56 protein-coding genes and 6 pseudogenes (1 of these 62 running past the window's edge) are annotated in these 53,672 nt (G+C 66.1%); 19 read left to right on the forward strand and 43 right to left on the reverse strand.

Features of this window, described 5'->3' with window-relative positions:
- The first annotated feature begins 275 nt into the window (after positions 1-275).
- The 8 genes from CVS48_RS00545 (at position 276) to CVS48_RS00580 (ending at position 5,295) form a co-directional block, all read left to right on the forward strand.
- A complete protein-coding gene (locus tag CVS48_RS00545; protein WP_003116799.1) occupies positions 276-605 on the forward strand; it encodes an ArsR/SmtB family transcription factor in 330 nt (109 codons plus the stop codon).
- Between the two features lie 13 nt (positions 606-618).
- Entirely contained in the window at positions 619-1,089 is a 471-nt protein-coding gene (locus CVS48_RS00550; protein WP_003107243.1) for an ArsI/CadI family heavy metal resistance metalloenzyme, read from the forward strand.
- A 12-nt stretch (positions 1,090-1,101) separates the two neighbouring features.
- Positions 1,102-1,599, forward strand: coding sequence for an arsenate reductase ArsC (locus CVS48_RS00555; RefSeq protein ID WP_003107241.1), 498 nt, complete (start codon positions 1,102-1,104; stop codon positions 1,597-1,599).
- 10 nt (positions 1,600-1,609) lie between these two features.
- Positions 1,610-2,695 carry an ACR3 family arsenite efflux transporter gene (gene arsB, locus CVS48_RS00560; RefSeq protein ID WP_003109696.1) on the forward strand — a complete coding sequence of 362 codons (1,086 nt, stop codon included), beginning with the start codon at positions 1,610-1,612 and terminating at the stop codon, positions 2,693-2,695.
- Between the two features lie 14 nt (positions 2,696-2,709).
- On the forward strand, positions 2,710-3,132 hold the full coding sequence (arsC, locus tag CVS48_RS00565) for an arsenate reductase (glutaredoxin) (RefSeq protein WP_003107236.1): 423 nt from the start codon (positions 2,710-2,712) through the stop codon (positions 3,130-3,132).
- A gap of 71 nt (positions 3,133-3,203) precedes the next feature.
- Positions 3,204-3,533 (forward strand): PadR family transcriptional regulator, encoded by a 330-nt coding sequence (locus tag CVS48_RS00570; RefSeq protein ID WP_015014846.1) that lies wholly within the window; start codon positions 3,204-3,206, stop codon positions 3,531-3,533.
- Positions 3,530-4,759, forward strand: a complete 1,230-nt coding sequence (gene chrA / locus CVS48_RS00575) for a chromate efflux transporter (protein WP_003107233.1) — start codon at positions 3,530-3,532, stop codon at positions 4,757-4,759. The genes CVS48_RS00570 and chrA overlap by 4 nt, the downstream gene beginning before the upstream one ends.
- Positions 4,760-4,776: 17 nt before the next feature.
- Positions 4,777-5,295, forward strand: a complete 519-nt coding sequence (locus CVS48_RS00580; RefSeq protein WP_023980163.1) for a GNAT family N-acetyltransferase — start codon at positions 4,777-4,779, stop codon at positions 5,293-5,295.
- 207 nt (positions 5,296-5,502) lie between these two features.
- On the opposite strand, the pseudogene CVS48_RS00585 reads toward CVS48_RS00580, so the two are convergent.
- From CVS48_RS00585 to mobH, 4 genes and pseudogenes are all read right to left on the reverse strand, one after another.
- Positions 5,503-6,969, reverse strand: a pseudogene (locus CVS48_RS00585) (chromosome partitioning protein ParB); the annotation flags it as partial.
- 243 nt (positions 6,970-7,212) lie between these two features.
- A pseudogene (locus CVS48_RS00590) lies at positions 7,213-7,694 on the reverse strand (efflux RND transporter permease subunit); the annotation flags it as partial.
- Positions 7,695-7,786: 92 nt separating this feature from the next.
- Positions 7,787-8,953: pseudogene (locus CVS48_RS00595) on the reverse strand (efflux RND transporter periplasmic adaptor subunit).
- Positions 8,954-9,246: 293 nt separating this feature from the next.
- Entirely contained in the window at positions 9,247-11,094 is a 1,848-nt protein-coding gene (mobH, locus tag CVS48_RS00600) for a MobH family relaxase (RefSeq protein ID WP_003109768.1), read from the reverse strand.
- A 315-nt stretch (positions 11,095-11,409) separates the two neighbouring features.
- On the opposite strand from mobH, the gene CVS48_RS00610 reads away from it, so the two are divergent.
- The 3 genes from CVS48_RS00610 (at position 11,410) to CVS48_RS00620 (ending at position 13,131) form a co-directional block, all read left to right on the forward strand.
- Positions 11,410-12,036 carry a hypothetical protein gene (locus tag CVS48_RS00610; RefSeq protein WP_003109769.1) on the forward strand — a complete coding sequence of 209 codons (627 nt, stop codon included), beginning with the start codon at positions 11,410-11,412 and terminating at the stop codon, positions 12,034-12,036.
- A 12-nt stretch (positions 12,037-12,048) separates the two neighbouring features.
- Positions 12,049-12,681, forward strand: a complete 633-nt coding sequence (locus CVS48_RS00615) for an RES family NAD+ phosphorylase (RefSeq protein WP_003090219.1) — start codon at positions 12,049-12,051, stop codon at positions 12,679-12,681.
- Positions 12,682-12,765: 84 nt separating this feature from the next.
- The gene (locus tag CVS48_RS00620) at positions 12,766-13,131 is read left to right on the forward strand and encodes a DUF3742 family protein (RefSeq protein ID WP_003090216.1); all 366 of its coding nucleotides are present in this window, start codon (positions 12,766-12,768) and stop codon (positions 13,129-13,131) included.
- 11 nt (positions 13,132-13,142) lie between these two features.
- Here the strand turns inward: CVS48_RS00620 and CVS48_RS00625 are convergent, their stop codons facing one another.
- The 16 genes from CVS48_RS00625 to CVS48_RS00700 form a co-directional block, all read right to left on the reverse strand.
- Positions 13,143-14,663 carry a conjugal transfer protein TraG N-terminal domain-containing protein gene (locus tag CVS48_RS00625; RefSeq protein ID WP_003090214.1) on the reverse strand — a complete coding sequence of 507 codons (1,521 nt, stop codon included), beginning with the start codon at positions 14,661-14,663 and terminating at the stop codon, positions 13,143-13,145.
- A gap of 13 nt (positions 14,664-14,676) precedes the next feature.
- Positions 14,677-15,036, reverse strand: coding sequence for a hypothetical protein (locus CVS48_RS00630; protein ID WP_003090212.1), 360 nt, complete (start codon positions 15,034-15,036; stop codon positions 14,677-14,679).
- A complete protein-coding gene (locus CVS48_RS00635) occupies positions 15,033-16,427 on the reverse strand; it encodes an integrating conjugative element protein (RefSeq protein ID WP_003109770.1) in 1,395 nt (464 codons plus the stop codon). Before CVS48_RS00635 ends, CVS48_RS00630 begins: the two co-directional genes overlap by 4 nt.
- Before the next feature lie 9 nt (positions 16,428-16,436).
- Entirely contained in the window at positions 16,437-17,300 is an 864-nt protein-coding gene (locus CVS48_RS00640; protein WP_425265766.1) for a TIGR03756 family integrating conjugative element protein, read from the reverse strand.
- An 83-nt stretch (positions 17,301-17,383) separates the two neighbouring features.
- Positions 17,384-17,830: a TIGR03757 family integrating conjugative element protein gene (locus tag CVS48_RS00645; RefSeq protein WP_003109772.1), complete on the reverse strand. Its 447-nt coding sequence runs from the start codon at positions 17,828-17,830 to the stop codon at positions 17,384-17,386.
- Between the two features lie 164 nt (positions 17,831-17,994).
- Positions 17,995-18,489 (reverse strand): JAB domain-containing protein, encoded by a 495-nt coding sequence (locus CVS48_RS00650; protein WP_003090203.1) that lies wholly within the window; start codon positions 18,487-18,489, stop codon positions 17,995-17,997.
- 175 nt (positions 18,490-18,664) lie between these two features.
- Complete coding sequence (locus CVS48_RS00655; protein ID WP_003090202.1) at positions 18,665-19,432, reverse strand: DsbA family protein; 768 nt, start codon at positions 19,430-19,432, stop codon at positions 18,665-18,667.
- A 24-nt stretch (positions 19,433-19,456) separates the two neighbouring features.
- Positions 19,457-22,348, reverse strand: coding sequence for a conjugative transfer ATPase (locus tag CVS48_RS00660; protein ID WP_100852861.1), 2,892 nt, complete (start codon positions 22,346-22,348; stop codon positions 19,457-19,459).
- Positions 22,348-22,797 (reverse strand): TIGR03751 family conjugal transfer lipoprotein, encoded by a 450-nt coding sequence (locus CVS48_RS00665; RefSeq protein WP_003109775.1) that lies wholly within the window; start codon positions 22,795-22,797, stop codon positions 22,348-22,350. Before CVS48_RS00665 ends, CVS48_RS00660 begins: the two co-directional genes overlap by 1 nt.
- The gene (locus CVS48_RS00670) at positions 22,778-24,196 is read right to left on the reverse strand and encodes a TIGR03752 family integrating conjugative element protein (protein WP_020924934.1); all 1,419 of its coding nucleotides are present in this window, start codon (positions 24,194-24,196) and stop codon (positions 22,778-22,780) included. The genes CVS48_RS00665 and CVS48_RS00670 overlap by 20 nt, the downstream gene beginning before the upstream one ends.
- A complete protein-coding gene (locus tag CVS48_RS00675) occupies positions 24,186-25,097 on the reverse strand; it encodes a TIGR03749 family integrating conjugative element protein (protein WP_003105643.1) in 912 nt (303 codons plus the stop codon). Before CVS48_RS00675 ends, CVS48_RS00670 begins: the two co-directional genes overlap by 11 nt.
- Entirely contained in the window at positions 25,094-25,786 is a 693-nt protein-coding gene (locus CVS48_RS00680) for a PFL_4703 family integrating conjugative element protein (protein WP_003105641.1), read from the reverse strand. Before CVS48_RS00680 ends, CVS48_RS00675 begins: the two co-directional genes overlap by 4 nt.
- On the reverse strand, positions 25,783-26,181 hold the full coding sequence (locus tag CVS48_RS00685; protein WP_003105639.1) for a TIGR03750 family conjugal transfer protein: 399 nt from the start codon (positions 26,179-26,181) through the stop codon (positions 25,783-25,785). Before CVS48_RS00685 ends, CVS48_RS00680 begins: the two co-directional genes overlap by 4 nt.
- 11 nt (positions 26,182-26,192) lie before the next feature.
- Entirely contained in the window at positions 26,193-26,552 is a 360-nt protein-coding gene (locus tag CVS48_RS00690) for a TIGR03745 family integrating conjugative element membrane protein (RefSeq protein WP_003090173.1), read from the reverse strand.
- Positions 26,553-26,568: 16 nt separating this feature from the next.
- Positions 26,569-26,802: a TIGR03758 family integrating conjugative element protein gene (locus CVS48_RS00695; protein WP_003050225.1), complete on the reverse strand. Its 234-nt coding sequence runs from the start codon at positions 26,800-26,802 to the stop codon at positions 26,569-26,571.
- The gene (locus CVS48_RS00700; protein ID WP_003120001.1) at positions 26,799-27,182 is read right to left on the reverse strand and encodes an integrative conjugative element protein, RAQPRD family; all 384 of its coding nucleotides are present in this window, start codon (positions 27,180-27,182) and stop codon (positions 26,799-26,801) included. Before CVS48_RS00700 ends, CVS48_RS00695 begins: the two co-directional genes overlap by 4 nt.
- A 203-nt stretch (positions 27,183-27,385) precedes the next feature.
- On the opposite strand from CVS48_RS00700, the gene CVS48_RS00705 reads away from it, so the two are divergent.
- The 8 genes from CVS48_RS00705 to CVS48_RS00740 are packed head-to-tail and all read left to right on the forward strand — an operon-like array spanning position 27,386 to position 34,624.
- Positions 27,386-27,856, forward strand: coding sequence for a helix-turn-helix domain-containing protein (locus tag CVS48_RS00705; protein WP_003050245.1), 471 nt, complete (start codon positions 27,386-27,388; stop codon positions 27,854-27,856).
- The gene (locus CVS48_RS00710; RefSeq protein ID WP_003109777.1) at positions 27,853-28,428 is read left to right on the forward strand and encodes a PIN domain-containing protein; all 576 of its coding nucleotides are present in this window, start codon (positions 27,853-27,855) and stop codon (positions 28,426-28,428) included. Before CVS48_RS00705 ends, CVS48_RS00710 begins: the two co-directional genes overlap by 4 nt.
- A 17-nt stretch (positions 28,429-28,445) precedes the next feature.
- Entirely contained in the window at positions 28,446-29,360 is a 915-nt protein-coding gene (gene cap6 / locus CVS48_RS00715) for a CBASS system CD-NTase-associated protein Cap6 (RefSeq protein ID WP_003105629.1), read from the forward strand.
- The gene (gene cap8, locus CVS48_RS00720) at positions 29,357-29,827 is read left to right on the forward strand and encodes a type III CBASS phage resistance system CD-NTase-associated protein Cap8 (protein WP_003105626.1); all 471 of its coding nucleotides are present in this window, start codon (positions 29,357-29,359) and stop codon (positions 29,825-29,827) included. Before cap6 ends, cap8 begins: the two co-directional genes overlap by 4 nt.
- Entirely contained in the window at positions 29,824-30,324 is a 501-nt protein-coding gene (cap7, locus tag CVS48_RS00725) for a type III CBASS phage resistance system CD-NTase-associated protein Cap7 (RefSeq protein WP_003090159.1), read from the forward strand. The genes cap8 and cap7 overlap by 4 nt, the downstream gene beginning before the upstream one ends.
- The gene (locus CVS48_RS00730; RefSeq protein ID WP_003105624.1) at positions 30,324-31,226 is read left to right on the forward strand and encodes a CBASS oligonucleotide cyclase; all 903 of its coding nucleotides are present in this window, start codon (positions 30,324-30,326) and stop codon (positions 31,224-31,226) included. Before cap7 ends, CVS48_RS00730 begins: the two co-directional genes overlap by 1 nt.
- A gap of 38 nt (positions 31,227-31,264) precedes the next feature.
- Positions 31,265-31,990 carry a CBASS effector endonuclease NucC gene (gene nucC, locus CVS48_RS00735; RefSeq protein ID WP_003050273.1) on the forward strand — a complete coding sequence of 242 codons (726 nt, stop codon included), beginning with the start codon at positions 31,265-31,267 and terminating at the stop codon, positions 31,988-31,990.
- Between the two features lie 9 nt (positions 31,991-31,999).
- Positions 32,000-34,624: an AAA family ATPase gene (locus CVS48_RS00740; protein ID WP_003116812.1), complete on the forward strand. Its 2,625-nt coding sequence runs from the start codon at positions 32,000-32,002 to the stop codon at positions 34,622-34,624.
- Positions 34,625-34,664: 40 nt separating this feature from the next.
- Here the strand turns inward: CVS48_RS00740 and CVS48_RS00745 are convergent, their stop codons facing one another.
- The 23 genes and pseudogenes from CVS48_RS00745 to merA form a co-directional block, all read right to left on the reverse strand.
- Positions 34,665-35,414, reverse strand: a complete 750-nt coding sequence (locus CVS48_RS00745) for a TIGR03747 family integrating conjugative element membrane protein (protein WP_003109778.1) — start codon at positions 35,412-35,414, stop codon at positions 34,665-34,667.
- Entirely contained in the window at positions 35,411-37,603 is a 2,193-nt protein-coding gene (gene traD / locus CVS48_RS00750) for a type IV conjugative transfer system coupling protein TraD (RefSeq protein WP_003116813.1), read from the reverse strand. The genes CVS48_RS00745 and traD overlap by 4 nt, the downstream gene beginning before the upstream one ends.
- Positions 37,604-37,607: 4 nt before the next feature.
- The gene (locus CVS48_RS00755) at positions 37,608-38,156 is read right to left on the reverse strand and encodes an integrating conjugative element protein (RefSeq protein ID WP_003109779.1); all 549 of its coding nucleotides are present in this window, start codon (positions 38,154-38,156) and stop codon (positions 37,608-37,610) included.
- Positions 38,153-38,743, reverse strand: coding sequence for a transglycosylase SLT domain-containing protein (locus tag CVS48_RS00760; protein WP_003109780.1), 591 nt, complete (start codon positions 38,741-38,743; stop codon positions 38,153-38,155). The genes CVS48_RS00755 and CVS48_RS00760 overlap by 4 nt, the downstream gene beginning before the upstream one ends.
- Positions 38,725-39,462 carry a TIGR03759 family integrating conjugative element protein gene (locus CVS48_RS00765; protein WP_003098886.1) on the reverse strand — a complete coding sequence of 246 codons (738 nt, stop codon included), beginning with the start codon at positions 39,460-39,462 and terminating at the stop codon, positions 38,725-38,727. Before CVS48_RS00765 ends, CVS48_RS00760 begins: the two co-directional genes overlap by 19 nt.
- A gap of 12 nt (positions 39,463-39,474) precedes the next feature.
- The gene (locus tag CVS48_RS00770; protein ID WP_003098888.1) at positions 39,475-40,119 is read right to left on the reverse strand and encodes a hypothetical protein; all 645 of its coding nucleotides are present in this window, start codon (positions 40,117-40,119) and stop codon (positions 39,475-39,477) included.
- On the reverse strand, positions 40,116-40,715 hold the full coding sequence (pilL2, locus tag CVS48_RS00775; protein WP_003098890.1) for a PFGI-1 class ICE element type IV pilus protein PilL2: 600 nt from the start codon (positions 40,713-40,715) through the stop codon (positions 40,116-40,118). The genes CVS48_RS00770 and pilL2 overlap by 4 nt, the downstream gene beginning before the upstream one ends.
- Before the next feature lie 138 nt (positions 40,716-40,853).
- Entirely contained in the window at positions 40,854-43,133 is a 2,280-nt protein-coding gene (locus CVS48_RS00780) for a helicase-related protein (RefSeq protein WP_004350563.1), read from the reverse strand.
- Positions 43,134-43,269: 136 nt separating this feature from the next.
- Positions 43,270-43,575, reverse strand: a complete 306-nt coding sequence (locus CVS48_RS00785) for a hypothetical protein (RefSeq protein WP_003116817.1) — start codon at positions 43,573-43,575, stop codon at positions 43,270-43,272.
- A gap of 89 nt (positions 43,576-43,664) precedes the next feature.
- On the reverse strand, positions 43,665-43,985 hold the full coding sequence (locus CVS48_RS00790) for a hypothetical protein (protein ID WP_003116818.1): 321 nt from the start codon (positions 43,983-43,985) through the stop codon (positions 43,665-43,667).
- A gap of 50 nt (positions 43,986-44,035) precedes the next feature.
- The gene (locus CVS48_RS00795; RefSeq protein WP_223224654.1) at positions 44,036-45,169 is read right to left on the reverse strand and encodes a DUF6094 domain-containing protein; all 1,134 of its coding nucleotides are present in this window, start codon (positions 45,167-45,169) and stop codon (positions 44,036-44,038) included.
- Positions 45,170-45,209: 40 nt separating this feature from the next.
- On the reverse strand, positions 45,210-45,857 hold the full coding sequence (locus CVS48_RS00800; protein WP_003116820.1) for a hypothetical protein: 648 nt from the start codon (positions 45,855-45,857) through the stop codon (positions 45,210-45,212).
- 76 nt (positions 45,858-45,933) lie between these two features.
- On the reverse strand, positions 45,934-46,194 hold the full coding sequence (locus tag CVS48_RS00805) for a hypothetical protein (protein ID WP_003090124.1): 261 nt from the start codon (positions 46,192-46,194) through the stop codon (positions 45,934-45,936).
- A gap of 16 nt (positions 46,195-46,210) precedes the next feature.
- A complete protein-coding gene (locus tag CVS48_RS00810; protein WP_003116821.1) occupies positions 46,211-46,618 on the reverse strand; it encodes a hypothetical protein in 408 nt (135 codons plus the stop codon).
- A 104-nt stretch (positions 46,619-46,722) separates the two neighbouring features.
- Positions 46,723-47,064 (reverse strand): hypothetical protein, encoded by a 342-nt coding sequence (locus CVS48_RS00815; protein ID WP_003116822.1) that lies wholly within the window; start codon positions 47,062-47,064, stop codon positions 46,723-46,725.
- Positions 47,065-47,158: 94 nt separating this feature from the next.
- Positions 47,159-47,848 (reverse strand): DUF3275 family protein, encoded by a 690-nt coding sequence (locus tag CVS48_RS00820; RefSeq protein WP_003116823.1) that lies wholly within the window; start codon positions 47,846-47,848, stop codon positions 47,159-47,161.
- Positions 47,849-47,942: 94 nt separating this feature from the next.
- A complete protein-coding gene (locus tag CVS48_RS00825; RefSeq protein WP_003116824.1) occupies positions 47,943-48,770 on the reverse strand; it encodes a DUF932 domain-containing protein in 828 nt (275 codons plus the stop codon).
- A gap of 145 nt (positions 48,771-48,915) precedes the next feature.
- On the reverse strand, positions 48,916-49,821 hold the full coding sequence (locus CVS48_RS00830; RefSeq protein WP_003116825.1) for a DUF3577 domain-containing protein: 906 nt from the start codon (positions 49,819-49,821) through the stop codon (positions 48,916-48,918).
- 310 nt (positions 49,822-50,131) lie between these two features.
- Positions 50,132-50,582: pseudogene (locus CVS48_RS29540) on the reverse strand (XF1762 family protein).
- 141 nt (positions 50,583-50,723) lie between these two features.
- Positions 50,724-51,020: pseudogene (locus CVS48_RS00840) on the reverse strand (DUF3085 domain-containing protein); the annotation flags it as partial.
- Between the two features lie 33 nt (positions 51,021-51,053).
- Positions 51,054-51,572, reverse strand: a pseudogene (locus CVS48_RS29860) (Tn3 family transposase); the annotation flags it as partial.
- Positions 51,536-52,051, reverse strand: a complete 516-nt coding sequence (locus CVS48_RS29865; protein WP_003098931.1) for a Tn3 family transposase — start codon at positions 52,049-52,051, stop codon at positions 51,536-51,538. The gene CVS48_RS29865 and the pseudogene CVS48_RS29860, both read right to left, overlap by 37 nt.
- Positions 52,052-52,069: 18 nt before the next feature.
- Positions 52,070-53,672 carry the 3' portion of a mercury(II) reductase gene (gene merA / locus CVS48_RS00850; RefSeq protein ID WP_003098932.1) on the reverse strand. It continues 86 nt past the right edge of the window, so the window shows 1,603 of its 1,689 coding nt (coding positions 87-1,689); its start codon lies beyond the right edge, outside the window — the gene reads right to left on this strand; the stop codon is at positions 52,070-52,072.

Genomic DNA, 53,672 nt, shown 5'->3' on the forward strand with positions numbered 1-53,672 from the left:
CAGCAAGCGCCAGCGTGTTCGCCAGCGTCCCGTCCATCGCGGCGGGGCGCTGGCCGGGCCGATCCGGCGCAGCCGGTTCGGCGGCATCGAGGGGCGCCAAGCATCGCGCGGCGGGGATAGCCCGCAGGGCTTTCCCCTGGAGGCAAGCGAAGCGCGCAGCGCCGCAGGCGCGAAGGCGTGAGCAACTGTCTTGAAAGTCAAGCCTCGCAAGCGCGCAGGCTCCATTCAATTGAAGCGTTTTGCCAATGATTCAATAAATGTTGTATTATCGAATCATGAACGAGACCCAAGCCATTTCCGCCCTCGGCGCCCTGGCCCATACCCAGCGGCTGCGCGTGTTCCGCGCCCTGGTGGTCGCCGGCCCCGAAGGGCTGACACCCAGCGTCCTCGCCGACCAGCTCGACGTGGCCCGCAACTCCCTGTCCTTCCACCTGAAAGAACTGGCCCATGCCGGCCTGGTCACCATCGAGCAGCAGGGCCGCAACCTGATCTACCGCGCCGACTTCACCCAGATGAATGGGCTGCTCGGCTATCTGACCGAGCACTGCTGCCAGGGCGGCGCGTGCGAGGTCACCGAATCCTCCTCTGCCTGTACTTCCTGCTGAAAGGATCACCCCCATGAAGCGCTTTCACGTCCACCTGCACGTCGATGACCTGAACCGCAGCATCGGCTTCTATTCCCAACTGTTCGCCGCGCAGCCCGCGCGCGTCGAAGGCGACTACGCCAAATGGATGCTCGAAGACCCGCCGGTCAACTTCGCCATCTCCACACGTGGCAACAAGCCGGGCATCGACCACCTGGGTATCCAGACCGACGATGCCGAGGAATTGGCGGTGCTGAAGGCCCGCGCCGAGGCGGCCGACATGACGCTGCTGGACGAGGGCACCACGACCTGCTGCTACGCGCGCAGCGAGAAGCACTGGATCACCGATCCGCAGGGCGTGGCCTGGGAGCACTTCCACACGCTGGGCAACATTCCGGTCTTTAACGAAGCGGCGCCTGCAGCGACTTCCGCCGCAGCGTGCTGTACCCCGGTGCGCGGCAAGCCGGTGGGCGTTGCGGTGAAGCCGGCTTCCTCCTGCTGCTGATGTGAGATACCCATGACCACCGACAAGACCTACAACGCCCTGTTCATCTGCACGGGTAACTCGGCCCGCTCCATCCTGGCCGAAGGCATCCTCAATGAATTGGGCCAGGGGCGCTTTCGCGCCTACTCGGCGGGCAGCCACCCCAAGGGCGAAGTCCACCCACTGGCGCTCGCCACGCTGGAGCGGCTGCACATGCCGACCGCCGGCTACCGCAGCAAGAACTGGGACGAGTTCGCGGCGCCCGGTGCGCCGGAGCTGGATTTCATCTTCACGGTCTGCGACAACGCCGCCGGCGAGGTCTGCCCCGTGTGGCCGGGGCGCCCGATGTCGGCGCATTGGGGTGTGCCTGATCCTGCAGCCGTTGAAGGCACCGACGAGCAGAAGCGCAAGGCGTTCACGGATGCGGCGCTGACGCTGCGCCGACGCATCGAATTGTTCCTGTCGCTGCCGATTCAGCGCCTGGATGCCATGTCGCTGCAGCACGAGCTGCGCAGCATTGGTACGAAGTGAGGTTGGCGCGATGAGTGTTGGAACCCAAACGGCCGGCCGCGTGCCGGCCGCCCCCACCATGAGCGTCTTCGAGCGCTACCTGAGCGTGTGGGTGCTGCTGTGCATCGTCGCCGGTATCGCGCTCGGCCAGTTCGCGCCGGGCGTGTTCCAGGCCATCGGCCGCACGGAAGTGGCTCAGGTCAACCTGCCCGTGGGCCTGCTGATCTGGGTGATGATCATTCCCATGCTGCTCAAGGTGGACTTCGGCGCTCTCGGCCAGGTCAAGCAGCACTGGCGCGGCATCGGCGTGACGCTGTTCATCAACTGGGCCGTCAAACCATTCTCGATGGCGTTGCTGGCGTGGATCTTCATCCGCCAGGTCTTCGCGCAGTGGCTCCCCGCCGACCAGCTCGACAGCTATGTCGCGGGCCTGATCTTGCTGGCCGCCGCACCTTGCACAGCCATGGTGTTCGTCTGGAGCCGGCTGACCGGGGGCGATCCTGTGTTCACGCTGTCGCAGGTCGCGCTGAACGACACCATCATGGTGTTCGCCTTCGCGCCCATCGTCGGCCTGCTGCTGGGCCTATCGTCCATCACGGTGCCGTGGGCCACGCTGCTGGTATCGGTCGGCCTGTACATCGTGATTCCCGTCATCCTGGCCCAGTTCTGGCGCCGCGCCCTGCTGAGCAAGGGCCAAGCCGCCTTCGACCGGGCGCTGGAGCGCATCGGGCCGCTGTCCATCGCGGCGCTGCTGCTCACGCTGGTGCTGCTGTTCGCCTTCCAGGGCGAGGCCATCATCCGCCAGCCACTGGTCATCGCCATGCTGGCCGTTCCGATCCTGATCCAGGTGTTCTTCAACTCCGGCCTGGCCTACTGGCTCAACCGCAAGGCGGGCGAGCAGCACAGCATCGCTTGTCCTTCGGCGCTGATCGGCGCCAGCAACTTCTTCGAGCTTGCCGTAGCCGCCGCCATCAGCCTGTTCGGCTTCCAGTCCGGCGCCGCGCTGGCCACCGTGGTCGGCGTGCTGATCGAGGTGCCAGTCATGCTACTGGTCGTTCGGATCGTCAACCAAAGCAAGGGCTGGTATGAGTGCGGCCCGAACCCTGCCCGCGGATAACCAAGACACGACTCATGAGCAACATCACCATTTACCACAACCCCACCTGCGGCACGTCGCGCAACGTGCTGGCTCTGATCCGCAACAGCGGCGAAGAGCCGAACGTTATCGAATACCTGAAGACACCGCCTGACCGCGAAACGCTGCAACGCCTGATCACGGACATGGGCGCGCCAATGCGCGCCGTGCTGCGTGAGAAGGGTACGCCCTATGCGGAATTGGGCCTCGATGACCCGAAGTGGGGTGACGAGCAGTTGATTGGCTTCATGCTCCAGCACCCCATCCTCATCAACCGGCCCATCGTGGTGACCCCGCTGGGCACGCGCCTGTGCCGGCCCTCAGAGGCCGTGCTGGACATCCTGCCGCAGCCGCAGCGCGGCGCGTTCCGCAAGGAAGACGGCGAAGCCGTGGTGGATGCGGAGGGTCGCAGGGTCTGAGACCTCCCGCACAAGCGGCAGGCAATCTGAAGTGAGGCTGGTATTATCGAATTTCGTTATCGATATTCGATATGAAAGAGAAACCTACTCCACGTGCCATGGAGCACCACGACCTGCTGTCGGGGCTGATCCGCCTGCATGTGCTGCACCACGCAGCCGAGCAGGAGATCTACGGGCAATGGATGATCGACGAGCTGGCCCACCACGGCTACCGCCTCTCCCCCGGAACGCTGTACCCGATGCTGCACAAGATGGAGCGCGACGGCTACCTCGTCTCCCGCCAGGAGCGTGAAGGGCGCACCGTGCGCAAGCTCTACACGATCACGCCCAAGGGCAAGGAAGGCTTGGCGCTGGCCAAGGACCGCATCCGGGAGTTCACCGGGGAGGCGATGCACAAATGACAGATTCCACCAACACCTTGCAGCATGAGGCCGCTGCCGCGCGCGGCTCACCCGTCGAAGTCTTCGGCGCCTTCCTCAAGCTGGGGCTGACCTCCTTCGGCGGGCCGATCGCGCATCTGGGCTATTTCCGCTCGGAGTTCGTCGAGCGTCGCCGCTGGCTGGATGACCGCAGCTACTCCGATCTGGTCGCCCTGTGCCAGTTCCTGCCGGGGCCGGCCAGCAGCCAGGTCGGTATGGCGCTGGGGTTGGGCCGCGCGGGCTGGCTGGGGCTGCTGGCGGCCTGGGCCGGATTCACCTTGCCATCGGCGATTGCGCTGATCCTGTTCGCCTTTGGCATCGCCGAGTACCAGGGGCTGGCCCAGTCCGGCTGGGTGCACGGGCTCAAGGTCGTCGCCGTGGCCATCGTGGCGCAAGCGGTCTGGGGGATGGCCAAGTCGTTGTGCCCGGACCGGCCGCGCGCCGCGCTGGCCATTCTGGCGGCGCTGCTGACCATGGTCCTGCCCTCGGCCGCGGGACAGCTTGCCGCCATCGCGGTGGCAGGGCTGCTGGGCTGGTGGACATTGAAGATCGCGCAACCCGGCGGCGGCCACGCCCACAGCTACCCCGTCTCGCGCAAGCTGGGCATCGTGGCGCTGCTGCTGTTTGCCGCACCGCTCGTCGGGCTGCCCCTGTGGGCGGCAGCCACGGACTCGTCCACCATAGCCCTGCTGGAAGGGGTGTACCGCTCCGGTGCACTGGTCTTCGGCGGTGGACACGTTGTGCTGCCGCTGCTGCAGGCCTCGGTGGTGCCCAGCGGCGTCGTGAGCAATGCCGACTTCCTGGCCGGCTACGGTGCGGCGCAGGCCGTGCCGGGGCCGCTGTTCACTTTCTCGGCCTACCTCGGCGCGGTCGCCCACGGACCGCTGCATGGCTGGATCGGCGGGCTGGCACTCCTGGGCACGATCTTCCTCCCCGCTTTTTTCATGCTGGTCGGTGCACTGCCGTTCTGGGAAGGGCTGCGCCACCGCGCGGGCATCCAGACGGCCATGGCCGGCATCAACGCCGGCGTGGTCGGTATTCTGGTGTCCGCCCTCTATGACCCGGTATGGACGAGTGCCATCCACAGCAAGGCGGATTTTGGGCTGGCGCTGCTCTCGTTCGGACTGCTGACGGTGGGGCGCGTGCCGCCGGCGCTCGTGGTGCTGTTAGCCGGGCTGGTGGGCTGGGTCATGGCGATGGGCGTCTGAATCTCATGTGGCACACCCTGACCATCCAGCTCCGACACGAAACCGCCGACGACATTGCCGCCATCGAAGCGGTCACGACCGCCGCCTTCGCTGATGCACCACACACCAGCCACACCGAGCAATTCATCGTGCGCGCCTTGCGTGCCGCCAACGAACTGACGCTTTCCATCGTGGCCGAAGAACATGGGCGCGTCGTCGGTCACGTCGCGCTGTCGCCAGTAACGATCACCCATGAGCACAGGCGAAAGACCGAGGGCTGGTATGGGTTGGGGCCGATCTCCGTCCTGCCGCCAAGGCAGGGGCGAGGCATCGGTTCGCGCCTGATGGAACAGGCGCTGTCTGAACTGCGGGCTATGCAGGCCGCAGGCTGCGTGCTGCTGGGAGATCCAACGTACTACACGCGCTTTGGCTTCCAGGCCCATGCGGGCTTGCAACTGCCGGGCGTGCCGCCCGGCTATTTCATGGCGCTGGCCCTGCATGGGACAGTGCCGGAAGGCATCGCGCACTACAGCGATGCCTTCAACGCCGCCGCCTGAGCCAGCGCGAAGGCGGCGGCGTTTTAATTCGGCTATTGGCCTTGAACACCGGGCGCGGCCACTGTCGCACCCGGATTTCGCGTCCACCGCGCCCAGGGCGGAACGGCCTGGGCGCGGTGCTGATCGCGGTTATTCCTTCGTCTCGATGCGCCACCACACAAAGCGAAGCGCCCCGGTCGAGGCCGGGGCGCTTGCCTTCGGCGCGGGTCAAGCGGCCAGTGCCTCGGCGGGTTCATCCGCCATTGCCTCGGTATCCTCCGGGGCGTCCTGCTCCGGGCCTTCTTCCTGCGCGGCCTCCTGCGGGCCTTCGGCCTTGAAGATGGCGGGCATCCAGCCGGTGCCATCGGCCAGCCGCTCGGCCTCGCTGGCAATGTCGGCCTTCTTGAGCTTCGCCAGCCGGGTGACGAATTCCGGTGCAAACGCGCCCACGGCATCCAGAATCACGGCCTTGGAAACGTGCTTGAAGTAGCCTTCTGCGGTCGGCTTCCACCATGCGGCCATGTCGAGGCCCACGGCCTGCGCCAGTTCTGCGCCGGGCTGGTGCGGCGTGGCACGGGGCGTCACCACGTCCACCGTGGAAGCCACGCACACGGCCAGCAGCCGCACCAGTTCGTCTTGCGACTTCGCCAGCAGCGCGGCGAACAGTTCGGCGCTGTCCTCCGGCAAGGCTTCCCCGGCTACCTGTTGCAGTTCGCGCAGCGCCACAGCGGCGGGCGACTCCGGCCAGTCCGGGGCCATGCCTTCCAGCCGGTCTTGCACTTTCAGGCTCACGCCCAGCGGCAGGTCGTGGCCGTGGTAGCTGTCCTGCAAAACCTTCTGCACCATGCCATGCACCAGCGCGGCCAGCGCGACGTGCGGATGCCGGGCCACTTCGATTTGCAGCGCCGCCGTGCGGTGGGCGCTCAACCGCTGCGCCAGCTGGTCGGACAGGCTCGCGGCCTTGGGCGGGTCGTCGGCGTCCTCGTGCTCCTCGTTGGCGGCTTCGCCTTCGGTGCTGCCGAAGCCGCGCCGCAGCTTTTCCAGCGTGCGCAGCGCCTTGGCCTCGGCTTCGCGCAGCAGGCCGCGATGAATAACAGCCTCGCCGTTGCGGTCGATGGTGACGATGGCACCGGCCACCTCGCGCACTTCGGGGGCGTAGCCTTGCAAGGCATTCTCCGCGTCTTGCAGTTCTCCGACCACCTGATCGCGCCGCTGTTCCAGCTTCTCGGCCTTGGCCTCGTCCTCGGCGTCGCAGGCTTCTTCCAGTTCGGCGTCGATCTTTTCGAGGCGGGTTTCCAGCGAGGCGATGCGGCGGGCCTCGCGGGTGGTCGGCTCGCGGCGGTGGCGCGGGGCGTTCTGGAACGCCTGCCGTTCCTCGTAGGCCAGATGCGGCACGGCCTCCACCCATGCCCAGCCCTCGGCGCGCACGTCCTCGGCCAGCGTTGCCAGCTTGTCGCGCACGAGCGTTTCCAGCACTGCGGTATCGGTGAGGTAGGTTCCGGCATCGCCTTCCGCGAACAGGTCGCGGCGGATGCCGCCGCCTGCCTGCCGGTAGGCGTCCAGCCCGACGAAGCGCACCAGCGCGTGCGCGGCGTCGATTTCGCGCTCGGTCAGGCGCTCGCGCAGCTTGGACGGGCTGCGCTGCCATTCCGGCGCACCATAGAACGTGGCTTCCTGCGCGGCGTGGTCGTCGGCGAAGGGACACAGCAAGACCGCCCCCTCACGCCACCCACGCACGCCGGTTTTCGGCAAGCGGAGCGCGCAGGCACGGATCAGCGAGCCGGGCCGGAGGCGCCAGCGATGGAAGCCCGACAGGGGCGAGACTCGCGCAGCGAGGCTCAATGCGCAGCACGACAGCGCGACGGCGGCACGCCGGGACGCCCGACTGCTTGGGACAGGACTACTCGTTGTCGGTCTTGCGCGGCTCGATGTGCAACTGTCCTTGACGTGCAGCCGGGCGTAGTTGCGAAGGTACAGCGTGTCGTACTGCTTATCGGGCGATGTCAGGTGCACCACCATCAGGAAGGCGGGGGACTGCTTTTGGACGGTGATGCCCTGGCGCACCACATCGCGGGCAGCCGGGCCTGAGCCTGGGCGACGCGGTTTTGTACCCGCACCGTCGCGTCATCGGCGTTGATGCCAGAACGGAAGGTGACCGTGGTCACCAGCACGCCGTCGGAGCCGGCGACAGACTTGATGTACATCATGCCTTCGACGCCGTTGATCTGCTCCTCCAGGGGTGTCGCCACGGTCTCGGCAATCACCTTGGGGTTGGCGCCCGGATACACGGCGCGCACCACGACCTTGGGATATTCGCTGATCGGCAGCGCCGGGATCGCGAGCAGGCCCGAGACGAAGATGACGATCGACAGCACAGCCGCGAAGATCGGCCTGTCCATGAAGAACTTGGAGAGGTCCATGGGCTAATACCTTGAAAGGAGTCCAGGGGGAAGCGCGCCGCGCCGCTCGTTGTGTGATACGTCCGATCGGTGGCGCGCTCCGGCGTGGTGCTTCATTTGGTGGCGGACGCGGGCGCCGCAGCAGCCACCATGGGCACCGCCGTGGCCTGCACAGGCATGCCCGGCAAGAACACCTTCTGCGCGCCGTTGACGATCACGCGGTCGCCCGCCGCCAGCCCCCCTCGCACGATGCGCAGCCAATGGGAACTGCCACCCAGTTTCACATCACGTCGCTGCGCCAGTCCATCCTTGTCTACGATGTAGACGTAGTTACGGTCGTGGTCGGTCAGCACCGCCTTGTCGTCGATCAACACGGCCGAGAATTCGCCGCTGCCGACCAGTCGCACGCGGGTATAGAGGCCCGGCGTGAAAACGCGATCCTTGTTGTCCAGCACCGCGCGCACGGCGATCGTGCCGCTGCCCCGGTCCACCTGGTTGTCGAGGAAGTCCACCGTGCCGGTGTGAGAGAAGTCCGCCTTGTCCGCCAGGGCGATCTGGACCGGCAGCTGGCCGCCTCGCTCGCTGGGGCGCTCTCCCTTGCGCGCCATGCGCGAGTAGCGCAGGAACGCCTTCTCATCGGCCTCAAAGTAGGTATAGACCCTGTCCTGGAACACGATGGTGGTTAGCACACTGGCTGCATCGCTGGCGGCCACCAGGTTGCCTGCGGTAAAGCGGGCACGGCTGGCGCGCCCGTTGATGGGCGAGCGCACTTGGGTCCTCTCCAGGTTCAACTGCGCCGTCTCCACCGCAGCCTGCGCGGCCTGCACCTCAGCCTGCGCGGACTCGTCAGCGGCGCGGCGCTGCTCCCAGGCCTCGGTGGAGACAGCCTGCTGCTCGACCAGCACCTTGGCACGTTGCGCCTCGCTTCTGCTGCGGCCGGCTTCGCTGCGCGCCCGGGTCAATTGCGCCTGGGCCCGGGCCAGTTCCGCGCGGTAGCTTCGGGCATCGATCATGAAGAGCACATCGCCCTTCTTGACCTCGTCTCCTTCGCGATAGGCGACCCGCTCGACGTAGCCAGACACCCGTGGGCGCAGCTCGTATTCGTCCCATTACGTGATGGGCTTGATCTCGACCTGCGCGACGCTGACTTGCGGCGGCGGTGGATGGCCTCCGGCGCCAGCTCCGGCGTTCTCTTTACAACCTGCGAGCGCCATCGCGCTGAGGGAGATCAGTATCCAAAGCAGGCGCACGCCGCGAGGGTCGGAGCTGGAAGTCGTCATCTGAACAGGTTCCGTGGTCAGGTCGTAAAGCGAATGAAGCGAGCGCGATCGCGCTGCACGCTGTCCCCTGACGCTGCTTTCTTGGCAGCGCAAGACCATGAGCGACAGATGCGGCAGAGATCGAATCCCGTTGGTTGTCGGCTTCTCGTCTCGTCGCAGAACGCGCGCGCAAACCGACCTCGGCGGCATTACAAAGCCTCAAAACTTGAGGTCAAGCGATATCGACGTTCTGATTCGCGCCGTTGCGGATTGGTCCGCCGCGTCGCATTTTTGGACGGCTCTTGAGCCGCCGGTTACGCGAGAAGTGACAAGTAAGGATTGTTCGGTGGTGGCTCTGCGAACAGGAGCCGAACATCGTGCAATAGATAGCCATACAGGCGGCGGGACTTCCTGGGGCCTGTGACATCGCACGTCCAGATGTTCAGGCCCCTGGGCTTTTTGCGATGCAGTTGCAGGCGCTCGAAGCGCTTTTGTACCCATTGCCAATCCTGCTGGTTCTCCTGCTTGGCGAGAGTCCCGACCTGGGGGTGTTCTTGTGCGTAGCGTTGGAATACCCCGGGGCTGACCAGGTAGGCCGTGTCGCCCACCGTATGCACGAGCGCCTTCGCGTCGTTGATGACCAGCCGGCGGGTAGCGATACCTTGTTTCAGCCACGCCATGAAGTGCTCGCCCGATGGCTGCGCCGACGAGGACGTGGGCACCGGCGCTGATGACGGCACGGGCACCATCGAGGTTGGCGGTGGCGTTTGAGGGCCAGCGGCGGGTGCGTCGCCCGAGACGGCTTCCGCATCCTGTTGGGGAACAAGCAAATCGCCGATTCCTACCATCGCCAGCAGGTCCTCCATGACATCGGGTGCGGCTTGTGCGGCAGGCAAGTGAACCGGAGTCGCGGCGTCGACGCCCTCCCATGGAAGGGACTCTTGATCGTCGGTGGCTGGCTTTGCCGTCATTGCCGGCGAGGGCACCAAGGCATCGGCATTGTTGGGTGCCGGTGTCCCGTCGATTGCCACTGCCCCTGCGAAGGGCGCTGGCCGCTCTCCAGACTCCCAAATCAGCGCGGGAGCGAGACGCAGCAGGGTGAATGAGTGGGACCAGCCAGTCGTGCTGGTCACGGTCGCGCGCCAGACCGCCTTGCCGTCCGGCGTCGGTTGCAACATGCCGTGATCCTGCAGCACGTTGAAGACGGCGGTGTTGCTCGCGGGGATGCCGTCGACGCCTAGTGACAGCAGGTGCGCACGCAGCTTGTCCGAGACCGTCTTGCTTACCAGCCACAAGGCATCCTCGGTGATCCAGCCATCGGAGGCTTCCGGCTGGTTCAGCTTCAACTGTTCCTTGAGCAGGTAGCGCAGCCCGTCGAGCAACTTGCGCTGCAGCGCATGCTTGTGTGCAGCCATGGCGCGGGCCGGATCGCCGCCCAGTTCCTGGGCCACCGAAGCCCGGTCGGCCTGCACGACAAGTTCGCCCAGCACGCCGGCGCGCTCGTACTGGCCGGCCAGGACGTAGAGCAGCGGTCCCCACAGGTCGGGATAGCCACTGAGCCAGTCCAGGGCATCACGGTCGAGCAGTTGACGGTAGAGTAAACCTGTCGCGGCGCTGTGGAGCCGATATTCCCGATCGTCGCGGTAGCGGAAGCGGTATGGCTGGTGCAGCGGGCCGTGCCAGGGGTGCCACAGCGAGCCGTCGGACAGTTCGACGTGCAGATCGACGGCGATCTTGCCGATGTCGTGCAGCAGCGCGGCATAAGCGACTGCGGCAGTCCAGGCTTCAGACTGCGCCGCCTGGTCTTCGGGACTGCCGCCAATGGGCAGCAGATGGGACTGCCGCAGCTTGAGCGCATAGGCGACGATCTCCAACCCGTGATCCAGCATGCCGCCGGGGTAAGCGTGGTGATGGCTTTCCGATGCGGGGAATTGTTGGACCAACTCGGCGTAGTGCTCCAGCGGCGTGCGGTATAGGGTGGCGAACTGCCGCCGCGACAGCGACGTGCGCTGCCAGATGTGTTCCAGCAGCTTCTGCCGGCGCGGTGTTGCCAGCAGCGATGCGGCCGATTCGGGCCGCAGCAACCCTTTCGGGAGGTCGGTGGCGGGCGCTGGCGACGGGGCAGCGACCGGGGGCCGTTTTCGCTGGAACAGGGAGAGCATGCGGGTGTCCTCTGGGGGGCCGGCCGGGAGGCCTTTTCGCCTTTTCGAGGTAGGGCCTTTCCCCTTGCACCCCATTCCCTTGCCGTTTCGGCCCTTTGGCCTTTAACCGTTTCGGTATAGCCGGGCCTGGGTTGCGTCTCCAGCGTCAATGTGGAACCCGCACGAATGGATTGGACGGAGACCTGGCGCTGGCCCCTGCCTATGCTGCGGGGACGCTACCCCCGGCAGGTAGGCTCTCGCTCAGGCGACTAAGTTGACAAATGCGACAAGGGCGACTAGAGTGAATCCTGTCTCAAACCTGCTTGGGAGATGACCATGCCCACCGCCATTGAATTCATTGCCGATCGTCTGCCGCGCGTCACCGTGGAGGACGTGCGCCGTTTCGCGGATACCGTTGAAATCCGGGATGCGCCGGCTTTCGCGGCCGAGTTGCAGGCGTTCATTCACGAGCGCGTGGAGGCGGTAAAACTGCCAGCCAACCTCGAAGGCGAAACGGTGGAGCAGGCCCTGGCGCGCAAGGCGGCCGCGCTGCGCACCGAAACGCGCTGGACCCCGACTGAAACCGACGTCCAGCGAGGCCGCGCCGTGTTGCTGGAATCCTTCAACCAGCCGCACAACCTGCCGATCCCCGAGTACGCCAAGCTGGCGGACAAGTCGCGCCAGCAGATCTACAAGGACATCCTCGCGCGCCGGCTGCTGGCGCTGAATGTGGGGCCGCGCGGCCAGAAGCTGCCCGACTGGCAGCTCGACCCGGTGAAGCAGCAGTTGACCCAAACCGTGCTTCAAGAGGTCGAGGGCATCGACCACTGGACGATCTACCGCGCACTATCCGAACCGCTCGAAGGCTTGGGCGGACGCTCGCCGGTGGATGCGGTGACGCATGGCACAATCGATGACGTGGCCGAAGCGGTGTTCAACGTGCTGGGCGTCCAGGTGCATTGAGGCAAGACCGCCATGAGCCGCGAACTGCCCTTGTTCTTGATCGATGCGGGTGAACTGCTCCAGCATGTGAGCCGCGTCGTCTATCGGGGCAGCCCGCTGTACTATGGCCGCAGCGGCACCAATCGCTACGACGACCCGGCGCGGACCTACGGCGTGCTCTACCTGGGCCGCGACCTGTCCACGGCGCTGATGGAGTCGGTGTTTCACAAGCACCAGTGGCTGGCGGACGAGAAGCGCTCGATTGCGCTGAAGGAAGTCGAGAGCCGGCTCGTGCGGGCCGTGGGGGTCCTGGACGACGTGCGCTTGGCCGATCTCACGGCCGAGGGTGTCATGGCGGGTTACTTCGGCCTGAACCTGGAACAGTTGGCCAGCCGCGACTACACGCACACGCAGCAGGTGTCCGCCCAGGTGCATGCGATGCTCGGCGATGATGGCCAGCCGCTGTTCGACGGGGTGCTCTATCCGTCGCGCAACAACTATCCCGCCAAGAGCATCGCCCTGTTCGAGCGTGCGGCAGCAAGAGTCGGCGTTGTCGATGACATCGACCTGGTGGACCATGTGGACTGGCCGCGCTTCGTTGCCACGTATCGCGTCGGCGTGGAGCCTGATCCCGGGCCGGTGGAACCGGATGACGAAGCGTCCTGAAGCGGCAAGAGAGCACATTGAAGCCCCAAACAGAATGAAATGGACCAAACTGGAATAGGCATCCCTCTGTAGCAGGAGACGACCATGAACACCACGACCCGCATCAGCACCGCAGAACGCCTCGGCCGCACCTTTGGCCGCGGATGGCGCGCCTACGCGCGCGGCGAACGTCGGGCGTCGAACTGGTTGGTGTCCAAGGGGGTGCCGGCGGCCGTTGCCACCGCGCTCGTGTGGGTGGTCAAGCTGTCTGTGGTGGGATTGCTGCTCTACGTTGCTTTTTGGTTCGCACTCGTGTTGTTGGGCGTCGTGGCGGCGGCGTGGGCTGCTGCTGCCAATACCTCTGACGAGGACGAGTGGCCTTTCACCGATCTCACAGAACTGCGCAAGACACCGGGCTACGATCCCAATCTGTACAACGATACGTCGCACGAGTTGTACACCGACGACTGACGGACTCCGGGCTACTTCAGCTTGCCTCCCGTGAGTGCCCCAGCCCCCTTGCCCCCGGCTTGGCCGGCGCTCTTGCTGCCGTCCGACAACCCCTGAATGGCATGTCCCGCCCGAATTCCAACCCAGGTCAGGCTTGCCAGCCAGAATCCTGGCAGCACCAGGAACATCGTGCCCGCGACGAACATCAAGAGCATGTCGCCGAACGCATTGTTCAGCCCCACCAGCGGGTCGAAGTTCGTGTGTGGCCGGTTCCAGCCAAAGCCCCAGCCATAGAGCGCATCGAGGATAGTGCTGTCGATCCAGCGAGCGAGCTGGAACCAGAAATCCACGAAGAACAGCGCGAATTGCACGACGCTGACCGTGACGACCGTCTTCAGGTCATAGGTGCCCACGACCAGCACGAGCGGGATGCAGATGACCAGCGCCATCTTGAGCAAGGCGAGGACCATGGGTAGAGACTGTCTCACGACGTCCATGGCGGGAAACGCGGCAATCGCGCCGACGGCCATCCCAACGTCTCCCGTGGCCCGTGTCACGATGTTCGGCAAGGTCTTGTCGATCTGGCCTCCGTAGTCCGTATAGACGCTGCCCTGGTTCAACTTCTGCTGCCGCGGTGACGCGATGGCTCGGATCACCGAGTCGTCCACCTCGGCCCGGCTCAGGAACCCGGCCCAGCCCGCCAGGCGACTCAACAGGCTCGGGTCCACCTGACCCAGCAGGCGTGCCCGCAGGCCGTTACTTCCATCGCTCCACCACTGGCGGCAGGTCGGGTAGCCGCCACCGCTGGCCACCTGCGCAAGCCCTGCGTCGCGGGTGCTGTCATAGGGCCAGTCCTCGCGTGGGGTGCTGGAACGGTATGTGTCGTAGTAGCCGTTCGTGTCGGTGAAGAACCGCGATCCGATCCAGGTCACGTCGTGCATCTGCTGCTCATCGAGCTGAGGGCGCTGCATGAACAATTTGGCCCGTGCAGGCCCATAGCAATCCCGCGAGAAATCCGCTACTTCCTGAGCCAGCACCGGGTCATCGATGCGCGTAGCGTCGATCTCCATGCGCATCTGCCGCAGGTCCGTGCCGCACGGGATCGCTGCCACCGAAGCGCCCGTGACGGCGCGCGAGAGCGCGTGCATGAACGCCCACCACACCGGCACCTTCGCCGACTGGTTGTTGATGGTGCTGAAGGACTGCGACCAGCCGGTATCCCCGGGCTGCGCCACGCTGACCTGGCACTGGGCCGAGCGCGAGCTGTCGTACTGGATGGTGTTCAGGTCCACGTCGATGAACGGAATGCCGGCGAACATCACCACCACGATGGCGACGAAGACCCGGTTCTCGATGCGGGCGGCGCTCAGCACGCCTTTGTTGCCCTCGTCGGCGCCTTCCGCACGGGCCTTCAACCACTCCTGCACGATGATGGCGACGAAAGGCAGCGCGAATACCCCGCTGGATACGAGGACCGCCCAGATGCCGTTGTTGACGATCCAGGACACGAGGGTTAGGTAGTACTCCAGGTAGTCGGTCGTGAAAAGCGTCATGGCCTCGATCCCCTCAAGCGGCCTGCATCAACAGGCTGGCTTCCAGCGCCACGATGGCAACAATGCCGGCGACCTCAGCGCGAATCAGCCGGCGTCGGGCCAGCGTGCTGTCCTCGCGCGCCAGCAGCCGCCGCCGCATCCAGACCCAGCCGCAGGCCGTCGCCCCGTACAGGAACAACCGCCACACGAAGAAGTAGCCCGATGCGGCCGCGAGCCACCGCTCCCAGCCGGCCACGCTGCCAACGAGATAGATGCCGGCGATGTTGGCGCCCACCGCAGCGGCGACGATCACGGCCGCCCACAGCAGTGCTTTCGCCGCACGCCGGCTGATGAGCCAGCGCAAGGGGCGCCAGGCCATGCGCTCCGCGCTCATGGCCGGCCTCCCGGATTGCCCTTCTGCAACTGGTCGAGGCGGTCGGGCACCGGATCGCCCTCATAGATGCCGCGCGAGCCTGCCGCGCGCGTGCCATGGCGCTGGATGATGGCCATCGGCGAGTTGTTCGCCAGCTCGCGCCGCAGTTCAAGTTCGGTCTTGAGGTTGCGGATCTCCCGGTCGAGCGTGTCGCTCTCGTGGTTCACGGCCTCGACTGCCAACTCGTTGGCTGCCACGTTGGGCTCTTTCTTGCCGGTGAGCAGCGTGCGCTGGAGCAGCAGTGCCTTCTCCAGCACCGACGAAAGCGCCACCTCGGACGCGAGGCGCCGCGCCAGCAGGTCCTGGTCCGGCTCGTCGCGCAGCGCCTCGATGACGCCGCGCGTGATCGGCAGCGACGTGCTGCCGGCCTCGCGCAAGTTCTCGAAGGTGGTGTTGCGCACGCCGGAAACCAGTTCCTGCAAGACTTCCAGCTTGGCTTCGTACTCCTCCTGGATCAGCGGCGTCAGCCCGACGCCGGGCACCGTCTCGGTCTTGGTGCAGGAATCGCACGTGCGCTGCACCTGTTCCCCGAGGACCCGGGTGGCCCATTCGGTCGCCTGCTGCGGCGACGTCCAGGTCTGGCAGGACAGGCTCGCGCAACTGGTGGACGCGATGGAGGATGTGTCCGTCACGCCGCGCCCGTTGACCAGGTTGTAGCCCGCGCGGGTGACGTCGCCGACCACGCGGATGGCGGACTGGCCTGCGCCACCGGCATTGCTGCCGCCCACCCAGGGAAGGCCGTCGTTGCCGCGGCGCGTCTCGGCCTGCTCGACGGCCGACACGGCATCGTTGCTGCCAACCGCGTCACGCAAGGCCATGCCTTCGGCCATCTGGCTCCAGCCAAGCTGGCCACCCGCAGTCTCGGCCATCTTCTCCGCCATGGCGCGGCACGTCAGCTTGGAGCGGTCGAAGTCCAGCCGCGCCTGCAGCACGCCGTTGGTCAGCAGGTTGTACAGGCCCGGATCGGCGCGCTGAATGATCAGCGCCGGCAGCGATGCAACCGCGCTGGTCGCGCTCTGGATCACGTTGCTCATGATCTGCTGAAAGCCGTTCGTGATGCCGTTGAGCTGATTGCGCAGCGTGGTCTGGATGCTCATGTCGCCGCAGATCAGGTTGCTGTTCCACCCCACGCCGACCCCGATGGAGCGCATGCCGGCCGCGCGGCCCATGGACACCGCACTGCCACCGCCGATCGAGTACATGACGTCATCGCCGAGGACGGGGCCGCTGTTCTGGTATCCGACCTGCGCCCACGCCAGGCCGCAGACCAGAGCGAGCGGGCCGGCCAGCGCCTTCGGGCGCAGCAGGCGGCACGCCTTGGCGGAAAGGTTCATCGATTCAGGACGCTTCATCGTGGCACCTCAGAGGAAATCGACGCTGCCCAGGAACACCTGCCCGCGGCGTTCGCAGCACGCATAGGGACGCCACAGCGCCCAGGCGTAGTCGCCTTGTTGGGCCTGGGTCAGCGTGCCGCTGTGCGGGAACACCACGCAGGTGTTGGACAGGCGCGGCGTCAGCTCCTGCCACTTGCCCGTAGAGGCATCACCCTCCATCAGCGCGCCGGCCGGCCAGTAGCCGTCGCGGGCGTTGGCAAGCAGCGGCTGGTACACGTGGATCTGCCCGCGGCGCGTGACGACATCACCGGCGCGCTGGGCCACGACGGCCCCGGATTTGTAGTCATCGGTCTGATGCAGGAAGCCGCCGCGCGGATAGACATTGCCCCAGAGGTTCATCGTGGTGCGCGCACCGACCTCGCGCATGCCCGGAATCAACGCCTCCGGGTAGGCCATTTCAGGCACGTTGTAGCGCCAAGCCAGCGTGTCCAGGGTGCTGAGTAGATACGGCATGAAGGCCGTGCCCGCGCCTTGGCAGAAATAGCCCGACGACGATGCGAACTGGTTGAATACCTCGCCGCCAGGATGGCCGATGACATCGCTGTTCTTGAATTTGGCGAGGTTGTTTTCGTGGTCTTCGTTCGTGGTCCCATCCCCACCTGCCTGTGCGGATGGGTTGGGCGTGCTCATCGCCTGCACCTCGACCCAGGGGTTCTCTCCGGTGTTGCTGTAGCTGGAGACGACCGCATCGGGCACGTAGTGCCGGACCTTGGTGGATGTGCGCACCGTGCAGCCCGTCCAGGTGCAGTAGAGCCAGTAGCAGATGCCCACCACCCGGTACTCCAGGCAGTCCGGCGACATGACGGAGGACACGATGGTGGCGGTGTTCAAGGCGTAGCTGCCCGTGGCGCTGATCAGCAGCAGCGAGGCCACGGCGACGCGCAGGCGGCGCAGCAGGTCGAATGGGCGATGGGTCACGGCTGCGTCCTCCGGTGTTGCTCGATGCGCGCGACGGCCCGGGCCACGTCCGGCTCGCCATAGACCACAAAGCGTTGATCCACCACGACGGCCGGGATGGTCGTGACACCCAAACTCCATGCGTCGGTGACGCCCTGGTAGGCGGTGCCGATGCGGCGCTGAAGATCGGTGCCGCCTTGCTTCAGGCGTTGCCGGACGATGGCTGCTGCCCGCTCAGGGTCGGCTGGAAGATTCGCGGAAAGCTCGGCCTCGATCCGGGGCGTTTCGCCCAACTCGATCAGTCGCTCGCCGCCCATGGTCTTGACCGGGTGGCGGCTGTCGGTGACGACCACCACGTCGGCGGCGAAGGTGGCCGGGCTGAACACCGCCAGAGACGTCGGCAGCGCCACGGCCAGGCCAAGGGTTCGCCAGCCTGGTGCGAACCGGGTAAAAGCTGCTGGCATGTCATGTGCCCCGGAAGTTGATCAGGGCCATAGTCAAACGCCGAACCCCAGGCGGCCCCAACAAACAATGCGCATCGCGGCCACCCCGCATACCTGCTTGCGTCGCCGCAAAGAAAAAAGCGGAGGCCGAAGCCTCCGCGCTGATCAACGAAGCAGTGCAACCCTTACAGCAGGCCGGACTCCGCAAAGGAGAACGGGGCACCCTGGCCGACGATGATGTGGTCCAGTACCCGCACATCGATGAGCGCCAGCGCGGCCTGCAGTTGCTGGGTCAGCATGCGATCCGCGCTCGACGGCTCGGAAATGCCCGAGGGGTGCTGGTGCGCGAAGACCACCGCGGCGGCCTTCAACTCCAGCACACGCTGCACGACGACACGCGGATAGACCGAAGTCGAGTTGATCGTGCCCCTGAACAACGGCTCGTAGGCCAGCACCTGGTGCATGCTGTCCAGGAACACCGCGGCGAATATCTCATTGGGCTCGGCGACCAGCTTCACGCGCAGGTAGTCGCGCACGGCCGTGGGGTCGAGGAGTTTCGCACCCGCTTTGAAAACCCGCTTCTCCAGCAGTGCAATGGCTTGCTGGATGATCCAGTCCTCGTGTTGGGCAGCGATGGCGGAAAGCGACTCCAGGCAGGAGTCATTGACGACGAAAGACATGGCGAACCTCCAGACGGTGAGATCGGAGGGCGCGCGCCCTGGGAGGGCAAGCCCTCCTGGGGAACGAACAAGGTGCATCCATCACCGCGGCAGCGGTGATCGTTCGCGGCCAGGATGCGAGGCGAACGGGTTTCGGTCAGCGCAGTGGACTGCGCCGTAGCCTTGAAGACCGGGGCTACCTGGGCATGTCGCCGACGACGTCGGCAGGCATTTCCGATGTAGTAGGTGTGGCGGCGGGATCGCCGGCCGCGAGCATGTCCATGGCCGACAGCAAGGCATCGCCCTCGATCGGACCCTGCAGTAGGATCGCCTTGCCGGTTTCGCGATCGTGCAGCCGCAGCGACGGCGTGGCGGTCACGCCGCTGCTCGTGGCTTCCGCCGTCTGGGTGCGGATCGGCGCCTCGGGCCGTTCGCTCGCCAGACACTGCTCGATGGCTGGCGTAAGGTCGGGGTACCGCAGGTCCTCGGGCAAGCCCTGGCCGTCGCTGCGCGTGTGGGCATAGACCCACTCGACAGCCTGCCAGAAGGCGGCATGGCCGCCAGATTCGCCGGCGCACTCCGCCAGGCTCGCTTCGGCAGACGCGGCCGGCTCATGCGCGGCCAACGGGAGGTGGTGCCATTGCAAGGCCACGTCCGCGTTGCCGGCCACCCAACGCTTGAGCACTGGGAAATAGGATCGGCAGAACGGGCATTCGAGGTCCGCGTAGAGCGTCAGCGTGAAACGCCCTTCCGGATTTCCCATCTGCCACGGAGGCCCGGCCACCTGCGTCACGCTGACCGGCGTTGAAGTCTGGGGAGTGGACTTGCCAGAATAGCGGGACACGAGCCAGATCAGCAGCAGCGCTACCAGCACGGCGGCCAACACCCAGGGCCAGCTGAGCCTCCAGCGCCGACGGCGGAACGCCTGTACCTGCATCGGAATGGATGGGCGTTTCTGTTCCATGGCGTTCTCCGGTGTACGGCAGATTCAGGGCAGGTCCAGGGTCGGCGACTCGATGCCACGTGCCCGGTCGATCTTCTCAGCCACCTTGAAGGCGGCATCCAGCTCGCTGACGCCGTGCTGCTGCATGAGCTGGTAGCGTTCTGCCTTCTCCTCGGGCTCGGTTTGCGCGAGCGCGAGGTAGAGACTTGGCGGCACGGCGCGGAACAGCACTTCCATGCTCTTGGAGAGGATGACGCCCTCGGTGAACTTGCCCGCTTCCTTGCGTGCGGAGAGCATCAGCGCCTTCTGCGCCGGCGAGAGTTCGCGGAACCTGGCGATCTTCTCCACTTCGTCCGGCGGCATCGACAGGCACACCCACCACTCGATCATGTTGAGCATGGGCTCTGCGGCGCGCGGCAGATCGTCGATGTTTTGCGTCGCCAGCCAGAACCAGGCGCCCAACTTGCGCCACATTTTTGTAATTTTCACGACATAGGGCGCGAGCAGCGGGTTCTTGGTGATGATGTGACCTTCGTCGGTCACGTTGACGATCGGCCGGCCCAGGTACTGGTCGCGCTCGGCGATGTTGTTCACCGTGCTGATCAGGCTGATGTAGGCGATGGAGAGCTGCGCGTTGTAGCCCTCGCGGGCATAGGTCGCCAGATCGACCAGCGTGATGTCGGCCTCGGGCCACGGCGTGCCGTCACGGTCGAACATCTCGCCGTCCGTGCCTTGGCAGAACATGTCCATCGCGTCCGCCATCTCCAGCAGCCGCACGCGCCGCATCTCGGGCAGCGTCGGGTCCTGGCCACGGGCGCGCAGCGCGTTGCGCACGTCGCGCGTGAGCACGGTGCGCTTTTCGGCCACGCAATGTTCGGCGGCGTCGAGGATGCACTGGCGGATCAGCGAGCGGTCGGCCCGCGTCATCCGCGCTTCTTCCTTGTCTTCGCCGCCCGTGATCATCAGCCGCGCTGTGATCTCCAGTTCGCCCAGCACGTCGCGCTGCTCGTCCGCTTCCATGGCCGAGGCATCGGGGGGCAGGTCTTCGTCCAGCGCGTCGGCATCGAGCGTCTGTACGTCGCTGGGCGTTTCGATCAGCCGGCGTGCGTCGGCGAACGGCGCCAGGCTGATGCCCGATCCGGGGGCCAGCTTGACCCGGTTCACGGTCAGGCCCAGGCGCCTGGCGAAGTCGCTGAACAGGCCGAAGCTGTTGCCGGCTTCCACGATGAAAAGCCGCGGCCGGTAGATGGCCGTCACCTGGTTCAGCAGGTTGTTGAGCGTGGCGGACTTCCCCGAGCCGGTGGGGCCAAATAGAAACAGATGGGCATTCATCTGCCGATCCAACCTGTTCAAGGGGTCGAACGTAATCGGGCCGCCGCCGCGATTGAACATCGTGATGCCGGGATGCCCCGTGCCCTGGGCGCGGCCCCATACTGGCGACAGGTTCGCCGCGTGCTGGGCGAACATCAGTTGCGTGTACCACCGGCGCCGGTCCTTGCCGGGGTTGTAGCAGCACGGCAGCCAGCGCAGGTAGCTGTTGAGCGGCGCCACCTCGTCGTCCTCGCGCACCGGCTGCAGGCCGGCGTTGAGCATCACGTTCGCGAGGTCCAGGCCGCGCCGATCCAGTTCCGCCTCGTCGCGCCCGCGTAGGTAGAACGCCAGAGTGCCCCGGTAGAGCTTGTGCGCGCTGCCGATCAGGGAGCGGGCTTCATGCACGTCCTTGAGCGTCTGCTCCGACGCCAGCGTCTCGCCCACAGCTTTCTTCGCCAGATGGTTGAGGTCCGATTCGAGGACGTCCTGCGGCGTGGCCACCATGGTGAGACACATCAAGGTGTCCTCGGGCATCTGGTCGAACAGCGTGTTGATCGCGTCCCCCTTGCGGGTCTCGCCGGTCAGGTGCCCGGTGCCGGGCGGCATGCGCAGCCGGTCGGTGATCAGCACGCGGTGCGGCATGCCGTCGAAGTACCAGGCCCCTTGCGCCACGTCCGAGCGCGGCTGCCCAAAGAACAGCCGCTGGCTGAAATCCCGCCCGCTCGCCAGCTCGATCTCGCCGGCCTCGCTTTCCTCGGTACTGTCCGGATAGCGCGCCAACGCGTAGAAGCGCTCCCGGTCCTCCACCCCAGGCCCGAGCAGCGTGGGGCGCGGGTTGAACCACCGCAGCAGCCAGTCGTGGACGTCGGCCGCGACCATGCGCCGGGCCTGGATGCCGGCGTTCGCCAGGCCGCCGCACAGGCGGTCGCAGACGATGCCCAGCATCTGCTCGGGTGTCTGGCCGCGGCGGTTTGCCTGTCCCTGTCCGCTCGCGCGGCGGTACACCACCATGCGCACGCGCCGCGTCTGGCCGCGCCAGCGCAGCCGCGTGACCACCGTGTCCTCGAACAGGCCGCCGGGCTTGGCCACAGCGCGCAGGTGGTGGCCGAAGAAGCGCAGGTAGAACTCGGTGAACGCCGAGCCGCGCGCACGTGGCTGCACGTAATCGCGCAAGGTCTGCATGTACTGGTCGAAGCTCGGTTCGTCCTGGGCATAGAGCTGGAGCACCCACGGGTTCTCGTCCAGTTCATCGAAGCTGTCCTGAAGCGCGTTTTCCAGGGCGTCGCGGGCATGCGCGAGCCAGCCGGGTTCCCGGCCTTCGGTGCCCAGCGGCACCAGCTCGTAGAAGGCGGCCACCGATTGGCCGTCCTCCAGGAGCATCGATTTCGACTCGGGCAAGAACTCCACCCAGGGCAGCAGTTCCACGAAGGACGGTGCGACGTCGTACAGCGCCTGCTCGTCGGCCACGGTCGCCGGCTTGCGGCCCTGGACCGCGGCGCCGGGTGCGGGGATGCCGGCTTGCTGCAAGGCCTCGACGTGGCGCTGCCAGCCGTCCGGCTGCTCGTCGGCGGCGGTGTCTTCGGCGCTGACGGCAGCCAGCTTCGGCCATGGAAGTTTCCACCGCATCAGTAGTCCTCCGTCCTCTCGCCAGGCATCGCGTACTGCACGCGCTGGTACAAGGGGAAAACCGTCGTGTAGCCCGGCACGGGAACGGGGTCGGTGCCGGCCAGGTGCGGGTACACGTACATCACGAGATCGGGATTGGGCAGACGCTGGAACTGGCGGTGAACCTCATTGCGCGCGGTGCGCGTGTAGCGCATCTGCTCGACAGGTGCGGCCTGCACGTCGGCGTCGGTCAGGGGCCGACGCAGGCTCTGGCGCGCATCGAGCAACTGGCGGCCGGCGTTCCGTCCGGCTGCGCCACCGCCGTCGCCGGCCTCCTGCTGCCAGATGTCCATCATCGTGCGGTCACCGTGGGTCAACAGCTTTTCCTTGCTGGTGGCGCAGCCGGCGAGCACCGCGACGGCGAGGGCCAGTGCTAGGCCACGGGCCAGGTTAGTCAAGTTCAAGGGCATGGCTTTCTCCTGCGCGGTGATCGACCTTGCGGCCTTCGGGATCGAAGTCGATGGCGAGCGGCTTTTCGAGGTGGACGGCAACCTTGGCGCCGGGTTGGACATAGACGGCGGCGAAGGCTTGGCCGTAGAGCTTGTTGACCCAGGCCGACATGTCCCGGACACCGCCCGCGAGAATCTGGCCGACCGCTTCTTGGCCGGTGATGCCCACGGTGCCGATGGAGCCGTCCGAGCCGACATAGGACATGCGGCCGCTGCCACTCTCGATGAGCGAGGCCACACCGGCACCGGCCGCGGTGATCAGGGCCTGCGAGCCGAGGTATTGCTGGGCGTTGCTGCGCCGCTCGCCGCTGACGCAAGGAATGCCGTGGGGATCGCTGATCCAGCCCAAGCCGTCGCGCTGTTGGTTGTTCTGCTGGTTGCCCTCGCGGTCTTCGGGGATCGTGCGAATCGTGCCGTCGTTGAAGACGAACGTGATGCTGCGCACCTGACCTCGCACGCACGAGAGCGTCCAGTCGCCCGAGGCGGTGCCGCTGAACACGGCGCCGGCCACGTCGGGAATGTCGATGCCATTGGCGGTCAGGTTGTCCGGCCCGACCAGAACTTTGAACGGATAGGGATCGTTGACCGTGCCGTCGATCGGCACGCGGCCGATCAGGGCCGTCATCGCCACCGATCCCATTAGCGTCGAGTTGGTCGGCACGGTATAGACCGGCTTGGCATTCTTGACCCCGGCGGCGCGGGCGCCCGCGTTGGCCACGGTTTCAGCGGTGGTTTCGAGCGTGCTCTGCGCCGGGCCGAAGCTCGTGGGGAAGCTCATGCCGCCGCTCGCGCCACGCCCCCCGTTGCGCCCCTCGGCGGGCTTTGCGTCGTCCGGCTCGACCCACCGCACGCCGCCCTCCATGCCGGCCTCGTCGCCGCCCTGCAGCCCCAGGCCCACGGGCAGGTCCGCATGGCCGCCGCCGCGCCCGCCGATGCTGTCCAGGCGCCGCTGCAGGTCGGCGAGCAGCCCTTCGGTCTGCTGGCGCGCGCTGGCCGCCTGCTCTTGGTCGCGGCGCAGGTTGGACCGCTCGGATTCGAGCGCCGAGTTGATGCGCTGGTCGATGGAGTTCTCGCGCTGGCGCAGCCGCTGGTTCTCTTCACGCTGCGACTTGTTGTCCGAGAGCGCGGTCTGAAGCTCGGTGCGCAACTGCTTCACTTGGGCAACGAGCGTCGCCACGGTGTCGCGCGGGGTGTCGCCTTCGATGCCCAGCGCCTTCATTTCCTCGGGCGTGAGCTGGGCGCCGTTGTCCGCCACGGGTGGCGCCGTGCCGCCTCCACCCGAGAACAGCCGGATACCGGCGAACAGCACCAGGATGGCGACAGGGATCATCAGCCACTTGAGCAGGCCGTTACTGCGCATGGCGGGCCTCCTTGGCGTTCTCGTCGCCGTCCGGCTGCGGCAGATGCACGGCAGGGTCGAAGCGGTGAATCGCCGGCAGCAGCGACTGCGCGAGGCCGCGGCCGCGCGTGACCAGGTACAGCACGGTCGTGTCCTCGGTCGTGCCGCGCGGGCCCAGCGCCTCGTGCTGGAAGGTGGCGGTGAGGAAATCGCCTTGCAGCACGCGCGGGTCGAGCGCGACCCAGTCGGCGCCGGTGTTGGTGAGGCGCACGGCAGTCACCCATTGGTCTTCCAGGCGCCACGACGCGAGCACGGCCGCGCGCACCGGCAGCGTTGGCATCAGTGTGTCCAGGTCGAGGTCGCGGGGAAGGTTGACCCGCATGACGCCCGGAAGCGGCTCGACGGTGCGCAGCGGTGCGTAGAGGTTCTGCGCGGCGAAGCGCGTCAGCACGACAGGGACCGGAGTTTCGCGCCGCGCGGTCCGCGCACCTGCCTGGCCCTGGGCGCGTGCCGGGGCCTCGGCACTGTCGGCCTGCTCGCCATAGCGTCCCGGTGCGCTGTCACCCTCGACGATGCGCACCGGCTCCAGCTCGGCTTCCCCGTCCTTGGGCGGTTCGGCTGCGATGTCCAGCAGGATCAGCGCGCCCGTGTCGGCGTCCTGCAGTTGCAACCGCGTGGGCTCGATCGGCTCGCTGGCACGCAGGTACACCGCGCCGCCCGCACTCTGCACGCGCAGGCGTTTGCCCACGCCTGCGGGCACGCCCACGCGCACGTTCCGGTCGATGAATACGATGCGTTCCTGACCGACCTTCAGCGGCACTGCCAGTGGCATGCGTTCCCAACGCAGGATCTCCACCGCCTGGGCGACGGGTGCCGCGGCCACGGCCAGTAGCCCCAGCAGCGCGAGTACAGGATGCTTCATGGGGTGTTTCCTCCTTGAGGCGCTTGCGGATTCAGGTCACTCGGCGCCGGGCGCGCCGGCTCCGGTGCACTGATGCGCTGGGGCGCGCCTTCGTAGCAGTCCAGCGCCAGGCCGAACGGGTTGCGGGCGGGATCGACGTCCACCCGCGTGACCTTGATCGGATAGCGCACCAGGGCGCGTTTGACCTGCTCGGCGCCGTAGTACTCGTCCGCCGTGATGTCCAGCGTCACCACCCAGTCGCGATCGGATACGGTGCGCACGCGCGCCGTGGGGTCGTCGCCATAGCCGCGGCCGGGAATCTCGTAGATGCCGCGCACGCGCTGACGCAGCTCGCCCGTGGAGCGGCGGTAGTCATAGTCCGCCCGCAGGAAGGCCTGGCAGGACGGGGTGAGGTACGGCGAGAGCGTATGGAGGTTGCGCGAGTAGTCTTCTTCGCCATTGGTCGGCCAGCGGTTCAGCGTCTGGAACACGTAGAACGTGAACGCATAGACCGATTCGGGCGGCACTTCCCACCACTTGCGGGTACTGCCAGAGCGCAGGTCGGGCGGGACGTGGATGGTCAGGTCGCGCGGCGCGCTCCACCAGCCGCCGCCCATGACCAGGGCGACAATGACCAGCGCGCCCGCGCCCAGGCGCAAGGTCTTGATGTGCGCCTGCAGGTGGGCGATCTCGTTCTTGAAGCGGCTCATCGCATGCTCCTGCGGGTGGACCAGAAGCCCGAGCGCGAGATCAGCACGTGGCCGCCCACCCAGCCGGCCATCAGCGGATGGCGCGTTGCGATGCGCCACTGCAACTGTCGATACAGCCAGGTGTCGGGGCGCCCACGCTTGAGGCGGCGCAGGATGCCGCCGCCGATGAACACGCCCAAGGCCACGCCCAGGACAACGAACGTCGGTGCGATGGCGATCGTGCGGAACACCCACGAAAGCGGCGCGCCGACCAGCAGGCCGGCCGCGCCGGACAGGCCGCAGCAGATCCACAGCTCGTCGGCGGTGAGGCCGCGCACGACCACGGGATGGCGGTTGAGCCGGTGCGGAAGGAACGTGACCGTCCCGTCCGCACGGACGTGCTGCTGCTCGGACATACCGGCCTCGCTTACAGGATGCCGGTGGCTTCGGTGAGCAGCCAGATGCCGATCACGAGCAGCACGGCGCCGATGGCGACCGTGAGGCCGAATTGGCCCCACGTCTTGCGGCCGGTGTGGATCTCCGCGTAGGTGCCGTAGGCGTGGTAGCAGACGCCGATGAACATCGACGCCACCACCAGCAGGGCCACGAGCATGATGATGTCGTAGCCGTAGTTGCGGATGGTCTCCATGATGCCGTTGCCGGTGCCGCGCGTCGGGTTCTCCAACTGCGGCAGACCTTGCGCGAACGACAGTGCGGGCAGCGCGGCGGCGCCCAGGGCCACGGCGGCGCGCTGGGCAAAACGGGAAGTGAGGTTGCGGTTGTGCATGGTCGGGCCTTTCATGTCAGGACAGGAGGAAGAAACTCAGGACGAGGTACATCGCGACGAAGCGGATGCAGACGCCGAGGAACTGGCGCTGGTTGAGGCGGCTCTCGGACCACCCCACATAGGCCGTTCGGATGGCCCAGACGCCCCACACGAGCAGGACCGCGAACACGACGCCGACCAGGACGGTCGCCATCGCGGAAGGCGCGATACCGCTGTTGGCTTGAAATGCCGAGACCTGGGCGCCGTTCATTGCTCGCCCTCCGCAGTCGTCTTCGGCGATGGCGAAGCGGCCCGCTCGGTGCGGTAGTCGCCGGCCAGTTCGGAGGGGTCGCGCGGCTGAGCGCGTGATGGCGTCAGGTGGAACTGGATGCCGGCGCGCACGCGCGCCAGGTCAGCCAGCAGCCGTGGGTAATCGAAGTGGTAGCGCTCGCCCGGCTGGATGGGGGCATGCGCGGCGCTGTCCGCGACGGTGCGTTCCAGCGCGTCGAGCTGGCGCAGCGCGGCGACCAACTCCTGGCGCTGCGCCGGGGACTCGGCCAATGCCATCGGGGACTGGCCCAGCACGAGGGCCGTCACGAAAAAAGTGGGCACGCCGCGATGCGCGGCGCGCAGCCAGATCGAAGCCACCATCGCGCCATTCCTGTGTGATCAGCAATGGGTTGATCGTGGAGATCAGGGCTGTTTCAGGCCGCAAACAATAGGAACTGGCGGACGACCGGATTGGGCATGCTGCGAGCGAACCTACAAAAGCACGGGTCGCGCTTCGATTATTGCGTTTTTCGAGTATTTCGAATATGATCGGCTCTGCAACCGTTTTCGCTTAGGAGCTACCCATGACCACCGCCACTGCCCAATCCAAGATGACCCTTCCCGCCGCGGGAGAGGTGAAGGCAGCCGTCCAGGGTCAACGTGCCTTGGCGGCTTACCTCGCAACCCAGTTCGAGACGCAGCACATCCAGATCTTTGATGACCACAAACAGGCTCATCAGGTGGAACTGCCTACCTCGGCTTTACGCCTGCTGGTCGACATCCTGGCCGAGTTGGCCGATGGCAATGCAGTAAAGGTGGTGCCCGTCCATGCAGAGCTGACGACCCAAGAGGCGGCGGACTTGCTCAACGTGTCCCGTCCCCATTTCGTCAAGCTGCTCGAAGATGGGGTGTTGGCATTTCATCGCACCGGCAAGCACCGCAGGGTGAGGTTCGCCGATCTGATGCAGTACAAGGAAGCGCGCGAGCGCGCCAGTGAGCAGGCGATGGCCGAACTCGCTCAGCAGTCGCAAGAGTTGGGAATGGGATACGAATGAGGCATTCCCCATTCACCGCCGTCTACGACGCGTGCGTTCTATATCCCGCGCCACTGCGGGATTTCCTGATGTGGCTCGGCCTGTCTGGCCGCTTCCGGGCGCGGTGGAGCCAAGCCATTCATGAGGAGTGGAAACGCAACCTGTTGATCAACCGCCCCGATCTCACCCGGGTTCAGGTCGACAGGACGTCGGATCTCATGGACCGGGCAATTCCGGACGGCTTGGTGGAGGGCTACGAAGCGCTCGTGGCAGGCCTGACATTGCCCGATCCGGACGACCGGCACGTCCTGGCTGCGGCGATTCGCTGCGGTGCGAGCGTGATTGTGACGTTCAACGAACGGGATTTCCCGAACGATCTGCTGGCTCCGTACGGCATCGAATCGCAGCACCCCGATGAGTTTGTGGACAACCTACTGGATCTGGACGCGGCCGCCGTGGTGTCGGCTGCGCAGCGCCAGCGTGCCCAACTCAAGCATCCGCCGATCGAGGTGGACCGCTATCTCGAAATCCTGCTGCGCCAGGGCCTTGTGCAAACGACCAAGGTGCTGGCGACCTATCGCACCATTCTCTGACCCGCCGAGAGCCACGGATGACCAAGAATCCTTCATCAGACGCCACTTTGCCGAAAGGCATCCATCGAAGCTGGAAGCTGCCGGACACGTCGCTGGGCGCCCTGTGGGATTCCATCGTCATGGACGAAGCTCTCAAGAAGCAGTTGCTGTCACAGGCGATCGTCAACTTCACGGTGCGCCCCAAGGTGGAGCGCACGGTACTCCCCCTGCACGGCGTGATCTTGTTGGTCGGCCCGCCGGGGACTGGGAAGACCTCCTTGGCACGGGGCTTGGCGCATCGTGTGGCCGAATCTTTTTCTTCTGCGAAGTTTCGATTGCTGGAAGTAGAGCCTCACACGCTGACGAGCTCTGCAATGGGAAAGACTCAACGCGCCGTGGCAGACCTGTTCTCGCAATCGATCGCAGAATCCGCAGCGGCGGGCCCGACGATCGTCCTTCTGGACGAGGTCGAAACGCTTGCGGCTGATCGAGCCAAGCTCAGCCTGGAAGCCAACCCGGTTGATGTGCACCGGGCCACCGACGCGGTGTTGGTGCAGTTGGACATGTTGGCCGAACGCAACCCGCATCTGCTGTTCGTGGCCACCAGCAACTTCCCACAGGCCGTCGACAGTGCCTTCCTATCTCGTTGCGACATGGTGATGGAGGTGCCACTGCCCGGCAAGGATGCCTGCAAGCAGATCCTGGTGGACTGCCTGAATGGCCTGGCAAAGACATTTCCGGGGATTGGCAAGCTTTCCTCGGCTCACCAGTTCGACGCGTGCGCTGGCGAGTGCGTCGGATTGGATGGTCGGGCCATTCGCAAGGTCGTAGCCAACGCCCTCGCGGCCGACCCGCAAGTGGCTATCGATCCGAACAAGCTTTCCGTAGAGCACCTGCGCAGTGCGATACGACAGGCAACGCAAATGCGCCTTCAAGGAGGGAAGCAAAAATGACCACCGTTGTCAGCCGGACGTTTCGCAGCTCGCCGCACCGCGATGCGTTGCAGACGTGGGATGCCATTGTCGAACTGCTCACTCAGGGCAAGGACGGCACGGCTCGCTCTGAACTCAGGGCCGTGGCGGGCGTGGCCGCCAGCTTGATCGCCGACCAGGCACCCAAGAGCGCGCCCATCGTTGCGACATGCGATGGACCACGGACCAGGATCTACTGCCTCTTCGACGAAGACGCGATCGATGGTGATGATGCCAACGAAGAAGTCTTGGGGTTCGAGCCGTTGAAGGGAGACTGGGGAGTCTCGCTGCCGTGTCCGAAGGAGCAGCTCGGCTGGGTGCAAACCGCGCTCAAAAAGCACAGTTCTCGCATCATTGCACGGGACTTGAGCCAAGGAATTGCCACGCAGGCGCAGGCCGATGCTGGACAAGCGCTGTCGCTCGACCTCGGAGGTTTCCTCAAGTCATGAGCACCGTCGCCACCTACTCGTACACGCACTCGGTTACCTATGTGACCGACAACATCCTCAAGAGCTTGAAAGACATCATCCTGCTCAGTGGGCTGGACCCCGAGCACTTCGCGGATCGCTGGGAGAGCAATACCCGAGCCATCAAGACGTGGCTCGGGACCGGTGATCTGCGCAAGGTGATTCTGGAGATCTACAACCCGGCAACCGACAAACTCGTGACCCGATGGGATATCGACATCGTGTATGGGTGGTCCGATGGCGACGGCAGCTTCTGGACAGATACCGAGCAGTTGAAGTACGCGATCAAGAAAGCTGGGCTGCTGCCATCGCAGGCCAAGTACAAGTTAATGCTCGATACAAAGCCAGGGCGGCCTGATGTGGAGGGGTGGAGCAAAGGAAGTTATCGCTCGACGGATGGAATGGTCAAGCAGAGCCTAGGCTCGACTGTCGAACACAGCGGCCTGGCGGGTCAGGCCGGATATTGGAGGCAACGCTGATGCTGTCGATCGATGAAGCTTTTCGCAAGTTCAAGTCGCGTCTGGAACTCAACGAACGCGAACAGAAGAATGCCTCGCAACGCCAGAACGAAGTGCGGGACTACCTGCAGACCAAGTTCGGCATTGCGCGCAGCTTCCTGACCGGGTCCTATGCTCGATACACGAAGACGAAGCCGCTCAAGGATATCGACATCTTCTTCGTGCTGAAGGACTCGGAGAAGCATTACCACGGCAAGGCCGCATCGGTAGTGCTGGATGATTTCCACTCTGCATTGGTGGAGAAATACGGTTCGGCGGCCGTGCGCAAACAGGCGCGCTCGATCAACGTGGATTTCGGTGTTCACATCGACGCGGAGGACAACACGGACTACCGGGTGGTCAGCGTGGATGCGGTGCCCGCATTCGACACCGGCGACCAGTATGAGATCCCCGATACGGCGTCCGGAAAGTGGATCAAGACGGACCCGGAGATCCATAAGGACAAGGCGACCGCAGCGCACCAAGCCTATGGCAATGAGTGGAAAGGTCTCGTGCGCATGGTGAAGTACTGGAACAACAATCCCAAGCACGGCGATCAGAAGCCGGTGAAGCCCTCGTTCCTGATCGAGGTAATGGCCCTTGAGTGTCTTTACGGCGGCTGGGGAGGATCGTTCGATCGCGAGATCCAGTCGTTCTTTGCCACGCTTGCCGATCGTGTTCATGACGAGTGGCCGGATCCCGCCGGACTTGGCCCGGCGATCAGCAACGATATGGATGCCGCGCGCAAGCAGCGCGCGCAGCAGCTGCTGTTCCAGGCGAGCCAGGACGCAAGCATCGCCATCGACCACGCGCGTCGTGGTCGCAATATCGAAGCGCTTCGCGCCTGGCGCGCACTGTTTGGCCCCAAGTTCCCACTGTCCTGATTCCATCGGCTTCCATACACGTCCCATCGAGGTACAGCATGTCCCAGTGGTCGCTTTCCCAGCTCCTGTCGTCCCTGCATGAAGACATCCAGCAGCGCTTGTCCGTAGTACGCAAGACCTTCGGTCACCCGGGTACGAAGGGGGATGCGAGCGAGAACGTCTGGATCGACATGCTGGATACCTATCTGCCCAAACGGTACCAGGCGGCGAAGGCGCATGTGGTGGACAGCCTGGGGAACTTCAGCCAGCAGATCGATGTGGTGGTGTTTGATCGGCAATATTCGCCTTTTATCTTCACCTACGAGAACGAGACGATCATTCCAGCCGAAAGCGTGTACGCCGTGTTCGAGGCCAAGCAGACGGCTGACGCGGGGCTTGTGGCCTATGCCCAGGAGAAGGTCGCCAGTGTGCGCAGGCTGCACCGCACGAGCCTGCCGATCCCGCACGCTGGCGGGACCTACCCAGCGAAGCCGTTGATTCCGATTCTGGGTGGCTTGCTCACCTTCGAGAGCGAATGGAGTCCTGCATTGGGCCCATCCATGGACAAGGCGCTGAACGCAAACCTCACCGAGGGGCGTCTGGACATCGGATGCGTTGCCGCCCACGGGCACTTTTTCTATGACCAAGCCAGCGGCGCGTACAGCTACACCAACGAAAACAAGCCGGCGACCGCGTTTCTTTTCAAGCTGATCGCGCAGCTTCAGTTCAGTGGAACGGTCCCCATGATCGATGTGGAGGCTTACGGTCAGTGGTTGACCAAGTGAGGGGTCGCTGTGGCAAGCATACGTTCGGAGTACCACCGGTTCCTGGCGCACTTGACGCAGCGGCACGTGCACGACGACGTGCGCCGGCTGGCGCACCTGGTGCTCGATCACCTGCAGCCACTGGCCGAGGTCGGTGCTGCACGCCGGGGGCGCTCCACGCGCTTGGCGCCGCTGGCCATCGCGCATCTGGCGCAGATGCCTGTCGCCTACGACGGGGACGCGCGCGGCCCCGAAAACGGGCCGGCGCTCGGGCGACTGCACCAGCTCGAAGTCGGGCCGTTTCGAGGATTCATGCGGCAGGAGACGTTCGACCTCAGCCATGACATCACCTTGGTCTACGGTGCCAACGGCACCGGCAAGAGCAGCTTCTGCGAAGCCTTGGAAGTGGCGATGCTCGGTTCGATCAGCGAAGCGCAGGCCAAGCGGGTCGACCAGCGGACGTACTGCAACAACGCTCGCCTGCGCCGCCACATCGCGCCAGTCCTGTCGTCTACGGCGGCGGGCGAGGCGCAGGCCGTCCAGCCCGACGAAGCTGAGTATCGCTTCTGCTTCATCGAGAAGAACCGCCTCGACGATTTCGCCCGAATCGCCGCGCGGACCCCGAGCGATCAGCGCCAGCTCATCGCCACCCTGTTCGGCGTGGACCAGTTCAGCGAGTTCGTGCGCGGCTTCAACCCCTCGCTCGATCAGGACCTGATGCTTGCCGGCGTGCAGGCGGCGCAGCTGGCGCAGCGTCGCCTGCAGTTGGCGAACTCCGAACAGACCATCGCCGCCTACCCGCAGAAGATCGCAGCGGTCGAGGGCCTGGAACAAGCTTTGGCGCAGCGCATGTCACCTGGCGCGACCTATCAAACCTGCGTGGACTGGCTGCTGGGTACGCCGCAGCAGCAAGGACGGCTACCGTATGTCCAGGCTCAGCTGGACGCCAACCCGCCTGCCATTCACGAGGTGACCCAGGCCCGCCTGCAAGCGTTGCTGGCAGAGGCCTACCGCGTCCAGGGACTGTGGCAAGCGTCTTCCGCGCAACTCGCGGCCCGCGCCGGCGAGGTGTCGTACGCGAAGCTCTACGAGGCCGTGCAAGCGTTGGCGGACGGGGCGACCGCGTGTCCGGCATGTGGAACCGAACTGGCCGCCGTGGCGCAGGACCCGTTCGCCAGGGCGCGAATGGGCCTGGAGCAGCTCGCGCAACTGGCCGTCCTGCAGCAGCAGGAGGCCGGGCATCGGACGCAGTTGAGCGAGGCGGTCCGAGCGCTGTGTGACGAAATGCGCCGCGTGGTGGCGGCGGCTGGGGTCGCTTGTCCTGCCGAATCGCAGGCCGCGGGCCTGCCACTGCTGCCTCCCACGTCGGCGGGCAATTGGCTCGGCGGCGGGGTGAATGGGGACCAGCGCGCCTGGCAAGCCCTCTTACGGATCGCACAGATCATCGAAGGCTTCGACGCGCAGGCGCGCGACGTGAATGCCCAGCGCGGCGCGATGGCCCAGGAGCGGGACCGCCTGCAACAGCATCAGCTGGAGATCGAACGGCTGCGGACCATGCGCACGACTGCGGATCAGGAGCTGGCGGCCGCCCGCCAAACCGTGGCCCAATTCGACGACGCGAACCGCGGCCTGATCCAGGCGGCCACGGACGAAATGCCGGTGGTGGTGCACCATCAGCGGGTCAAGGCCGCCTACGACGGCTTCCTGCCCGAGATTCAGGCATACCTGACCGCTCTGCCGGGGGTTCTGCTACAGGGGCTGGGAGACCAAGCCCGCCATCTCTACAACGCATTCAACCGGGCCGATCCGCCCGGCGATCTGCTGCACGCGCTGTGGTTGCCCGTGGCCGAGAACGGCAAGATCGAGGTGGAGTTCGCCGGCGAGCCGGGCGCGCGCTACGACGCGTTGATCGTCTTCAGCGAAGGGCACATCAAATGCCTGGGCCTGGCGATTCTGCTTGCCAAGAACCTCGCGCAGGGCTGCCCCGTGGTCATATTCGATGACGTCGTCAACGCGATCGACGACGACCATCGCGATGGCATCTGGCGTACCTTCTTCGAGGACGGTTTGCTCCACGGCAAGCAGGTTATCCTCACCTCGCACGCAGAGGAGTTCCTGCACCGCATCCAGCAGGAGTTGGGCGTGCGCCGCGCCGCGGCCATTAAGCGCTACAAGTTTCTCCCGCATCAGGGAGAGCACGAACTGCGGGTCGACAGCGACCCGCCAGCGAAGAACTATGTTCTTCTGGCCCAGCAGGCGTTGGCGGCTGACGAGAAACGCGAGGCACTGCGTCAGGCCCGGCCGGCGCTGGAGAGTCTGACGGACCGCCTGTGGACGTGGCTGGGTCGGCGGGCGGACGGCCGGATCGACATCAAGCTGAGCGGGCCCCGCGCGCCTTGGGAGCTGAACAATAAATGCACCAAGTTGCGGTCGGCCGTCGAGCGTATCGCGGCGCAACATGCGGGTGCGCCGGATGCCGTAGGGGCGTTGGTCCGGCTGCTCAATGTCAGCGGTACGAGTATTGAATGGGGTTACCTCAATAGCGGTGTGCACGACGCTCAGCGCGATCATGAGTTTGATCGGGCGACGGTAAGAACGGTCGTCGAGGCGGTTACGGCGTTGGATGCTGCTCTTGATACCCTGCAGAACCGATGAACGGCACACGGCTTTGCAGAGCCGTGCCGCCCGTGTCACCTCATAAGTACTTCTTGAAGCTGCCTGCGGTCAGGCTGACTGCCATCCCCAGCAACGCCGCGCTGGGCAGCAGGATGACCAGAGGATGCACCGATATGGGCAGAGCGAGATAGGTGACCCAAGGCAGCACGGCCAACGGCATCAGGCTGGCCTTCGCGCGGTGGTAGATGAAGCCGGATTCGCGGCCCGCGCCGAACCGGCGCACATCCCGTCGCACCAGGCCGTCAATCAGGCCGACGAATGCCGCCGTGAGGATCAGCGGCAGCGTGAGCACCAGGACCAGCAGGCGCACCAGGAAGGTGAGCGTCGTGAAGGCCGCAGCGATCAGGTAGCTTTCGGCCCAGACATAGACTTGGCTGATGTAGTAGCGGAAGTTGCGGCTCTGCCCGTGGCTGGGCGCGCGGACGCGCTCGGCGGTCTGGCTCATGCGCTCCAGCAACCCCGAGCGCACGAACACCCACTCGTACCCGGTATCCACCAACTCGTGCGCCGTGCGCCCGGGCTCCTGTACCACCACGCTGCGCGTGAAGTGGTTGGACAGGTGCCCGAGTTCGTACCGCAGCATCTGCTGGGAGTGGCGCCAGCCCTGGTCCTTCCAGAACAGGTGCATGCCGGCGCACTCCACCACGATCGAGAACAGCAGCGAGCCAATGAGCACCCCGAGCAGCCGGAACGGTAAGGTGATGGTGCCGACGATCAAGCCTTGGCGATGGTTCTGCTCCCGCTGCGCGGTCGAGGCGGCATCCTTCATGGCACGGCCTCGTTGCCCGCGCCATCGTCGGCGCCGGTGGCCACCGCGCCGGGCTCGGCCGCAGCGGCATCGTCCAGCAGGTCGTCGGGCAAGGCCGCATCCTGCAAGGCCGACGAGCTGGTGAACTCCCACCACTGCGTGGCCTCGCTGTAGCTCTGGCGCATGTACCCGGCCAGTTGCTGCAGGTCCGCCGGCATCACTTCATCCGGGTCCGGCGCCGGCAGCGGCATACGCACCTTCCAGAGCTGGCCGCCCTGCAGCAGCGCGAAGCACTGGCCCTTGGGCAGGCCGACGACGTGTGACGGCTCGATCATCGGCACGCTGGCCATGCTGATGCGGTCCTGGGTGTTCGACGTGAAATCCGTCGCGCCGCGGATGTCTGAGCTGTCCGTCGCGCCCGAGACGATGGTGGTTGTATAGACCTCGACCTTCGGCAACTGCCTCGTCAGCAGTTCCGCGGTGGCCGTCTCGCGCACGCGCAACATGAATAAATTGTTGAAATTCCCGATCACTTGGCCGGCCTTCGCGCGATTTCCGATGCGGGCCTCGATGTCCGAGAGCGTCTGCGTGTACGCCGTGACTTGCAGGCCGGCACCGCCGCCCTTGTTGATGAGCGGGATGAATTCATCGCCCATCAGTTCATTGAATTCGTCCGCGTGCACGTTGATCGGCACGCGAGCGCCAGCCACTGCGCCGGGCAGGCCATCGTCGATTCCGTGCTTGTAGATGTGTCCGGCCACCGAAACCAGGTCAGAGAACATCGAATTGCCGACCGCTGCGGCGACCTCGGCGTCAGACAACGCATCCAGACCCACATAGACGATGGCCCGCTTTCGGATGACCTGCATCCAGTCGAAGATCGGGCGCGGGTCGGCCAGGTCGGAGTAGTTCGGCGCCAGGAGCTGGGCGATCTTGCCGCTCGTGAGCTTTTCCAGCAGCGGCAGCAGCGATGCAACGATCTTGTCGAAGTAGGTCTTGTCGTAGCGCACCGCCGAGCGCAGGCCATCGAGCACAGGGTCGTAGTTGCGCGCCTGGGAGAGGTATTGCTCCAGCGCCACCACACGCTTCTCGCGCCCGATCATGTTCCTTGGGATGTTCTTCTCGTTGAGCTTGGCCTCGATCTGGACGATCACCTCCCAGGCCTTGGGCTCCGTCTTGGCAAAGTAGTGCTGGGCGTACTCAATGAACAGCGCGTCGATGTTGATGACGTGGCGCTGGATCAGCATGTAGTCCGGGCGCTGCCCCAGTTCCACCAGGGCGCGGGCGATGATGTTCACGAAGCGCCATGCGAACTCGCGGAACGCCGCGCTGTTGCCTTCGCCGGAGAGCTGCCCCGCGATGCGTGTCGCCACTTCCGAGATCCGACCGAAGCGGCCCACGGCGTTGTAGCGGGCGCTGATTTCCGGCCAGCCCAAGTGGAAGATGTAGAACTCGCCTTCGCGGCCAGCGCGCTGGGCTTCGACGTACATCCGTTTCAAGAGATCGGCATCCCCCTTGGGGTCGATGACGATGACGACCTCATGCTCGCCGGCAGCATTCCTGCGACGGATGTCCTGCGTGACGAACAACTCGGCCAGGCGCGTCTTGCCCACCCGCGTGGTGCCCAGCACCAGCGAGTGCCCGACGCGCTCGCCCAGCGGCAGGCTGACGTCCACTTCGTCGGGCTCGATGCCGTGCAGCCTTGGCAGGCCGCCGACAGGCGGCAACGGGCGCACGGGGTTGAAAGGCGCGTCCCAGCCGGTGAGCTTCGGCAGGCGCGAGAGCGGCAATGGCGCGAACTCCAGCCGTTCCTCCAGGCGCCTGGTCAGCCGGTAGGCCGGCGTCGGCTCGACGTAGCGGCGGAACTCGGGCCGGTACGTCTGCATCAGCCGATGCGTGTGCTTCTGCTCCCAGAGAAAGCCGCGCCCCACGAATAGGCGCTGCTGGCTGACCGGCACGTCCTTGCTGGTCATCACGTAACGCGGCAGACGGCGGATGTTGCGCCGGTAGCGCAGGATGATGCGGGCATCGCGGTAGCGGATCGCGCCGTAGGCGCCGAACGCCAAGGCGCTGCCGATGCCCATGGCCGGGCTCAGCGCGAGCGACCATGGGGCCACCAGGCACAGAAACGCGGCGCCTGCACACGCCGCGACGGTGTATAGCTCCACCGCTGGGCGTAGCAGAACCTCGACCGGCTGTTTGCCCGACATGGCTTCATTGCTCGATGCCGGTGGCCGTGATCAGCGCCGGGTAGTGCCGCAGGCCCAGGCGATCGGCCAGGTCGTCGCCGGCCACGGGCGCGAGCGGCACGCCCGGCACCAGGGCGCGCAGCCGCGCCAGGCCCTGCGCGGTCTCGACGTTGACGACCAGGCCGACCGCGCCACGTTCGCGCAAAGCGGCGGCGCGGCGCTGCAACCAGGCCCGGGAAGCCTCGTCGTCGCCGATGACCACGAACGGCCGCAGGCCGGGCGCTTCGATCACCCGTCGCGCGACGGTGCCGGGCGTGAGCTTGGCGCTGCGCACCGGCAGCATCGCGGCTTCGTCCGCCCGTGTGGCAGGAACCTGGGGCGTCGGGATGGACGGCCGCGCCGGTGCGTTGGCGCGCGGCTGGAGATTCAGGGCTTCGTAGTACGGCAATGCCGACGTGCCGCCACGGTCCTCGACAACGATCAGTGGCTCGCCGGCACGCGAGGCCAGCGGCAGGCCTGACAGCAGCATGAGTAGGCCCGTGAACGCGAGATGGGCGGGATGGGGTTTCGTCATGGGGAGGTCTCCTGGCGCGCCGCGAGGACCGCGGCGGCTGGTCGCGTGCCCTGCACGCGGGCAAGGTGGCGCGACACGCTGCGCCGATAGCGGGCGGCGGGCTCGCCGCCTGCGGGGCGGTGGTAGCGGCCGATCGCCAGCAGCCAGTCCTCGCCGGGGGTGTGCTGCTCCTTCAGGATCTCGGCGGCAACGGCCAGGTTGCGATACGGATCCAGCAGGTCGCACGCGCCGGTAAAGCGGTGCTTGTGGTAGCCGAGGTTGATCTGGCCCAGGCCCGCATCAATGCGCGTGTGCGGCGTGGCGCGCATCGCCTGCTGCAGGCCAGCGCAGGCGTCGGCGCGCGTGGCGAAGCGGCGCGACTGGCCGGCGACGTTGAGGGACCACGGCCACGGCACCAGGCGCCCGTTGCGCCGGATGCCGCTCTCCTGCAAGGCCACGGCGTAGAGCACGGTCGAGGGGATGCCTGCGCGCTGGGCGGCAAGCTGGTAAGCCGGTGGCGGAACCTCCTGGGCCAGGGCGGCAACGGCATACAGGCCGGCAGTGAGCACCAGTGCGCGCAGGGGCATGGCTACGGCTGGCGCTGCCATTGGCCGTTCACTTCGCGCACGGCGGCGGGCAGATCGCCGGGCAGGCCCAGTGACAGCCAGCGGCCGCCGTCGTGGTTGAGCGTGATGCTGCCGGCGCGCACGCGCGCCGGGTCGATCTGCGCGCGCTTGGCCCAGTCGCGGATGCGCGCGTCATCCTGGCGGCTGCCCACCATGTACAGGTCGAACTCCGCGCCCGAGGATTGCAGGCGCTGCACGAGCTGTCCGCAGGCTGCGCAGCCGTCCTTGACGAACACCGCCATGCGGCCGCTGCCGCGCAAGGGACTGCTGGATGGGCCGGCGCCCGGCTTGTCGTCGGGCAGGTTCACGCGCTGCATCCCCGGATTCAGGCGCTGCCAGGCCTCGTCGTAGGCGCGCTGGTAGGCGAGCAGCTTCTCGACGCGGCGCGCTTCCACCTGCACCTGCAGTTCCGCATAGCGGCGCCGTTCTTCGTCCGTGCGAGCTTCGATGCCCAGGGCGGACAGCGGGTCCAGGTTGGGCGAGTAGATACCCAGCGGCCCATCCATCAGCTCGCGGTAGCGTGCCCATTCTTGTGGCTGCAAGCCCCATTCGGTTGCCACCCGGTCGTCCAGCACGCGGGCGGCCAGCGGGCGCTCCTGGCTCTGTGCGTTGCGCGCCGAGGTCGTTGCGGGCTGCTGCGCCCAGGCGGGCCATTGCGACGACGCCACCAGGACCGCGAAAAGGAGGATCGACGGCTTCATGGGGTGCTCCGGTCAGGGAATCGCCACGCGGCGGGTCTGGTTGCCGGCCTGGAACACTGCGGTGTTGCCCTCGATCGCCTGCAGGCGCCACGGGCCGACCGCATCCCCGGGCAGCAGCACCTGAAGTTGGGCGGGCGTGAAGTCCCCGATGCTCGGCGCGACGGACACGCTGCGCTGGCCGGCGCGCAGTTCGGCGCCGACGACGCGGAATGGCAGCGGCGGCAGCTCGGTCTTGGAGGCGGCGGACGTGCGCGATGCGCGCCGCTGGGCGGGTGCGGTGGCACGCGCGGCGGCTTGGCGCGCCTTGATCTGCTCGACCTCCGCGCGCAGCGCCTGGAGGTCGTCGGCCGCTGCGTAGCCACTGAGAGATTTCTCGACCTGGGCCGCGCGTGCTTCCAGAATCTGGCGGGTGTCTTTGAGGTCAGCGTCCGTCGCGACGGCCGGGCGCTGCTGGATGGCCTCGATCGTCTCGGCCAAGCCAGTTGCCTGCGCTTCCAGGCGTTGCAGGCGGGAATCCAGCCGCTCCTGGTCGGCCTGGTCGCTGAGGGCCTGGTAGCCCAGGGCCGCCAAGACGCTGAGGAAGATCAACCAGAGCCACATCAGGCTCTGCACCACCACGGCGGCGGTCGATCGCTGGGCAGGTTGCGGGGCGTTCATGGCTGGCCTCCCGAAACCATGGGTGCCAGCGGGAACGTCTGCACCGCCTCGGTGGCGGGTGGCTCGGATGGGGACTCGGCGACCGCGCGATCGCCGGGCCGCTCGAAGCAGATTTGCCGTGCGCGGTCATCCGCGTGCAGTTCCCAGGCCGGGCCAGCCAGCGTGAGCAGCGCATCGCGCAAGGTCATGGGGCCGAGGTGCAGGTGTACCGCCGGCAACGGCAGCGCGTACAGCTCGATCACGGCATGCGCGGTCTGGCACAGGCCATAGCCGCTGCGTTTGAGCACGTGCCGAAGCCCATCCCCGACCGTGGCGCGGGCATCCTCGGGCATGGACACGTCGATGGTCTGCAACAACAGGTCGCGCTGCGCCGCCATGGGTGCCAGTTCGACCAGTGTGTAGCGGGCGTAGCGCACGACCGGGATGTACTCGGAAGCCTCGGGTTCAGGCGCGGCCAAGACTTCCGCGATGGTGTCGGGCGCGACCGGCGCAGTCGTCGTCGCGCAGCCACCGGCCAGCACCGACCACAGCAGGCCGAGAAATCCCGCCAGAAGGCGGCGTTCGGGATAGTGAAACCACGGTGGAGAGGGGCACATAGCTCGGCGTCCTGAAACATCCAGCCCTCACCATCGCCGCTCAGGCCGCGAGCGGCAGCAAACAATGCGAACCAGGCAGCGTCCGATTTACCGGGAGCGGCAAAAAAAACGGCCCCGAAGGGCCGTAAGTGGAACGTGTCATGCGGCGACAAGCTGCCGGGCCAGTGCGACCTCGACGGAATCACCGTCCTGGTTCAGGACATCGAGCCCGGATTCGGGCACGTCGCCCGAGGTGGACTGCGAGACCATGATCTTCTTGGCCATCAGCTCCAGGCAGGTCATCTGCGAGGAACCGGCGTAGCCGAGGTAGATCACACGCACGGGCTGCTTCTGCCCGATGCGCCAGGAGCGGCGTGCCGCCTGCTGGAGCGAGTACACGTTGTAGCCCGACTGCATGAACACGATCGTCGGGAACTCCAACAGGTCCAGCCCCGTCTTGACCAACTCGGGGTTGGTGATGAGCACGTCGATGCCACGGTCCAGTTGCTCGGCGATCCAGTCTTCGCGGCGGCTGGCATCCACGCTCGCGCGCAGCACCGCCACCTTGAAGCCTTCCTGCTCCAGCAACACCTTCAGGCGCGACGTGGTGTCGCGCGTGCCGGTATAGACCGTGTAGGCCAGGACCTTGCGGCCCTGCGCCTTCTCCTCTTTGCAGATGTCGATCAGCTCACGCTCCTTGGGGCTGATCTCGAACTCGTTGAACTGAGCCGGGACAAACGCCAAGGTGTTGCGCGTGCGCGGATGCACCACGGTCTCCGACCGGAAGCAGCAATCCGGCCAGGCCAGCAGCACGTTGAGGACCACACCCAGCAAGGTCGTATCGCGTCGCGCCAGAGCCTGTTTCAGCTCCGCGGTCAGCCGACCCGCCAGATCGCGGTAGGCCGCGGCTTGCGCCGTGTCCATCGCGACTTCACGGAACTCCTCGTCATACGGCGGCAGGACGTTGCCACCGATGTCCTTGAGCTTGAGAAAGATCGTGAACGGCAGGATGCAGCGCAGCACGCCCTTGGGGCCAAACCCCGGGGCCTTGACCGTGCGCACCGATACCTTGGTGCCCTTGGCCGTCTTGTGCGCCGTGCCGGTGCTCTCGGAGTAGATGTCCTTCAACACCCCGTGATCGCGCATGAACGCCATCGCAGCCGAGGTCATGCTGCCGCTCGTGGTCGGGCGGTAGCCGTCTTCGATCATCCGCCCCGGAAGGGCTCGGAACAGCAGGTGGAACAGGTCGTCCCCGTAGCCGCCCATCAACGTGCCGGTCAGCAGCAAGGTCTTGCGAGCCTTCGCCGCCAGCACGCCCATGGCCTGGCCCTGGGCACTGCCCCCGTTCTTGTACTCATGTGCCTCATCGGCGATGAGCAGGTCGAACGTGCCTTGCGGCAGGTAGCGTTTGATGAACTCGGACGGCTGATAGCCGCCCTCGCCAAAGCCGAACTCCATGTTGGCCATCGCACGTTCCATGCGCGTGGCCTGACGGTCGGAAAACACCAGCTCGCCGTTGCCATCCATGAGGTTGATGAACTCATGGATGTTGTCGCCGAGCATCGACGCCAGGAACCCGTCACCGAACTTTTGCATCAGCTTCTGCGCGGTGACCTCTCCGATGGTCGGTATGCGCTTTAAGGCTTTGAGCACGGCCGAGGACTGGTCGCTGCCGGACAGACTGCGCGGGCGGATCAGTGTCCACAGGGGCGCGGCGCAGTGGCCGCACTTCCTGCGGCACTCCTCGGCTTGGAGCGCGATCGGGTTGACCGGCTCGCCGTCGAGGTCGGTGATGACCGTGCCGCAGTCCGGGCAGGCCGCCACGTCGCCGTGGCGGGTGCGCCGCGTGGTGAAGACAGGCTTCCAGTGAAAGCCCATCCGCATCCTGACGCGCCCCAGGACGAAGAACTCCTGGCCCGTGGGCTGCACGCCCAACTGCTCGCGCAGCTTGATGAGCTTGACGAGCGTATCCGGCCCGTTGAGTACCCACACCTTGGCACCGGCCACCGTCTCCTGGATCTCGCGCCGCCACTTGTAAACCAGGTGGGGCGGCGACAGCACCAGAGTGCGGCGATAGCCTTCGGCGTTGAGCACGGCGGCCGTGGCAATGCCGACGGTCGTCTTGCCGCAGCCCATCTCGCCATTGACGATCGCAGCACGTTCGCCACGGTCGATCAGCAGCTCGGCGGCGGCGTGGACGACTTCGGCCTGGGCTGGGAACAGCTTGCGCTTGAGGCTGGCGACCACCAGTTGCCGGTGCGCCTGCGGTTGGCCGGTATAGACCGGCGGATTAGCGCTGTTGAGGGCGTCGAGTAGTTCGTCGCCGAACTCGCCGACAAAATCCTGAAGGCTCAGGGTCAGAGGGGAAGATTCCGCGTCGAGCAGTTCGCCCTGTACGGGCGCGGATTCAGCGGCAGTGGTTTCGAGATCGAGGGACATGGTGATGCTCCAAAGAAAAATGGGGCATGCACCACCCCCAGCGGGGCAATGGCATGCCCCGTGGTGGGAAGAGAATCGACGCGTGGCTGAGGGTGGTTGAAGGTGCTGGCCTGGGCGGCCCGCAGGTGAACCGTGCTCAGTCTTCGGACGGAAGCACGATGACGGTTGCGCAGCGCTGCGAATCGGTGACGATGCGAATGGCGAGCCCCGGATGGATCACGTAGTGCGATTCCAGCGACGCGCCCGATTGAAGCGCGCTGCTGTTCGTCTGCCATTGCTGGATGTTGACGTCGCCCCAGTCGCCACGGGTGTGGCGCCTGAAGTACGGGATCGGGTCCAGGCGACCCGCGCGGACCAGGCGGTCTACACCTCTGCTGAAGATGAGCGCCCCGATGGGGAACGCCAGCCGCTGGCAGTAGGTTTCGATGCGATGCGATGCCATGGGCTCCTCCTTGATGAGTCATTGAGCCACGACACCCCTGCCGGAGTGAAGTGGCTCCGTCAGGTGGATGAGGATGACGATGTGGGGCCTCAGATCAGGTCCCGCTCTTCGGGAAGCTGGACCACCGTGGTCTGGTGGTCCTCGCTGGTCTTGACGATCAGCGCCAGGTCCGGCGTGATCCTGAACTGCGAGATCATTAGGTTGTCCTGTTGGATCGCCACGTCGTTGGCTTGGCGTGTGGCCTCATCGATCTCGCCCCAGTCCCCGCGCACATGGCGCTGGACATAGGCCAAGGGGTCGATCAGGCCTCGCCGGGCCAGCCAATGCACCTTCTCGCTCAACTTCAACGTACTCGGTGCGAACAACGGTTGCTTGTGCGGCGCAGGCCGCTTGAACGGATTGGGGATCATGGTGTTTCTCCTTCGAGTTGGTACAGCAGGACGGCAGCGCGTCCGGTGGATCAGCGAATGGTCAACACCTCGCCCCGTGTCGCGGAGCCAGGTGTCATGTCCCACGCGCGGATGACGGGAACGAACTTGTCGGTGAGGATGCGGGTCTCGGCGATGGAGCCGTCTTCGCGTTCGGTGAACTCCCGCTGGAGCGTCTTGTCCTTGTGGGTGTCACCTTTGACGACGAGCACGCGCCCGGTCTTGGAGCGCACAACCCCCGAGATCGCACCCGCGGCCAGAGCCAGGGCGAGATGCCAGCGGGACAAGGCCCGCGCCGGTGGACGCAGCGATTGCTGCGCAGCCCCCAGGTGCGTGTCCTGCGATGGCCACAAGCCTTGCAGCCTGCCAACCTCATCGGCGAACTGCTCGGGCTCCATCGTCACGCGGAAGAAATGCTCTGGCTCGGCCGGGCTGGCGGGGACGATGTACGGCAGGAACGGCCACTCGCTCGGCAGTTCCTCGGCTTCGACTTCGCCTTGCCCTACCTGCAACAGCAGATTGCGCACGGCCTTGACGCCATCGGGCACCTGCTCGCGCTGGCGCACCCGGCGTCCGAAGATCACCACCTGCTTGAACTGCGTCTCCACCGCTCGGTAGATGCGCAGGTCCGTGTAGTGGCGCGTCAGCCAGCCGACCAACTCCGCGTCGAGCACGTAGCCGGGGACGATGAAAACCAGCACGCCGCCGTATTGCAGCAGCGAGAGCGTGCGCTGGTAGAACAGCTTTTCAAGGCGGGCACGGCCCTGGCCCTGATAGCCGATGTTGCCGTTGACGTCCTTGGACAGGTCCCCATACGGCGGGTTGAGCCAGAGCAGCCCGAAGGACTGCTTGGAGACCATCGTGTCCATCAGGTCCGCGTGCAGGCAGTGATCGACCAGGCCGCGGGCATGGCGCGCCCGCTCCGCGTCGAACTCGACGGCGAACGCCTTTGCCTGCTCGCGCCCGAGGGCATGGGCGGCTTCGGCGATCGCCACGCCTTCGCCGGCGCAGGGATCGAGGATGCACATCGGCCCGTCGCTGGGCATCAGTGCGTTGAGCGCTCTTTCGAGCGTGGGTTCGTCGGTCGGGAAATATCCGTTCTTGACGAAATTGCGGGCGAGCCGCGGGAACATGAGGGCCATGGAAGTCTCCTGGTTGGCGGGGATGAAACACGGAAGTACGCCAAGGCGTGCCTCCGAGGGTGGGTCAAGCCGCTACCGCTTCCGGCGTCCAAATCTTGGCCGGATACGGATAGGCGGTGAGCGCGTCGCTGCGGATCAGGGAGCCGAGCGCCAGGGTCAGCGCCGGCACGTCGATGGCGAGCCGATGGCCTTCCAGCGGCCCGAGGGCGAACGGAAGGCGGGCCAGCATCTCGCGGGTTTGCAGCAGTTCCAGCACGGTCTCGCGCCAGTGATCGAGCAGCGGCAACGGGCAGGTGTCCCGCACCAGCATCCACAGGCGGTCAAGCCTGTGGGCGCTGTCGCGTGGCAGCAGTGCCAATGCGCTGGCGTTGGCCTTGTCGGGCTTGACGCAGCGCCGGTCGAACAGCCACACGTTGGACAGCGAGCCGAACAGCGTCCGCCGGTACGCGCGCGTGATGCGCTTTTCCAGGCGATCGACGTTGCCGATGAATACCGGGACGCTGCCGCCCTGGTCGGTGATGACGTGGAACTGGTCCAGTCCCTGCTCGTCGCGCCCGAGGGTCAGGCGAGCGAGGAACTGCTGGACGGCGGTGTCCCGCGCCCAGATGGACAGGAAGATCAGGTTGCCCTGGTCATCGCCGACGCAGGCGTCGGCCATCACGTCCGGGCATTCGTCGATGCGGTACAGCGTGGAAGAAGTGTTTGCGGGCATGGTGGTGTCCTCGGATGAACGGGAACAGCACCGCCCGCTGGGGCAAGTACTGCCCCAGGGGGTGGAAGAAAACCGCTCAGTCCGGCTCGAACTGCCGGGTGTGCGGGTTGAAGTGAAGCGGCTCGTCCGCCGAAGTGATCGGCGTGAAGCCTTCCAGGTAGATGTTGTTGAGGTACTGGTCGCGGTAGGTCAGTGCCTGCCGTGCCTGGTCCTCGGTGAGGCCGTTGTCGATGAAGTACGCCAGCATTTCCTCGTCGGAGGACACTTCGTCGTTGGACAAACTCCCTTCAACGAGTGCCAGCAACGAGGGCGGAAGCGTTGCCAGGATCGGGTCCATGTCGGTTCCTCCTGGCTCAGGCCATCGACGCCGCGGCGGATGCCGCGGATGCCGTGGGTGTGCGCCGCCGGGCGTGGTAGGCGCGAACGCCTGCACGCCAGTCGGCGGACTGCTCCGGTGCGAGGTCCAGATAGGACAGCGGGCACGTGTAGTAGTACGGGTGCATGGACTCGTCCAAGGACTTGTAGCCCCACTGGCCGCCGCTTCGTTCAAGCAGATCGCAGCGGATGTAGCGCAGGGACTGGCCCGGTGCGAGATCACGATGCACGCCTTCGACCTTGGCGGTCACTTCGGCGACGGACCACAGCACGTTGCCGCGCAGGGTGTGAGCGATGACCTTGACGCTGGCGCGCTCGGTCTCTTGCGGTGCGATCAGTTCCGCGATCAGTTCGGACCGCGATTGGTTTGAGAAATACCAGCCCATGAGAGGCCTCCTCGAAAAGTTGAGCTGAAGGCCTCCCCGTGGGGAAGAACCCCCAGCGGGTGATGGAATGCCGCATCTGCGGCGAAGGAACCTATGCGTCGCCCTCAATCCCAGTCGTCATCGTCTCGATCACAACCGGCCGGGCAGTAGCCGAACTCGATCCCGTGCGAGCAATAGCCATGCTCCGCATTCCAGTCCTGGGTTTCCTGCCGTTCGGCAGGTGTTGCGTAGTCCCATTCCTGGGCCGCGATTTCGAGAGCCTGAGCACGTTGCTCATCCGGCAAACGATTGGCCTGTGCGTCGATCGCCGAACTGAAGAGCGTCACGTAGTGGTCGTAGGACAAGCCGCAACCGCGCTGGGCGTGTGCGGCGGCCGCTTTGCAAAGGTCCCGCCACGCGGGTTCATCCAGCGTTGAACGCGGGGTATCGCAAGCGATGGTGGACATGATGGAGACCTCCAGAAAATGGCCAGGGCCTCCCCCGCATGGGAAAGGAACCCCGGCGGGTGGATGAAGAACACCGCGCATGCGGCGTCTGCGATCACGCAGGTTTTGGTTCGGCCTGGCGGCTCCACTCCTGCGTCTTGAAGTCCAGCGCGTAGCCCAGCTCGCCCAGGCGGGCGATCTGCGCGCGCAGGGTGCGGCGGTCGATGGTCGAATCCAGTTTCACGGACTCGCCCAGCGGCCACAGCAGGCCGAAGAGCGCGGCGTCACCGTCTTCGGTGCTGCCGGGGGCAGCGGCCGTAGCAGGCGGTGGCGCATCCACGCCGAAGGGCGTGGTATCGACCAGCGGGTCCGCGGACGCCTGCACGGGTGCGGGCTTGGCGGGCCTGGACGCTTTGGTGGGCTTGGCCGGCGTTGCCGCAGGCTGCGCCCCTTGCTCTTCATCGAGCGGATCGACGTCCTGGGTGGCGAAGCTGCGGGCTTCGTCGCGGCTGAGTTTGTCGATGCCGTTGAGCGTCATGCCGTCGAGGCTGGCACGGATCTCGAACCGCATGCCGCCGCCGACCGGATAGGACTTCGGGAAGATGTACCTGATGATGAATTCCCCGTCGTACTTGCCTTCGGGGTACTGCTCCAGCTCCGGGTCTTTGACCTCGAAAGTACCGAGGTGCGTCGCGAGGCGGCCAACCGTGAACGGGCCGTTCTTGCCGCGGATGGTACGCAGCGTGAGCTGGCCGGGGACGACGATGGGCGCAACAGATTTCTCGGAAGCCGATGGGGTTGCCATGATGGTTCTCCTGATGATGAATGACGGGCCGCCGACGGCACCCGGTGGATGAGAGGAAATGGCCTCGCCCGAGGTGGGCGAGGTCCGCGTGGCATCACGCCTTGAGCTGGCGCATGCCTTCGGCCAGCAGCCACAACGCCCGGTTCAGGCGCAGGTTCTGGTCGATGCCTTGCACCGGACGGGTGCGCTGATTGCGGCCGTTGGCCGTGCGTCCGTTCAGGCCCCCTTTGACTAGGTTCTCCTGGACGCGGTTGAAGACGGCCCACAGGTCGTTCTTGCGGTCGTCCCATCGCCGAGGGGCCAGCAGTTGGCTCTCGGTGACAGGCGTGGACTTGGCCGGATCGTCGTACTTGAGTGCGAGCGCAGAGTTCGCAAAGACCTCCGCTTCGCCCTCATCGAGGGTGATGGTGCGCATCGCATCGCGCGCGTTATGCACGCGCTCGAAACCTTCGAGGACTCCGTAGGCACCTTCGATCACCTGGCTGGCCACGTCGCCCTTGTGGGGAACGCGGATGTCTGCGGTGGTGTCACCGCAAACCAGGCCGTTGTGGCAGACGAACCGGAACATGCCGGCGAGCATCTGATAGCTGCTCGTGCCGTCATGGCTGTTGAGCAGGATGATCTCGTTCGCCTCGTCGCCGTTGATCTGGCTTGCATGGCGAAGTCGGATGAGGTGCTTCGTGTACTCGCGCCGGTCTTCGTTGCGCACGCGCGTCTGACACACCATGAAGGGCTCGAAGCCCTCCTGGCGCAGCTTGGTCAGCACGGTCGAGGTCGGTATGTAGGCATACCGATCGGACCGGCTCCCATGTGGAGCGTCGGCGAAGATCGACGGAACGACGGCACGAATGCGGTCGTCCGAGAGTGGGCGATCAGAGCGCAGGATCGGGGATTGCGGAGCAAAGCGGGATACCAGAGACATGGCTGATCTCCTTTGAGAAATTCGACAACCGCGTGGCCGTGAGACCACGCGGAACTCGGGGGATGAAATGCGCAAGCACGCGTCCTGGGGACGCGGCGTACGTGGGGAGGAAAAGCGACAAGGCCCCGTGAGAGGCCGTGCCGGATCAGAACGAAGCAGCCAATGCCGGCTCCTGCTCCTGGACTTGCGCCTCGGGCTCGCGCTCGGCGGGCTCGGTGGCCGTGTCGATGGCATCGTCGGCTTCGGACGCGGATGCGTCTTCGGCCGGCGGCGCCTCGGCTTGCGCCTGGCTCGTCGGATAGACCTGGGTGCCGTCGATCTTGATGAGACCGATGTGGACCAGCGTCGATTCCAGGCTGGCGGCCGGTTCCCCGGCGTGCTCACCCTTGGTGCGGATGTACGGATCGATCTTCATGTCGTTCAGACGGAAGGCGATCAGCACCTTGCGGTCACCCTCGACGGCCTGAACGCACCGGCGAACCAGGTGCTCGGCTTCCGGGGTGGCGACGATGGTGTCGAAGTACCGATACTCCGGTTCATCGACAGGCCCGGCCAGTGCCGCGACGGTGCAAGAGAGGAACGAGTCGCCAGCTTTTGGGGTGACGTCCTTCACACGATTGAGATAGCCGATGCCGCGGGTGATCAACTCGTGCTGCTCGATCGAAGCCAGTTCGGCCCGGTCGATCAGTTCGGCCTTGAGCAGTCGCGCCTTGAGGGACGCGGCGGCCTGACCCTTCTGCTCACCCTTGTCGCGGATGTACACATCGCCCCACAGGTCACCGAGGCGAAAGCGCACCAGCGGGCGCTGCTTGGGATCGTCAACGCCGATGTAGCGCTGAACGAGCTTCTTGGCCTCGGCACCCGAGACCTTGACGTCGAAGTAGCGGTAGCTGGGGTCCCGGGCGGGGCCGACCAGCGCGGCGATGGTGCATGCCAGGAAAGGCTGCGCACGGCGGCCGCCCCGGACGGGCACTTCACGGACACGCTGGATGTAGCCGATGCCCGAGGTGTGGAGGTCGAAATACGATTTCTCGTTGGACGTGGTGTTCATGGTGAATCTCCATTGGGATGAAGCGGAGACACACCGGCCCACGCATGCGGGGAAGGTGCGTGACCCCGCGGTGGGTTGATAAGGCGAAAGCATCCGCCACCAGAGGCTGGTGGCCGCTCGCGGAAGGATGCGGTGCGAGCTGGCTCGGTCACGCAGTGGGAACTGCGCCGCAACCTCGAAGACCGATGGTTGCCTGGCATGTCGCTGACGACGTCAGCAGGCATGGGGCCAGCATGGCGGGGCCTCGCGCGCGCGGCAGCAATCAATCGGCACCCGGGCGCTTCCCTTTGTCCGCGCCACCCGGCGCCTGTCACAGGCACTTGGCGCCGCGCAGGTGCTCGGGGGTATCGGCGCGCGGACGGCCGGGACGGCTCCAGGCGCCGCCACCGCGCGCGCCGATCAGCCGCCAGCCGGCGGCGCGCAGGCTGGCGCCACCTTCGTCGGGCATGGTGTAGGTGAGCAGGCGTATGTAGCCCAGCGCCCTTGCCGCCTGCCAGGCCGCGCCGTAGAGCTTGCTGCAGGCGCTGGGTGTGCCGTCGGTGCACAGCCGCGTGACTTCCAGCGTCCAGGTGCCGCGCGACCGGGCGGCCGACAATGGCCACGCCGTGGATCAGGTCGCTGTCGCTCAGCGTGACGGCCAGGGCGAACTTCGCGCCCTGGACCGGGCGGTGGTGGCGATGGTGCGACAGAACGAATGCATTGGCCGTGCGCAGCGACACCGGTAGGAGGTGCAGCCTCGGCGAGGTCGATGGCGTGTTCATGCGGTTGTCTCCGGTGGCATGCCGGCGTTGTGGCCGGCGGGGCGTGCCTCGGCGGCTGGAGACAAACGCGCACGCGCGGCGATGGCGGCGGTGCGAACAAAAGAAGGCCCCCGATGCGGGGGCTGCGAGGCGGTTGCCGCGTCAGGCGGGAGGCACCACTGCTAAGGACAGGTGCGTGGCGGTGGCGGAAAGCACGAGATCGTCCGCCGAGTGCTGGAGGCGCGTGAACAGGCCGTCCTTCGGGTCGAAATACTCCGCGAAGTCATCGCCGCCCAGCTCGCGGCCGGCGAGGTGCCACCAGTCATCGAACGGGTCGGTGTCCGGGTTGCATCCGACGGCGTAGGCGAGCAGTGCCTGGCGCCCATCCGGGCGACGCTCCCCACGCTCGGCGAGGAAGTACACGCCCTGATCCTTGACCAGGACAATGCGGCACTGATTGGGGACGTCTCAGAAAACGGAAAAAATCGTACGCTAAGCCGGTTGCAGCGGTCGTAGCGGCCTGAACTTGCCCGCGCCGATCTTGGCGCTGCTGCGCCAGAGGTAATCGCCGGTCAGGTTGATGTGCTCCCAGCCCAGCGGCGACAGGTACTGCAACAGGGCGTCATCGACAGTCTGGCCGTGACCGCGTAAGGCGTTTGAGGCCCGTTCCAGATAGACCGTGTTCCACAACACTATGGCCGCCGTCACCAGGTTGAGGCCGCTGGCCCGGTAGCGCTGCTGCTCGAAACTGCGGTCGCGGATTTCGCCCAGCCGGTTGAAGAACACGGCGCGGGCTAGCGCGTTGCGGGCTTCGCCCTTGTTCAGTCCGGCATGCACGCGGCGGCGCAGCTCGACGCTTTGCAGCCAGTCCAGGATGAACAGCGTTCGCTCGATGCGGCCCAGCTCGCGCAGCGCCACGGCCAGGCCGTTCTGGCGCGGGTAGCTGCCGAGTTTCCTGAGCATCAGCGAGGCCGTCACCGTGCCCTGCTTGATCGAGGTGGCCAGCCGCACCTTGGCGTTGATCGCCTTGCCGGACGCCTGGAACTGCTGCTGATGCTTGTGCTTGGCAGCGTTGAACAGCTTGCCCAGGATGCGGTCGTGCAGGTCGATGATTTCGTCGGTGACGGTGGCCATGCCCTCGATGGCGAGCGCACCAGGGTCGCGTAGCGGCGCTGTGCCTCGAACTTGGCCAGATCGGCGGGCGTCATCTGGCCGCCTTCGCGGGCGATCTTGAGCAGGCGGTTCTGGTGCACCGACCGCTCGATGCCGGAAGGCAGGTCGAGCGCCTGCCAGGCTTTGAGGCGCTCGATGTGTTCGAGTATGTGGCGCGAGTTCGGCTTGACGGGCGACTGGCGCAGCCAGGCCAGCCAGGTCGTCTTGCCGTTGTCGTGGCGCTTGAGCAGATCGTCGAGGCGGTGCCGGTGGGTGGCCGACAGGGGATCGGACAAGGCCGCGTAGATGCGGCGGTTGGCGCGGCTGTAGGCGTTCATCGAACACCTCCCTTTTCCTCATCCGGCGCAACAGGACAGTTGCTTCACGTCCTTGTTGAAGGTCTGCGCCGCGAGCTTCAGTCCCTCGACCATGGTCAGGTAGGGGAACAACTGGTCGGCCAGCTCCTGCACGGTCATCCGGTGGCGGATCGCCAGCGCGGCCGTCTGGATCAGTTCGCCCGCTTCCGGCGCGACCGCCTGTACGCCGATCAGCCGCCCTGAGCCAGCTTCCGCCACCAGCTTGATGAAGCCGCGCGTGTCGAAGTTGGCGAGCGCCCTCGGCACGTTGTCGAGCGTCAGCAGCCGGCTGTCGGTCTCGATGCCGTCGTGGTGCGCTTCCGCCTCGCTGTAGCCCACGGTCGCCACCTGCGGATCGGTGAACACCACCGCCGGCATCGCCGTCAGGTCCAGCGCCGCGTCGCCGCCGGTCATGTTGATCGCGGCGCGCGTGCCGGCCGCCGCCGCCACATAGACGAACTGCGGCTGGTCGGTGCAGTCGCCGGCAGCAAAGATGTGCGGTGCGCTCGTGCGCATGGCGCGGTCGATGACGATGGCTCCCTGCGCATTGACTTCGACGCCTGCCGCTTCAAGGTTCAGGCTGCGCGTGTTCGGCGCGCGACCGGTGGCGACCAGCAGCTTGTCGGCGCGCACTTCCCCCTGCCCGGTGGTGAGCACGAATTCCCCGCCCGCATAGGCAACGTGGCTCGCCTGGGTGTGGTCCAGCACCTCGATGCCCTCGGCGCGGAAGGCGTCTGTTACGGCTTCCCCGATGGCCGGGTCTTCTCGGAAGAACAGCGTGCTGCGCGCCAGGATCGTGACCTGGCTGCCCAGCCGGGCGAAGGCTTGCGCCAACTCGACCGCCACCACGGAGGAACCAATCACGGCCAGCCGCTCGGGGAGCGAGCTGCTTTCCAGCGCCTCGGTGGAGGTCCAGTGGGGTGTGTCCGCAAGGCCCGGGATTGGCGGAAGCGCCGGGCTCGCGCCGGTGGCAATCAGGCAGCGGTCGAAGTTCACCTCGTGCGTGCCGCCGTCAGCGGTCGCCACGGTCAGCGTGCGCGTGTCCCTGAACCGGGCCTCGCCGCGCAGCACGGTGATGGCCGGAGTGCTTGCCAGGATGCCTTCGTACTTGGCATGGCGCAGCTCCTCGACGCGGCCTTGTTGCTGGGCCAGCAGCCGCTCGCGCAGTACAGCGGGCGCTGCGGCCGGCAGGCCAGCATCGAACGGGCTTTCGCGGCGCAGGTGGACGATGTGCGCGGCGCGGATCATGATCTTGGACGGCACGCAGCCGACATTGACGCAGGTGCCGCCGATGGTGCCGCGCTCGATCAGCGTGACGCGGGCGCCTTGCTCCACGGCCTTCAAGGCAGCCGCCATCGCCGCGCCGCCGCTGCCTATCACAGCCACGTGCAGCGCTTGTTCACCGCCAACATGCTTCGTTTCGCCACCGAGCCAGCCCAGCGCCTTGTCTAGCAGGCCGGCAGGCTTGTTCGGCGTGTCGGTAAGCCGTGCGCGATAGCCGAGCGTGGCCACTGCGGCAACCAGCGGGGCCACGCTCACGCCTGCATCCGCCTCGATTTCGGCCTGCCGCTGCGGATAGGACACCGAGGCCGCGCGCACGCCG

Origin of the sequence: Achromobacter spanius (assembly GCF_002812705.1) — a bacterium.
Lineage (GTDB): Bacteria > Pseudomonadota > Gammaproteobacteria > Burkholderiales > Burkholderiaceae_B > Achromobacter > Achromobacter spanius.

Excerpts from the sequence above, each read along its gene's own strand:
- pilL2 (WP_003098890.1), bottom strand. The coding sequence starts at position 40,715 with ATGTGCCCCTCTCCACCGTGGTTTCACTATCCCGAACGCCGCCTTCTG.
- CVS48_RS00645 (WP_003109772.1), bottom strand. The coding sequence starts at position 17,830 with ATGCCAGCAGCTTTTACCCGGTTCGCACCAGGCTGGCGAACCCTTGGC.
- CVS48_RS00705 (WP_003050245.1), top strand. The coding sequence starts at position 27,386 with ATGACCACCGCCACTGCCCAATCCAAGATGACCCTTCCCGCCGCGGGA.
- CVS48_RS00670 (WP_020924934.1), bottom strand. The coding sequence starts at position 24,196 with ATGCGCAGTAACGGCCTGCTCAAGTGGCTGATGATCCCTGTCGCCATC.
- CVS48_RS00620 (WP_003090216.1), top strand. The coding sequence starts at position 12,766 with ATGAACACCACGACCCGCATCAGCACCGCAGAACGCCTCGGCCGCACC.
- traD (WP_003116813.1), bottom strand. The coding sequence starts at position 37,603 with ATGTCGGGCAAACAGCCGGTCGAGGTTCTGCTACGCCCAGCGGTGGAG.
- CVS48_RS00780 (WP_004350563.1), bottom strand. The coding sequence starts at position 43,133 with ATGTCCCTCGATCTCGAAACCACTGCCGCTGAATCCGCGCCCGTACAG.
- chrA (WP_003107233.1), top strand. The coding sequence starts at position 3,530 with ATGACAGATTCCACCAACACCTTGCAGCATGAGGCCGCTGCCGCGCGC.
- arsC (WP_003107236.1), top strand. The coding sequence starts at position 2,710 with ATGAGCAACATCACCATTTACCACAACCCCACCTGCGGCACGTCGCGC.
- CVS48_RS00755 (WP_003109779.1), bottom strand. The coding sequence starts at position 38,156 with ATGACGAAACCCCATCCCGCCCATCTCGCGTTCACGGGCCTACTCATG.
- cap7 (WP_003090159.1), top strand. The coding sequence starts at position 29,824 with ATGAGCACCGTCGCCACCTACTCGTACACGCACTCGGTTACCTATGTG.
- mobH (WP_003109768.1), bottom strand. The coding sequence starts at position 11,094 with ATGCTCTCCCTGTTCCAGCGAAAACGGCCCCCGGTCGCTGCCCCGTCG.
- CVS48_RS00730 (WP_003105624.1), top strand. The coding sequence starts at position 30,324 with ATGCTGTCGATCGATGAAGCTTTTCGCAAGTTCAAGTCGCGTCTGGAA.
- CVS48_RS00710 (WP_003109777.1), top strand. The coding sequence starts at position 27,853 with ATGAGGCATTCCCCATTCACCGCCGTCTACGACGCGTGCGTTCTATAT.
- CVS48_RS00550 (WP_003107243.1), top strand. The coding sequence starts at position 619 with ATGAAGCGCTTTCACGTCCACCTGCACGTCGATGACCTGAACCGCAGC.
- CVS48_RS00805 (WP_003090124.1), bottom strand. The coding sequence starts at position 46,194 with ATGGACCCGATCCTGGCAACGCTTCCGCCCTCGTTGCTGGCACTCGTT.
- CVS48_RS00695 (WP_003050225.1), bottom strand. The coding sequence starts at position 26,802 with ATGAACGGCGCCCAGGTCTCGGCATTTCAAGCCAACAGCGGTATCGCG.
- CVS48_RS00690 (WP_003090173.1), bottom strand. The coding sequence starts at position 26,552 with ATGCACAACCGCAACCTCACTTCCCGTTTTGCCCAGCGCGCCGCCGTG.
- CVS48_RS00660 (WP_100852861.1), bottom strand. The coding sequence starts at position 22,348 with ATGCGGTGGAAACTTCCATGGCCGAAGCTGGCTGCCGTCAGCGCCGAA.
- CVS48_RS00665 (WP_003109775.1), bottom strand. The coding sequence starts at position 22,797 with ATGCCCTTGAACTTGACTAACCTGGCCCGTGGCCTAGCACTGGCCCTC.
- CVS48_RS00820 (WP_003116823.1), bottom strand. The coding sequence starts at position 47,848 with ATGGCAACCCCATCGGCTTCCGAGAAATCTGTTGCGCCCATCGTCGTC.
- CVS48_RS00790 (WP_003116818.1), bottom strand. The coding sequence starts at position 43,985 with ATGATCCCCAATCCGTTCAAGCGGCCTGCGCCGCACAAGCAACCGTTG.
- CVS48_RS00655 (WP_003090202.1), bottom strand. The coding sequence starts at position 19,432 with ATGGAACAGAAACGCCCATCCATTCCGATGCAGGTACAGGCGTTCCGC.
- CVS48_RS00825 (WP_003116824.1), bottom strand. The coding sequence starts at position 48,770 with ATGTCTCTGGTATCCCGCTTTGCTCCGCAATCCCCGATCCTGCGCTCT.
- CVS48_RS00685 (WP_003105639.1), bottom strand. The coding sequence starts at position 26,181 with ATGTCCGAGCAGCAGCACGTCCGTGCGGACGGGACGGTCACGTTCCTT.
- CVS48_RS00765 (WP_003098886.1), bottom strand. The coding sequence starts at position 39,462 with ATGAAGCCGTCGATCCTCCTTTTCGCGGTCCTGGTGGCGTCGTCGCAA.
- CVS48_RS00810 (WP_003116821.1), bottom strand. The coding sequence starts at position 46,618 with ATGGGCTGGTATTTCTCAAACCAATCGCGGTCCGAACTGATCGCGGAA.
- CVS48_RS00680 (WP_003105641.1), bottom strand. The coding sequence starts at position 25,786 with ATGAGCCGCTTCAAGAACGAGATCGCCCACCTGCAGGCGCACATCAAG.
- cap6 (WP_003105629.1), top strand. The coding sequence starts at position 28,446 with ATGACCAAGAATCCTTCATCAGACGCCACTTTGCCGAAAGGCATCCAT.
- CVS48_RS00785 (WP_003116817.1), bottom strand. The coding sequence starts at position 43,575 with ATGGCATCGCATCGCATCGAAACCTACTGCCAGCGGCTGGCGTTCCCC.
- CVS48_RS00650 (WP_003090203.1), bottom strand. The coding sequence starts at position 18,489 with ATGTCTTTCGTCGTCAATGACTCCTGCCTGGAGTCGCTTTCCGCCATC.
- arsB (WP_003109696.1), top strand. The coding sequence starts at position 1,610 with ATGAGTGTTGGAACCCAAACGGCCGGCCGCGTGCCGGCCGCCCCCACC.
- CVS48_RS00700 (WP_003120001.1), bottom strand. The coding sequence starts at position 27,182 with ATGGTGGCTTCGATCTGGCTGCGCGCCGCGCATCGCGGCGTGCCCACT.
- CVS48_RS00555 (WP_003107241.1), top strand. The coding sequence starts at position 1,102 with ATGACCACCGACAAGACCTACAACGCCCTGTTCATCTGCACGGGTAAC.
- CVS48_RS00760 (WP_003109780.1), bottom strand. The coding sequence starts at position 38,743 with ATGGCAGCGCCAGCCGTAGCCATGCCCCTGCGCGCACTGGTGCTCACT.
- CVS48_RS00635 (WP_003109770.1), bottom strand. The coding sequence starts at position 16,427 with ATGAAGCGTCCTGAATCGATGAACCTTTCCGCCAAGGCGTGCCGCCTG.
- CVS48_RS00545 (WP_003116799.1), top strand. The coding sequence starts at position 276 with ATGAACGAGACCCAAGCCATTTCCGCCCTCGGCGCCCTGGCCCATACC.
- nucC (WP_003050273.1), top strand. The coding sequence starts at position 31,265 with ATGTCCCAGTGGTCGCTTTCCCAGCTCCTGTCGTCCCTGCATGAAGAC.
- CVS48_RS00615 (WP_003090219.1), top strand. The coding sequence starts at position 12,049 with ATGAGCCGCGAACTGCCCTTGTTCTTGATCGATGCGGGTGAACTGCTC.
- CVS48_RS00610 (WP_003109769.1), top strand. The coding sequence starts at position 11,410 with ATGCCCACCGCCATTGAATTCATTGCCGATCGTCTGCCGCGCGTCACC.
- CVS48_RS00815 (WP_003116822.1), bottom strand. The coding sequence starts at position 47,064 with ATGTCCACCATCGCTTGCGATACCCCGCGTTCAACGCTGGATGAACCC.
- CVS48_RS29865 (WP_003098931.1), bottom strand. The coding sequence starts at position 52,051 with ATGAACGCCTACAGCCGCGCCAACCGCCGCATCTACGCGGCCTTGTCC.
- CVS48_RS00675 (WP_003105643.1), bottom strand. The coding sequence starts at position 25,097 with ATGAAGCATCCTGTACTCGCGCTGCTGGGGCTACTGGCCGTGGCCGCG.
- CVS48_RS00830 (WP_003116825.1), bottom strand. The coding sequence starts at position 49,821 with ATGAACACCACGTCCAACGAGAAATCGTATTTCGACCTCCACACCTCG.
- CVS48_RS00800 (WP_003116820.1), bottom strand. The coding sequence starts at position 45,857 with ATGCCCGCAAACACTTCTTCCACGCTGTACCGCATCGACGAATGCCCG.
- CVS48_RS00625 (WP_003090214.1), bottom strand. The coding sequence starts at position 14,663 with ATGACGCTTTTCACGACCGACTACCTGGAGTACTACCTAACCCTCGTG.
- CVS48_RS00630 (WP_003090212.1), bottom strand. The coding sequence starts at position 15,036 with ATGAGCGCGGAGCGCATGGCCTGGCGCCCCTTGCGCTGGCTCATCAGC.
- cap8 (WP_003105626.1), top strand. The coding sequence starts at position 29,357 with ATGACCACCGTTGTCAGCCGGACGTTTCGCAGCTCGCCGCACCGCGAT.
- CVS48_RS00570 (WP_015014846.1), top strand. The coding sequence starts at position 3,204 with ATGAAAGAGAAACCTACTCCACGTGCCATGGAGCACCACGACCTGCTG.
- CVS48_RS00745 (WP_003109778.1), bottom strand. The coding sequence starts at position 35,414 with ATGAAGGATGCCGCCTCGACCGCGCAGCGGGAGCAGAACCATCGCCAA.
- CVS48_RS00770 (WP_003098888.1), bottom strand. The coding sequence starts at position 40,119 with ATGAACGCCCCGCAACCTGCCCAGCGATCGACCGCCGCCGTGGTGGTG.